General features: G+C 61.8%; 55 protein-coding genes, 1 tRNA gene, 2 pseudogenes and 1 riboswitch (2 of these 59 only partly in view). Of the genes and pseudogenes, 18 read left to right on the top strand and 40 right to left on the bottom strand.

Features of this window, described 5'->3' with window-relative positions:
* The 19 genes from FFS13_RS07135 to FFS13_RS07045 all read right to left on the bottom strand — a co-directional run.
* Nucleotides 1-214 carry the 5' portion of a MarR family winged helix-turn-helix transcriptional regulator gene (locus FFS13_RS07135; RefSeq protein WP_137818401.1) on the bottom strand. The gene continues 200 nt to the left of window position 1, outside the view, so the window shows 214 of its 414 coding nt (coding positions 1-214); its start codon is at nucleotides 212-214; its stop codon lies off the left edge, out of view.
* 72 nt (nucleotides 215-286) lie between these two features.
* On the bottom strand, nucleotides 287-1,021 hold the full coding sequence (locus FFS13_RS07130) for an adenosylcobinamide-GDP ribazoletransferase (RefSeq protein WP_137818530.1): 735 nt from the start codon (nucleotides 1,019-1,021) through the stop codon (nucleotides 287-289).
* A gap of 9 nt (nucleotides 1,022-1,030) precedes the next feature.
* Complete coding sequence (cobC, locus tag FFS13_RS07125) at nucleotides 1,031-1,603, bottom strand: alpha-ribazole phosphatase family protein (RefSeq protein ID WP_137818400.1); 573 nt, start codon at nucleotides 1,601-1,603, stop codon at nucleotides 1,031-1,033.
* A complete protein-coding gene (cobT, locus tag FFS13_RS07120) occupies nucleotides 1,600-2,655 on the bottom strand; it encodes a nicotinate-nucleotide--dimethylbenzimidazole phosphoribosyltransferase (protein ID WP_137818399.1) in 1,056 nt (351 codons plus the stop codon). Before cobT ends, cobC begins: the two co-directional genes overlap by 4 nt.
* Entirely contained in the window at nucleotides 2,652-3,173 is a 522-nt protein-coding gene (gene cobU / locus FFS13_RS07115; RefSeq protein ID WP_137818398.1) for a bifunctional adenosylcobinamide kinase/adenosylcobinamide-phosphate guanylyltransferase, read from the bottom strand. The genes cobT and cobU overlap by 4 nt, the downstream gene beginning before the upstream one ends.
* Nucleotides 3,174-3,186: 13 nt before the next feature.
* Nucleotides 3,187-4,638: a cobyric acid synthase gene (locus FFS13_RS07110; protein WP_137818397.1), complete on the bottom strand. Its 1,452-nt coding sequence runs from the start codon at nucleotides 4,636-4,638 to the stop codon at nucleotides 3,187-3,189.
* Complete coding sequence (gene cobD, locus FFS13_RS07105) at nucleotides 4,635-5,648, bottom strand: threonine-phosphate decarboxylase CobD (protein WP_137818396.1); 1,014 nt, start codon at nucleotides 5,646-5,648, stop codon at nucleotides 4,635-4,637. The genes FFS13_RS07110 and cobD overlap by 4 nt, the downstream gene beginning before the upstream one ends.
* Complete coding sequence (cbiB, locus tag FFS13_RS07100; RefSeq protein WP_137818395.1) at nucleotides 5,641-6,606, bottom strand: adenosylcobinamide-phosphate synthase CbiB; 966 nt, start codon at nucleotides 6,604-6,606, stop codon at nucleotides 5,641-5,643. The genes cobD and cbiB overlap by 8 nt, the downstream gene beginning before the upstream one ends.
* Nucleotides 6,603-7,268 carry a 5,6-dimethylbenzimidazole synthase gene (gene bluB / locus FFS13_RS07095; RefSeq protein WP_137818394.1) on the bottom strand — a complete coding sequence of 222 codons (666 nt, stop codon included), beginning with the start codon at nucleotides 7,266-7,268 and terminating at the stop codon, nucleotides 6,603-6,605. Before bluB ends, cbiB begins: the two co-directional genes overlap by 4 nt.
* A 13-nt stretch (nucleotides 7,269-7,281) precedes the next feature.
* Nucleotides 7,282-8,586: a cobyrinate a,c-diamide synthase gene (locus FFS13_RS07090; protein WP_137818393.1), complete on the bottom strand. Its 1,305-nt coding sequence runs from the start codon at nucleotides 8,584-8,586 to the stop codon at nucleotides 7,282-7,284.
* Nucleotides 8,587-8,698: 112 nt separating this feature from the next.
* Entirely contained in the window at nucleotides 8,699-9,310 is a 612-nt protein-coding gene (gene cobO / locus FFS13_RS07085; RefSeq protein WP_137818392.1) for a cob(I)yrinic acid a,c-diamide adenosyltransferase, read from the bottom strand.
* 289 nt (nucleotides 9,311-9,599) lie between these two features.
* Nucleotides 9,600-9,856, bottom strand: a riboswitch (cobalamin riboswitch).
* Nucleotides 9,857-10,132: 276 nt separating this feature from the next.
* Nucleotides 10,133-10,208: transfer RNA gene (locus FFS13_RS07080), tRNA-Ala, on the bottom strand.
* A 129-nt stretch (nucleotides 10,209-10,337) separates the two neighbouring features.
* The gene (locus FFS13_RS07075) at nucleotides 10,338-11,000 is read right to left on the bottom strand and encodes an O-methyltransferase (protein ID WP_137818391.1); all 663 of its coding nucleotides are present in this window, start codon (nucleotides 10,998-11,000) and stop codon (nucleotides 10,338-10,340) included.
* Between the two features lie 46 nt (nucleotides 11,001-11,046).
* Entirely contained in the window at nucleotides 11,047-11,559 is a 513-nt protein-coding gene (locus FFS13_RS07070; protein WP_137818390.1) for a C40 family peptidase, read from the bottom strand.
* A 95-nt stretch (nucleotides 11,560-11,654) separates the two neighbouring features.
* Nucleotides 11,655-12,245: a C40 family peptidase gene (locus FFS13_RS07065; protein WP_137818389.1), complete on the bottom strand. Its 591-nt coding sequence runs from the start codon at nucleotides 12,243-12,245 to the stop codon at nucleotides 11,655-11,657.
* Nucleotides 12,246-12,309: 64 nt separating this feature from the next.
* On the bottom strand, nucleotides 12,310-13,077 hold the full coding sequence (locus FFS13_RS07060; RefSeq protein ID WP_137818388.1) for an NAD-dependent deacylase: 768 nt from the start codon (nucleotides 13,075-13,077) through the stop codon (nucleotides 12,310-12,312).
* A 49-nt stretch (nucleotides 13,078-13,126) separates the two neighbouring features.
* Nucleotides 13,127-13,798: a DNA-3-methyladenine glycosylase I gene (locus FFS13_RS07055; protein ID WP_137818387.1), complete on the bottom strand. Its 672-nt coding sequence runs from the start codon at nucleotides 13,796-13,798 to the stop codon at nucleotides 13,127-13,129.
* A gap of 30 nt (nucleotides 13,799-13,828) precedes the next feature.
* On the bottom strand, nucleotides 13,829-14,653 hold the full coding sequence (ttcA, locus tag FFS13_RS07050; protein WP_137818386.1) for a tRNA 2-thiocytidine(32) synthetase TtcA: 825 nt from the start codon (nucleotides 14,651-14,653) through the stop codon (nucleotides 13,829-13,831).
* 249 nt (nucleotides 14,654-14,902) lie between these two features.
* A complete protein-coding gene (locus FFS13_RS07045; protein WP_218568603.1) occupies nucleotides 14,903-15,712 on the bottom strand; it encodes a DUF547 domain-containing protein in 810 nt (269 codons plus the stop codon).
* A 91-nt stretch (nucleotides 15,713-15,803) separates the two neighbouring features.
* Between FFS13_RS07045 and FFS13_RS07040 the strand changes: the two genes are divergently transcribed.
* The 3 genes from FFS13_RS07040 to FFS13_RS07030 all read left to right on the top strand — a co-directional run bounded on the left by FFS13_RS07040 (nucleotide 15,804) and on the right by FFS13_RS07030 (nucleotide 17,770).
* A complete protein-coding gene (locus FFS13_RS07040; RefSeq protein ID WP_137818385.1) occupies nucleotides 15,804-16,400 on the top strand; it encodes a DNA-J related domain-containing protein in 597 nt (198 codons plus the stop codon).
* Nucleotides 16,401-16,567: 167 nt separating this feature from the next.
* A complete protein-coding gene (locus tag FFS13_RS07035; RefSeq protein ID WP_137818384.1) occupies nucleotides 16,568-17,167 on the top strand; it encodes a Yip1 family protein in 600 nt (199 codons plus the stop codon).
* Nucleotides 17,168-17,275: 108 nt separating this feature from the next.
* On the top strand, nucleotides 17,276-17,770 hold the full coding sequence (locus FFS13_RS07030; protein ID WP_137818383.1) for a SprT family zinc-dependent metalloprotease: 495 nt from the start codon (nucleotides 17,276-17,278) through the stop codon (nucleotides 17,768-17,770).
* A 46-nt stretch (nucleotides 17,771-17,816) separates the two neighbouring features.
* Here FFS13_RS07030 and FFS13_RS07025 read toward each other — a convergent pair whose 3' ends face one another.
* The 4 genes from FFS13_RS07025 to FFS13_RS07010 form a co-directional block, all read right to left on the bottom strand.
* On the bottom strand, nucleotides 17,817-18,998 hold the full coding sequence (locus tag FFS13_RS07025) for a CaiB/BaiF CoA-transferase family protein (protein WP_137818382.1): 1,182 nt from the start codon (nucleotides 18,996-18,998) through the stop codon (nucleotides 17,817-17,819).
* A gap of 210 nt (nucleotides 18,999-19,208) precedes the next feature.
* The gene (locus FFS13_RS07020; RefSeq protein ID WP_137818381.1) at nucleotides 19,209-20,039 is read right to left on the bottom strand and encodes an amidohydrolase family protein; all 831 of its coding nucleotides are present in this window, start codon (nucleotides 20,037-20,039) and stop codon (nucleotides 19,209-19,211) included.
* Nucleotides 20,040-20,126: 87 nt separating this feature from the next.
* A complete protein-coding gene (locus tag FFS13_RS07015; protein WP_137818380.1) occupies nucleotides 20,127-21,266 on the bottom strand; it encodes an acyl-CoA dehydrogenase family protein in 1,140 nt (379 codons plus the stop codon).
* Between the two features lie 205 nt (nucleotides 21,267-21,471).
* Nucleotides 21,472-22,764 (bottom strand): dicarboxylate/amino acid:cation symporter, encoded by a 1,293-nt coding sequence (locus tag FFS13_RS07010; RefSeq protein ID WP_137818379.1) that lies wholly within the window; start codon nucleotides 22,762-22,764, stop codon nucleotides 21,472-21,474.
* A gap of 359 nt (nucleotides 22,765-23,123) precedes the next feature.
* On the opposite strand from FFS13_RS07010, the gene FFS13_RS07005 reads away from it, so the two are divergent.
* The gene (locus FFS13_RS07005; protein WP_137818378.1) at nucleotides 23,124-24,122 is read left to right on the top strand and encodes an AraC family transcriptional regulator; all 999 of its coding nucleotides are present in this window, start codon (nucleotides 23,124-23,126) and stop codon (nucleotides 24,120-24,122) included.
* Nucleotides 24,123-24,186: 64 nt separating this feature from the next.
* Here the strand turns inward: FFS13_RS07005 and FFS13_RS07000 are convergent, their stop codons facing one another.
* The 3 genes from FFS13_RS07000 to FFS13_RS06990 all read right to left on the bottom strand — a co-directional run bounded on the left by FFS13_RS07000 (nucleotide 24,187) and on the right by FFS13_RS06990 (nucleotide 26,862).
* Nucleotides 24,187-25,506: an ATP-binding protein gene (locus tag FFS13_RS07000; RefSeq protein WP_137818528.1), complete on the bottom strand. Its 1,320-nt coding sequence runs from the start codon at nucleotides 25,504-25,506 to the stop codon at nucleotides 24,187-24,189.
* A 23-nt stretch (nucleotides 25,507-25,529) separates the two neighbouring features.
* Complete coding sequence (locus FFS13_RS06995; protein WP_137818377.1) at nucleotides 25,530-26,207, bottom strand: response regulator; 678 nt, start codon at nucleotides 26,205-26,207, stop codon at nucleotides 25,530-25,532.
* Between the two features lie 61 nt (nucleotides 26,208-26,268).
* The gene (locus FFS13_RS06990; RefSeq protein ID WP_171006440.1) at nucleotides 26,269-26,862 is read right to left on the bottom strand and encodes an outer membrane beta-barrel protein; all 594 of its coding nucleotides are present in this window, start codon (nucleotides 26,860-26,862) and stop codon (nucleotides 26,269-26,271) included.
* 283 nt (nucleotides 26,863-27,145) lie between these two features.
* Here FFS13_RS06990 and FFS13_RS06985 point away from each other — a divergent pair, with 283 nt between their 5' ends.
* Nucleotides 27,146-28,036 carry an RluA family pseudouridine synthase gene (locus FFS13_RS06985; RefSeq protein WP_137818375.1) on the top strand — a complete coding sequence of 297 codons (891 nt, stop codon included), beginning with the start codon at nucleotides 27,146-27,148 and terminating at the stop codon, nucleotides 28,034-28,036.
* 33 nt (nucleotides 28,037-28,069) lie between these two features.
* Here FFS13_RS06985 and FFS13_RS06980 read toward each other — a convergent pair whose 3' ends face one another.
* Both FFS13_RS06980 and FFS13_RS06975 read right to left on the bottom strand, forming a co-directional pair.
* Nucleotides 28,070-28,282, bottom strand: coding sequence for a DUF3820 family protein (locus FFS13_RS06980; RefSeq protein WP_137818374.1), 213 nt, complete (start codon nucleotides 28,280-28,282; stop codon nucleotides 28,070-28,072).
* A gap of 130 nt (nucleotides 28,283-28,412) precedes the next feature.
* A complete protein-coding gene (locus tag FFS13_RS06975) occupies nucleotides 28,413-29,618 on the bottom strand; it encodes an MFS transporter (RefSeq protein ID WP_371922938.1) in 1,206 nt (401 codons plus the stop codon).
* Between the two features lie 389 nt (nucleotides 29,619-30,007).
* Between FFS13_RS06975 and FFS13_RS06970 the strand changes: the two genes are divergently transcribed.
* Both FFS13_RS06970 and FFS13_RS06965 read left to right on the top strand, forming a co-directional pair.
* A complete protein-coding gene (locus FFS13_RS06970) occupies nucleotides 30,008-31,132 on the top strand; it encodes a saccharopine dehydrogenase family protein (protein ID WP_256657837.1) in 1,125 nt (374 codons plus the stop codon).
* On the top strand, nucleotides 31,132-31,599 hold the full coding sequence (locus FFS13_RS06965) for an SRPBCC family protein (RefSeq protein WP_137818373.1): 468 nt from the start codon (nucleotides 31,132-31,134) through the stop codon (nucleotides 31,597-31,599). Before FFS13_RS06970 ends, FFS13_RS06965 begins: the two co-directional genes overlap by 1 nt.
* Nucleotides 31,600-31,823: 224 nt before the next feature.
* Here FFS13_RS06965 and pbpG read toward each other — a convergent pair whose 3' ends face one another.
* The 3 genes and pseudogenes from pbpG to FFS13_RS20345 all read right to left on the bottom strand — a co-directional run bounded on the left by pbpG (nucleotide 31,824) and on the right by FFS13_RS20345 (nucleotide 33,633).
* Nucleotides 31,824-32,762, bottom strand: a complete 939-nt coding sequence (pbpG, locus tag FFS13_RS06960; RefSeq protein ID WP_137818372.1) for a D-alanyl-D-alanine endopeptidase — start codon at nucleotides 32,760-32,762, stop codon at nucleotides 31,824-31,826.
* A 156-nt stretch (nucleotides 32,763-32,918) separates the two neighbouring features.
* Nucleotides 32,919-33,497: pseudogene (locus FFS13_RS06955) on the bottom strand (MFS transporter); the annotation flags it as partial.
* Entirely contained in the window at nucleotides 33,466-33,633 is a 168-nt protein-coding gene (locus FFS13_RS20345; RefSeq protein WP_371922940.1) for a hypothetical protein, read from the bottom strand. The gene FFS13_RS20345 and the pseudogene FFS13_RS06955, both read right to left, overlap by 32 nt.
* Before the next feature lie 426 nt (nucleotides 33,634-34,059).
* Here FFS13_RS20345 and FFS13_RS06950 point away from each other — a divergent pair, with 426 nt between their 5' ends.
* A complete protein-coding gene (locus tag FFS13_RS06950; RefSeq protein ID WP_137818371.1) occupies nucleotides 34,060-34,776 on the top strand; it encodes a 4'-phosphopantetheinyl transferase in 717 nt (238 codons plus the stop codon).
* Between the two features lie 128 nt (nucleotides 34,777-34,904).
* Here the strand turns inward: FFS13_RS06950 and fhuF are convergent, their stop codons facing one another.
* From fhuF to FFS13_RS06935, 3 genes are all read right to left on the bottom strand, one after another.
* On the bottom strand, nucleotides 34,905-35,624 hold the full coding sequence (gene fhuF, locus FFS13_RS06945) for a siderophore-iron reductase FhuF (protein ID WP_137818370.1): 720 nt from the start codon (nucleotides 35,622-35,624) through the stop codon (nucleotides 34,905-34,907).
* Nucleotides 35,625-35,638: 14 nt separating this feature from the next.
* Entirely contained in the window at nucleotides 35,639-37,240 is a 1,602-nt protein-coding gene (locus tag FFS13_RS06940) for an ATP-binding protein (protein WP_137818369.1), read from the bottom strand.
* 88 nt (nucleotides 37,241-37,328) lie between these two features.
* Entirely contained in the window at nucleotides 37,329-38,054 is a 726-nt protein-coding gene (locus FFS13_RS06935; protein ID WP_137818368.1) for a response regulator, read from the bottom strand.
* A gap of 752 nt (nucleotides 38,055-38,806) precedes the next feature.
* On the opposite strand from FFS13_RS06935, the gene FFS13_RS06930 reads away from it, so the two are divergent.
* From FFS13_RS06930 to FFS13_RS06910, 5 genes and pseudogenes are all read left to right on the top strand, one after another.
* Nucleotides 38,807-41,698, top strand: a complete 2,892-nt coding sequence (locus FFS13_RS06930; RefSeq protein WP_137818367.1) for a ribonucleoside-diphosphate reductase subunit alpha — start codon at nucleotides 38,807-38,809, stop codon at nucleotides 41,696-41,698.
* Between the two features lie 441 nt (nucleotides 41,699-42,139).
* Nucleotides 42,140-43,387 carry a ribonucleotide-diphosphate reductase subunit beta gene (locus tag FFS13_RS06925; RefSeq protein WP_137818366.1) on the top strand — a complete coding sequence of 416 codons (1,248 nt, stop codon included), beginning with the start codon at nucleotides 42,140-42,142 and terminating at the stop codon, nucleotides 43,385-43,387.
* A gap of 148 nt (nucleotides 43,388-43,535) precedes the next feature.
* The gene (locus FFS13_RS06920; RefSeq protein ID WP_137818365.1) at nucleotides 43,536-44,438 is read left to right on the top strand and encodes a restriction endonuclease; all 903 of its coding nucleotides are present in this window, start codon (nucleotides 43,536-43,538) and stop codon (nucleotides 44,436-44,438) included.
* A 217-nt stretch (nucleotides 44,439-44,655) separates the two neighbouring features.
* A pseudogene (locus FFS13_RS06915) lies at nucleotides 44,656-44,817 on the top strand (transposase); the annotation flags it as partial.
* Nucleotides 44,818-44,993: 176 nt separating this feature from the next.
* Nucleotides 44,994-45,530 carry a transposase gene (locus tag FFS13_RS06910; protein WP_137818364.1) on the top strand — a complete coding sequence of 179 codons (537 nt, stop codon included), beginning with the start codon at nucleotides 44,994-44,996 and terminating at the stop codon, nucleotides 45,528-45,530.
* Between the two features lie 113 nt (nucleotides 45,531-45,643).
* Here the strand turns inward: FFS13_RS06910 and FFS13_RS06905 are convergent, their stop codons facing one another.
* Nucleotides 45,644-46,432, bottom strand: a complete 789-nt coding sequence (locus tag FFS13_RS06905) for an SDR family oxidoreductase (RefSeq protein ID WP_137818363.1) — start codon at nucleotides 46,430-46,432, stop codon at nucleotides 45,644-45,646.
* An 87-nt stretch (nucleotides 46,433-46,519) separates the two neighbouring features.
* The gene (locus FFS13_RS06900) at nucleotides 46,520-47,614 is read right to left on the bottom strand and encodes an alkene reductase (protein WP_137818525.1); all 1,095 of its coding nucleotides are present in this window, start codon (nucleotides 47,612-47,614) and stop codon (nucleotides 46,520-46,522) included.
* Between the two features lie 175 nt (nucleotides 47,615-47,789).
* Between FFS13_RS06900 and FFS13_RS06895 the strand changes: the two genes are divergently transcribed.
* Complete coding sequence (locus FFS13_RS06895) at nucleotides 47,790-48,359, top strand: TetR/AcrR family transcriptional regulator (RefSeq protein ID WP_137818362.1); 570 nt, start codon at nucleotides 47,790-47,792, stop codon at nucleotides 48,357-48,359.
* Between the two features lie 114 nt (nucleotides 48,360-48,473).
* On the opposite strand, the gene FFS13_RS06890 is transcribed toward FFS13_RS06895, so the two are convergent.
* Complete coding sequence (locus FFS13_RS06890) at nucleotides 48,474-49,199, bottom strand: NAD(P)H-dependent oxidoreductase (RefSeq protein ID WP_137818361.1); 726 nt, start codon at nucleotides 49,197-49,199, stop codon at nucleotides 48,474-48,476.
* A 37-nt stretch (nucleotides 49,200-49,236) separates the two neighbouring features.
* Nucleotides 49,237-50,484 (bottom strand): acyl-CoA dehydrogenase family protein, encoded by a 1,248-nt coding sequence (locus tag FFS13_RS06885; protein ID WP_137818360.1) that lies wholly within the window; start codon nucleotides 50,482-50,484, stop codon nucleotides 49,237-49,239.
* Nucleotides 50,485-50,608: 124 nt separating this feature from the next.
* Between FFS13_RS06885 and FFS13_RS06880 the strand changes: the two genes are divergently transcribed.
* Nucleotides 50,609-51,610 carry a GlxA family transcriptional regulator gene (locus tag FFS13_RS06880; protein WP_137818359.1) on the top strand — a complete coding sequence of 334 codons (1,002 nt, stop codon included), beginning with the start codon at nucleotides 50,609-50,611 and terminating at the stop codon, nucleotides 51,608-51,610.
* Nucleotides 51,611-51,784: 174 nt separating this feature from the next.
* On the opposite strand, the gene FFS13_RS06875 is transcribed toward FFS13_RS06880, so the two are convergent.
* The gene (locus FFS13_RS06875) at nucleotides 51,785-53,005 is read right to left on the bottom strand and encodes a multidrug effflux MFS transporter (RefSeq protein ID WP_137818358.1); all 1,221 of its coding nucleotides are present in this window, start codon (nucleotides 53,003-53,005) and stop codon (nucleotides 51,785-51,787) included.
* Nucleotides 53,006-53,150: 145 nt separating this feature from the next.
* Nucleotides 53,151-53,606, bottom strand: a complete 456-nt coding sequence (locus FFS13_RS06870; protein WP_137818357.1) for a MarR family winged helix-turn-helix transcriptional regulator — start codon at nucleotides 53,604-53,606, stop codon at nucleotides 53,151-53,153.
* Between the two features lie 59 nt (nucleotides 53,607-53,665).
* On the opposite strand from FFS13_RS06870, the gene FFS13_RS06865 reads away from it, so the two are divergent.
* The 3 genes from FFS13_RS06865 to FFS13_RS06855 all read left to right on the top strand — a co-directional run.
* On the top strand, nucleotides 53,666-54,226 hold the full coding sequence (locus FFS13_RS06865) for a PaaI family thioesterase (RefSeq protein WP_305956014.1): 561 nt from the start codon (nucleotides 53,666-53,668) through the stop codon (nucleotides 54,224-54,226).
* The gene (locus tag FFS13_RS20030) at nucleotides 54,213-54,338 is read left to right on the top strand and encodes a hypothetical protein (protein ID WP_256657836.1); all 126 of its coding nucleotides are present in this window, start codon (nucleotides 54,213-54,215) and stop codon (nucleotides 54,336-54,338) included. The genes FFS13_RS06865 and FFS13_RS20030 overlap by 14 nt, the downstream gene beginning before the upstream one ends.
* Before the next feature lie 150 nt (nucleotides 54,339-54,488).
* Nucleotides 54,489-55,080 carry the 5' portion of an aldo/keto reductase gene (locus tag FFS13_RS06855; protein WP_137818355.1) on the top strand. It continues 416 nt past the right edge of the window, so 592 of the gene's 1,008 nt are visible here — the first part of the coding sequence; its start codon is at nucleotides 54,489-54,491; its stop codon lies off the right edge, out of view.

The raw sequence follows: 55,080 nt of genomic DNA, 5'->3' as shown, positions 1-55,080 counted from the left end.
GCAACAGCTTGAGATTGCGCCCCAGCGTGCTGCGATCTAGGCCCATGGCCACGGCCAGTTCGGAAATGCTCGGCTGGTCCAGCCGCTGCAGATGGCTCAGCAAGGAATACTGCGCAACACTCAAGCCGATATCGCGCAGGGCATCGTCATAGAGCCTGCTGACGCTACGTGCCGCGCGACGCAGTTTGGTGCAAAGGCATTGGGTCATTAACATAACTGCGTGTATATACCCGCAATCTACAGCAGGTCAAGCCTCAACAGCTTGACCCGCGACTCGGGTTGTCGATCAGCGGTAAGCCAGTGCCAAGCTCAGCAATACCGCACACTCAACCAGTTCCACCATAGCGCCGGCGGTATCGCCGGTGGTACCGCCAAGCCGGGCGGTCATCCGCCGCCGCAGCCAGGTAAACAGCAGCAAGGCGCACGCCAGCGCCAGTAGCCCCTGCCAGCCCAACAGCAGCATGGCCAAGCCATGTGCGCCGAGCACCCAGGGCAGCGTCTGCCGCGGCAAATGCTCGGCCAGCGCCTGACCCAGGCCGCCGGCGCGCACATAGGGCGTGCAGAGGAACAGCAACGGCAGCAGCGCCCGTGCCAGCCAGGGTGCCAGCAGCAACGCCGGCCCCTGACCCTGTTCGAGCAGCGCCACCAGTGCGGCGAACTTGAGCAACAGCAGCAGCACCAGCGTGACCACCGCAATCGGCCCGCTGCGCGGGTCTTTCATTATGATCAGGGTGCGTTCCCTATCACCCAGGCCGCCGAGCCAGGCATCGGCAGTGTCCGCCAGACCATCCAGATGCAGCCCACCAGTCAAGATCACCCAGGCCGCCAACAACACCGCCGCGTGCAACAGCAATGGAGCGCCGTTGAGCAGCGCGCTCAAGCCCCAGAGCAACGCGCCCAGCAACAACCCCACGGCCGGATACCAGAGCATCGAGCGCCCCAGCTGTTCCGATGTCGGCATGCCGGCCAGGCGGATCGGCAGGCAGGTGAGAAATTGCAGGGCGATCAAGAGTGGCTGAATCGACATGGCTTAGTGCTCGTTCAGCGCGAAAGGAATAGCGACGTCCAGCTGGAACAACGCGCCATGTCCGACCTCCACCTGCAACAACTGCTCACGCGGCAGGCCGCGCGCCTGGGCCAGCAGCAGCCGCATCACGCCGCCATGGGTAACCAGCAGCAGGCGCTGACCGGTGAAGCGGGCCGCCAGACGCTCGACTGCTGCCAGCACGCGCTCGGCGAACTGCAGCACGGGTTCGCCCTCGGGTGGCGTGAAGGCATAGGGATCGGCCCAGAACAACCCGAGTTCCTCGGCCTGCGTGTCCATCAATGCCGCCGCGCTGCGGCCCTCCCAGGCGCCGAAATGCAGCTCACGCAGATCCTTCTCCAGCAGCAGCGTCACGCCCCGCCGCTCCGCCAGTTCCCGGGCGAAGGCCGCACAGCGTTGCAGCGGCGAGCTGACGATCAGATCCCAAGGCCCAGCTTCAGCAACTGCCGCGCGCATCTGCGCCCAGCCGCTGGCGGTCAGCGCGTCGTCCAAGCTGCCACGAAAGCCGCCACCTAGCTCGGTTTCACCGTGGCGCAGCAAATCCAGCCGCAAGGTCATGCCGGGCGATCCGCCACAGCGGCTTCGGCAAAAGTCGCCATGTCGCTGTGCAGACGGCAGGCCAGTTGCACCAGCGGCACCGCCAACGCGGCCCCGCTGCCCTCGCCCAGGCGCAAGCCGAGCTGCAACAACGGCTGCGCCTGCAAGGCTTCCAGCACCGCCTGATGCCCCGGCTCGGCACCGCGATGGGCGAACAGCAACCACTGCCGGCAAGTGGAATTGATGCGCACCGCGAGCAGTGCCGCCACGCTGCAGATAAAACCATCCACCAGCACCGGCAAACCCTGCTGGGCGCAGGCCAGGTAGGCACCGACCAGCGCGGCGATTTCAAAACCGCCAAGGTGCTGCAACAGCGCCAGCGGCTCGCCCAGATGGGCCTGATGCAGCGCCAGCGCGCGCTCGATCACCGCGGTTTTATGCGCGACGCCAGCCGCATCCAGGCCGGTGCCGGGACCGACCATGTGCCACGCCGGGCAGCCCAACAAGGCGCAGGCCAGGGCGCTGGCAGAGCTGGTGTTGCCAATCCCCATCTCGCCGCCGATATACAGCTCGGCACCGACAGCCTGGGCCCGCCCTACGCTGTCACGGCCGGCTTCCAAGGCGATAAGTACTTGTGCCTGGGTCATCGCCGGGCCCTGGGCAAAATTCTGCGTACCGGCGCCAACCTGCAAATGCCGCACGTTCGGCAAGGGTTCCAGCGGCACCGCGGTGCCCAAATCGATAACTTCCAGGGCGGCACCCAATTGCCGCGCCAGCACGCTGATGGCCGCGCCGCCGGTCACGAAGTTGCGCAGCATCTGCCCGGTGACCGCCTGCGGATAGGCCGAAACACCCTCGGCCACCACGCCGTGATCGGCGGCGAAAATCGCGATCCACAGGCTATCGACGCTGGGTCGCTCGCGCCCCTGCATGCCGGCCAGGTCAATCGCTACCTGCTCCAACTGGCCGAGGGAGCCGGCCGGCTTGGTCAATTGCTGCTGGCGCGCCAGAGCCTTGTTGCTGGCGATGGCATCCAGCGGCTGACAGGGTGCAGCCCACCAGGACAGACTCATAACGGCACTCCTTTGAGAATCATGGGTAAACCGGCCACGCTGAAAATCACCCGTTGGCAGCGCTCGGCCAGGGCCTGATGCAGCCAGCCCGCTTCATCGACATAACGGCGGGTCAGTTCGCCCAGCGGCACCACACCGAGGCCGGTCTCATTGCTGACCAGGATGATCCGCCCCGGCAGTTGCTCGATACCGGCCAGCAGCGCCTCACGCTCGGCCGCCAGCCGCGCCGGCTCATCCAGCATCAGCAGATTGGTCAGCCAGAGCGTCAGGCAGTCGACCAGCAGACACTTATCCTCTGCGGCGTTTTCCGCCAGCACGCGGGCCAGTGCCAGCGGCTCCTCGATCAGCCCCCACTCCAGCGGGCGACGTTCGCGGTGCTGCCGGATACGCGCACTCATCTCGCCGTCATGGGCTTGCGAGGTGGCGATATAGGTCACAGGCAAGCCGCTCTCTGCCGCCAGGCGCTCGGCCAAACGACTCTTGCCGGAGCGGGCGCCGCCCAAAATAAGTTCAATCATATGGACACCTTAGCTACAGCCCACAGAGTTCGCGCAACCGCGCACAGTCCAGATGCTGCTCGACCAGATCAGCCAAACGCTCCAGATCGCGTTCGCGCAGGGCGTGGTAGTCGACCGGCTGCACGTCACGCAAACCGGCCCAGCGCAACAACGCACTGCAGGCTGCCGGCGCTTCGAACAGGCCGTGCAGGTAGGTGCCGAGAATCTGCCCATCGACGCTCTGCGCGCCATCGTTGCGGCCATCGGCCAGGCGCACCGCGGCCAGATCCAGCGCCGGCCCGCTGGTGACGCCGGCATGGATTTCGTAACCGCTCACCGGCGCATCCTCCAGGCACAAATGGCCCTGGACATTGCGCAGTTGCTTTTCCGCTGCCAGCACGGTGTCGAACGCCAGCAGGCCGAAACCCGGGCTGGAGCCCGCCGCGCCTTCCAGCCCGAGCGGGTCGTGCAGATTGCGTCCGAGCATCTGCAAGCCGCCGCAAATCCCCAGCAGTTTGCCGCCATAGCGCAGATGCCGTTGCAGCGTCTCTTCCCAGCCGTTGGCACGCAGAAACGCCAGATCGGCTCGCACGCTTTTCGAACCGGGCAGGATGATCAGATCCGCCGCCGGAATCGGCTGGCCCGGCGCGACGAACTGCAAGTCGACCTGCGGGTGCAGGCGCAGCGGGTCGAAGTCGGTGTGGTTGCTGATGCGCGGCAGCACCGGCACCACCACCTTCAGCACCCGCTCGGCCTTGGGCGTCTGGCGGCGGTCGATGGCGTCTTCGGCTTCCAGATGCAGATCGCCGAGGTACGGCAGCACGCCGAGCACCGGCTTGCCGGTTCGCTGCTCGAGCCAGTCGAGGCCCGGTTGCAGCAGGCTCAAGGCGCCGCGAAAACGATTGATGACGAAACCCTGGACCCGCGCCTGCTCGCTTGCGGACAACAACTCCAGGGTGCCGACCAGGTGCGCGAATACGCCACCCCGGTCGATATCGGCAATCAGGATCACCGGGCAATCCACCGCTTCGGCAAAGCCCATATTGGCGATGTCGCCAGCCCGCAGGTTGATCTCCGCCGGCGAGCCGGCGCCCTCCACCATTACCACCTGGTAAGCGTCACTCAGGCGTCGATGAGATTGCAGCACCGCCTGCAGCGCGACCTTTTTGTAGTCGTGATAGGCCGCCGCCGCCATGCTGCTGATGGCGCGGCCGTGGATGATCACTTGCGCGCCGGTGTCACTGTTGGGCTTCAGCAGCACCGGGTTCATATCGGTGTGTGGCGCCAGACCACACGCCTGTGCCTGCACCGCCTGAGCGCGACCGATTTCGCCGCCGTCGGCCGTCACCGCGCTGTTGAGCGCCATATTCTGCGGCTTGAACGGCACCACCACGACGCCCTGGCGTTGCAACCAGCGACACAGCGCGGCGACCAGAGTGCTTTTACCGGCATCCGAGGTCGTGCCCTGGACCATTAAGGTACTCATGAAAACTCCAGCCGATAGGCCTGCAACGCCTGTTCGAGACGGGCCCAGCCCGCTTCATCCGCCGGCAGGCCGAAACGCAGGCTGCTGCTTTGTACTTTTTCTACAAACTGCTGCACGAACAGCCTGACCAGGATGCCGCGCCGGCCGAGGAAGTCCTGCAACGCCTGCGCCTCGGCGCTCGGCAGCCATTGGAACAACGCACAACCACCGGCAGGCGCAAAGCCATAGCGCCCGAGCAACCCGGCCAGACGCTCGCTGGCCTGGGCCGAGCGCCGGCGCTGCAACAGCTGCCCGTCGCCATCGCGCAGGCAGGCTGCACCGAGCACCCGGGTCGGGCCATTGATAGTCCAGGGCCCGAGCTGTTCGGCGAGCGCCTGCAACAGTTCGTTTGGCGCCAGGACGAAACCAAGCCGGGCACCGGCCAGGCCGAAGAACTTGCCGAACGAGCGCAGCACTATCAGTCCATCTCGGCCGCTGCTGGCCGCCAGACTATGTTCCGGCGTGTTGTCCATAAAGGCCTCGTCGACCACCAGCCAGCCACCCCGACGAGCCAGCCGCGCATGCCAATCGAGCAGTTGCGTCCGTTCGATCAGCCGCCCGGTTGGGTTGTTCGGGTTGACCAGCACCAATACATCGAGGCCGTCCAGGAAGAAGTCCACCTCACCCTCGCTCACCTCACGGACGCTATGCCCGCCCTTGCGCCAGGCCTCGGCATGCTCGGCGTAACAGGGTGACAACACGCCAACTTTGCCTGCGCGGCGCAGGCGCGGCAGCATCTGAATCGCGGCTTGCGAGCCGGCCACCGGCAACAGCTGGGCGGCTCCATAATAGGCGCGGGCGGCGGCTTCCAGGCCGTCTTCGGTTTCCGGCAAGCGGGCCCAAGCGCGCAGGGGAATCGCCGGCACCGGCCAGGGCCAGGGTGCGATGCCGGTGGAGAGATCGAGCCAGTCGGCCTCGGCAATCCCGTACTGGCGCGCCGCCAGTTGCAAACGCCCGCCGTGTTCAAGCATAGAGCCGGCCTCCTATCAGCAAGACCAGCAGCCAGAGCAGCACCCCGCGGCGCACCAGGCTGACCGCCCGTTCGATGGTCTGCGCATCGGCCGCCGGTCCTTCGCCCAGGCGCGGGCGCTGGTGCAACTCACCCTGGTAAACCGCCGGCCCGCCGAGGGCCACACCGAGCGCACCGGCACCGGCCGCCATCACCGGGCCGGCGTTGGGGCTGTCCCAGGTTGGCGCCTGGGTGCGCCAGCAACGCAGGGCCAGTCGGGTTTTGCCGAGCACGGCATACGTCAGCGCAACCAGCCGCGCGGGAATGTAATTGAGCAGGTCATCGATCCGTGCGGCGGCCCAGCCGAAACGCTCGAAGCGCGCGTTGCGATAGCCCCACATGGCGTCCAGGGTATTGCTCAGGCGGTACAGCACCACACCTGGCGCGCCAAGCAGAACGAACCAGAACAGCGCGGCGTAGACCGCATCGCTGCCGTTCTCCAGCACCGATTCGGTGGCGGCGCGGGCGACGGCCTCGTGATCCAGCTCGCCGGTCTGCCGGCTGACCAGGTAACCGACGCGTTCGCGCGCCCGGGGCAGATCATCCTCGCGTAGCGCCCGGGCCACCGGCTCGGCATGCTCGGCCAGGCTCTTCAAGCCGATGGCCGCATACAGCGCCAGCACCTCGACCAGCCAACCGACAGTGGGCAGCAAGCTCAACAGATAGGCCACCAGCGTCAGCGGCAACACGGCCAACACCCAGGCCGTGACCCCGTGACTGCGCCAGCCGCGGCCGATCTCCTGGTGCCTCATCCGGTTGTGCGGATCACCTTCTGCCGAAGGGGGCGCGAAGGGTCGGTTAAAGCGTCTTTCCAGTGCATCAGCCAGGCGCCCGAAAGCCACCAGCGGGTGCCAGCGTTTCGGCTCGCCCAGCACGGCATCCAGCGCCACGCCAGCCACAGTCAACAGGGCGATGCTCATGCCCGCTCACCCCGCTGCCGCTCTTCCCACTGATTGTCGAACACCAGTTCGGCCAGCGGCCTCGGTGTGGCCCAGCCTTCCTGCTGCAACATAGGTACGGGATAAAACTCCGGCACCGGGCCCAGGCACAGCACCGCCACCGGTTTCGCCCCGGCCGGTAAATGGAGCAGCGCGGCCAGGGCCTCGGGGTCGAACAAGGACACCCAGCCCAGGCCCAGGCCTTCCGCGCGAGCGGCGAGCCAGAGGTTTTGAATCGCACAGGCGAGCGAAGCCAGGTCCATTTCCGGCAAGGTGCGGCGACCGAACACATGGGCCTCGCGGCCGTCCATCAGGGCCATCACCAGCAACTCGGCGCAGTCGCGTATACCCTCGACCTTGAGCCGCATGAATTCATCCGAGCGCTGCTGCAAGGCCTCGGCCGTGCGCACCCGCTCCTCTTCCACCAGGCCATGAATAGCCTCACGCAAGCCGGCCCGGGTGATGCGGATAAACCGCCAGGGCTGCATCAAACCGACGCTCGGCGCCTGATGCGCCGCCTCCAGCAGACGCGCCAGCAGCTCAGGCGCGACCTGGCCGCCGCTGAAATGGCGCATGTCGCGGCGTTCGGCAATCGCGCGGTACACCGCCGCGCGCTCGGCTTCGCTGAAGGCGTGCTGGCTCATGCAGTTGACTCGCTCATGGCAGGAACAGGGCCGCAGCCGCCTGGGGATTGGACGGCAAATAGAAGTGGATATAGGAAGCGGTCAGCCGGCCGATCCGATAAACCGCCTCGGCCGTTCGCTTATAAGTCGGGCAGACGCCACGGGCCAGCGGCTCCAGGGCACAGTCCAGCTCCGAATAGTGGTAGGTGTGGCCACGCAGGCACCCTTCCGGCAATTCGATTTCCTGCAACGCCAGTGCCTTCAGGCGTTTGTGCATCAGCGCCTGGCCGGGCAGCAGACCGAGCAGCTCGCCACGCTCACCGTCTTTATCGGTCAGCGCCTCGAGCAGGTAGAGCATGCCGCCACACTCGGCGTGGATAGGTTTGCCGGCGGCGTGATGGGCATGAATCGCCGCGCTCATCGGCTGGTTCGCCGCCAGCCGTTGCAGGTGCAGCTCGGGGTAGCCGCCGGGCAGATAGAGGCTGTCTACCTCGGGTATCTCGGCGTCCCGCAGCGGCGAAAACTGAATCAGCTCGGCACCCAACTGGCGCAGCAGATCGAGGTTAGCCTGGTAGATAAAGGCGAACGAGGTGTCCCGCGCGACGCCGATGCGCACGCCGGCCAATAACGGCTCGATGGGCTGGCCCTCGAACAGCTCGGGCGCGGCAAAACTCACCGGCGCCGGCAAGCCGACGTCGGCACTCGCGGCCAGGGCATCGGCGGCGGCATCCAGACGGGCATCCAAGTCGGCCAGCTCTTCGGCCTGCACCAAGCCCAGATGCCGGCTCGGTAGTTCGATCGCGGCACTGCGCGGCAAGGCGCCGTACCAATGAATGTGCTTGGGCAGGCAATCGCGCAGGATCTCGCCATGGCGAATGCTGCCGGTGCGGTTGGCCAGCACCCCGGAGAACGGCAGATCGGCCTGGAAGGTGGCCATGCCGTGGGCCATGGCACCAAAGGTCTGGGCCATGCCGGAACCGTCGATCAGCGCCATCACCGGCACGCCGAAATGCCGCGCCAGATCGGCGGCGGACGGCGTGCCATCGAACAGGCCCATGACCCCTTCGATCAGAATCAAGTCGGCCTCGCCGGCGGCTTCCCAGAGCAGGCGACGGCTTTCCACCGCGCCGACCATCCACAGATCCAGCTGATAGACCGGCGCGCCGCTGGCGCGGGCGAGGATCATCGGATCGAGAAAGTCCGGCCCACACTTGAACACCCGCACCCGTTTACCCTGGCGCGAATGCAGGCGCGCCAAGGCCGCGGTGACGGTGGTCTTGCCCTGGCCGGAAGCCGGTGCGGCGATCAATAGGGCCGGGCATTGGCGGGTAGAACTCATGCGCTCAAACCTCGTCCGTAGGGTGCATTCGCCCGCAGGGCAATGCAGCGCATGGCCTCCGGATGGTGGATTGCCGCGTTGCGGCGAATCCACCCTACTAAAGCCAGGCGCCTCAAAACTCCACCCCTTTCTGCGCCTTCACGCCGGACTTGAATGCATGCTTGAGCATGCCCATTTCGGTCACGGTATCCGCCGCCTCGATCAAGCCGGGCGGCGCACCACGGCCGGTGGCGACCACGTGTTGCAACAGCGGGCGGCCACCGATATCGGCCAGCACGGTTTCCAGCGCCAGATAGCCGTGCTTGAGCGCGATATTCAGCTCATCCAGCACCACCAGGCCGATCTCGGGGTCATTCAACAACTGCTTGGCAACCGCCCAGGCGGCGACGGCCTTGTCGATATCGCGCTGGCGATCCTGGGTGTCCCAGGTGTAGCCCTCGCCCATCACGTGGTAGCTGACTTCCTCGGGGAAACGGCGGAAGAACCGCTCCTCTCCGGTGCTCGCCGCCCCTTTGATGAACTGCACCACGCCGACCTTCATGCCATGCCCCAGCGCGCGGGCGACCATACCGAAGGCCGAGCTGCTTTTGCCTTTGCCATTGCCGGTGTGCACCAGCAACAGACCGTATTCGTCCTGCGCCTGGGCGATCTTCTCGTCGACCAGGGCCTTCTTGCGCTCCATCCGGGCCTTGTGGCGGGCGTCTCTTGCTGCTGACTCGCTCATCGTTTCACCTCAGAACCTTGCTGCATGTTGAAGGCTGCCAAAACACCGCTGGAAGCGCGAAAAAGGGTATAGAGACAGACTAGTCAGGAAAAAATGCCGCCCGGAATACGGCGGACAAAGTCTCGCCACCGCCGAACCAATAACTGGCACCAGAAAGGACTTGCTCATCGAGACAGGATCTCCGCCACTCTCGCCCACAGGACTCAGGACTCAGGCTGGGTAAAGCTTGCGGAGAACAGCAGACGCACGGGCCACAGCGCAGCCCATACGCCAGACAACGCCCTCCGCGATGCCGTGGACTGCGACAGGCCGGTCTCCGGGCTTACGAGCGGAACACCTTCGAGATGAGGCGTTCGCAAAACCGCACCTTCCCGTGCAGGGCACAGTGGCTAAAAGCGGCTTCTTGACTCGTCTACCGTTGCGGGGGCAGCGCCGGAATAGTTTTGCCTGACTGTTCATCAAGTGAACAACCGCAAGAACGCACCGGCTTCCCTGTTTCACCCCGCCGGCACTAAGCCTGGGGGCACCTGAAGCAAGGCAGGCAGGTTAGAGGGTTGGCGGTGGAGCGTCAACGCGGCACTAAGGGTGAATATGGCCAGCTTGCAGCTGAACTCGGCATAGGTGCCGCCAAGCAGCGCACTTTGCCCGGCCGGTGGTGGCGGCCAAAGGCCTTATCCAGTCTTCAAATGCTCTGGCTAGGTGCCGGTGAAGTGTTGAGCTGGCCCGCTGGGTCTTGCACTTTTCCAATGCTCGCCTTGCAACAGCTAACTCAGACATAGCCAAACGAAAAGGCCGGACCCCATGGGTTCCGGCCTTTCGATTTGGTGGACCGAAGGAGGATCGAACTCCCGACCTCCACGTTGCGAACGTGGCGCTCTCCCAGCTGAGCTATCGGCCCTAAGACGGGCTGAATATAGCTCACCGGCTGCAGACTGGCGCTGGCAGGCGGACGCGGTCAAGCCTGTTCGAGTGAGTCGTTGGAAAAAGCTGTTGGGGCGAACTCATGCGCCCAGGCCCTGCACAGCTGTCAGTGTTTGCGGCAGAGGGTCAGGCCGTCGCCGATGGGCAGCAGCGACAAATCCAGGCGCTGGTCATTTTTCAGGCGCCGATTGAGGGCTTGAATGGCGCGAGTGTCGGCGCTGTCGGGCGCCCGCTCCAGCACCCGGCCACTCCACAAAGTGTTGTCGAACAGGATCAAAGCGCCCGGCCGGGCCAGCACCAGGGCATGCTCCAGGTAAACCGGGTAGTTGGCCTTGTCGGCATCGATAAAGATCAGGTCGAAGGTTTCGCTCTGCCCTTCTCGCTCCAACAGGCCAAGGGTCTCCAGCGCCGGCGCCAGACGCAGGTCGATGCGTTCGTGCACTCCCGCCTGCTGCCAGTAGCGACGGGCGATGGCGTTGTAGTCGCCGGGCAGGTCGCAGCAAATCAGTTGGCCATCTTCCGGCATGGCGCTGGCCATACAGAGGGCGCTGTAGCCGGTGAAGGTGCCGATTTCCAGCAGGCGTTTGGCACCGATTAGCTTGACCAGCAGCGCCATGAACTGCCCCTGTTCCGGGGCGATCTGCCAGCGCGCCATGGGCAAGGCTTGAGTTTCCTCGCGCAGGCACTTGAGCAGCGGCGTTTCACGCAGGGAGACCTCGAGCAGGTAGTTATACAGCGCGTCGTCGAGGTTCAGGGTACGGCCGGTCATGCGGCACTCCTATGTAAATGGGCGTGGGTAGATAGGCGCGTGCAGATCAGGGCGTGCGGGCGAGACGGGCCGGATTGAGCACCCGCTTGGCCTCCAGGTAGCTCTTCTGCCAGTAGGCAGTCGCCAGGCTATCCAAGCGCACGGTGCCGCCACTGGAGGGCGCGTGAACGAAACGCCCTTCCCCGACGTAAATACCCGCGTGGCTGACCTGACCGCCGCCATTGGTGGCGAAGAACAGCAGATCGCCGGTCTGCAACGCGTCACGCCGCACGCTCGGCGCACGCATGCCGATCAGCTCGCGGGTGGAGCGCGGCAAGGCGATGCCGGCTGCATCCCGGTAGACGTAGCCGATCAGGCCGCTGCAATCGAAGCCGCTGTCTGGGGTATTGCCGCCGTAACGGTACGGCGTGCCGACCAGCCCCAAGGCGCGCAACAGCACATCATCGGCGGCGCCACTGTGCTCGGTGGTGAAAACGCGTTCTAGAGGGGCGGTGTTGCTCGCGCAGGCAGTCAGCAGCGCGGCGAGTACGAGTAGGGCGAGGCGGGCCGTGGCGGGCATAAGCGAGGCGGCTCTGATTCTTAGTGCGCTCTACTCTGCCGCGAGGTACGAGCGCGCGCAAGCTTTGCGCTTGCGCGCGCTGAACTCAATGGAGATTAAGGGTGCAGCGGATTGTGGCTAACCGAAGCCAACGCCAAGGCGCGCTTGGCCTCGATGAAGGTACGGCTCCAGTACTTGTCATCCAGGCTGTCCACCCGCACACCGCCGCTGCGGCTGCTGGAAGAATGGATGAACTGATCATCGCCGAGGTAGATGCCGGCGTGGCTGACCCGGCCACGGCCGTTGGTGGCGAAGAACACCAGATCGCCAGGCTCCAGCTCGGTACGCTCCACCAGCGGTGCATCGAGGTTGATCATTTCGCGGGTGGAGCGCGGCAGGCTCATACCGGCTTCTTCTTTGAACAGGTAACCGATAAAGCCGCTGCAATCGAAACCGGAAGACACCGAACTACCGCCGAAACGGTAGCGGGTGCCTACCAGCGACAGGCCGTGAGCCAGGATGCTGTCGGCAAAGGTCGGCAATTCGTAGGGTTTGTCTTGGGCGAAGTCCGGCAGCGGCTCGACAGTTTGCTCATCGGCAATCGGCTGGGGAGCTTCGGCGACCTGCGACTTCGGCGAGTAGCCGGCGCAAGCAACCAGGAAGACTGAGAGTGCGAGGGGCACGAGGGGTGCGAAGCGCTTTAGCATGGGCACGGCCGTGTCGAATTTTATGAAGCCGCGACTATGCCTTCCACAACCCTCACTTGCAAATTTAATTAGCCGGAATGTGACCCAGTAACTCCGGCAACACATCTAAGGCCCTACCCCGTAAATGCACATCCACCAGCCGGCTGAGGTCGCTGTGCATCGGGTTGATTTCGGCGGTGAAGCCGCCTGCCTGGCGGGTGCGCACGACCGGCTCGACTATATAGGGGAAGCTCGCCGTGGTCCCCACCGCCAGCACCACGTCGAAGCCTTTGCGCAGCTCGGCATAGAGCGTGTCGATGGCCAGCTCCGGCAGCAGTTCCTCGAACAGCACCACCGGCGGGCGCAGGATGCCACCGCACTGCGCGCATTTTGGCGGCAGCGGACGCTGTAGATGCTCTGCCAATTCAGCGCTCTCGGCGCCACAGGATTGGCAGAACAGCGGCGCCAGTTCGCCATGAATCTCGATCAGCCGCGCCACCGGACTACCCGCCGCGCGGTGGTAGCCGTCGATATTCTGGGTCAGCACCCAGCAGCCGGATTTGCGCCGTTGCAGTTCGGCGATAGCGTAATGGCCGGCATTCGGCTTGGCCCCCAGACAGGCCTTGCCCAGTTCGGCAAGGTATTTCCAGCACAGGGCAGGATCGCGTTGCAGCATCGGCCCGGACAGCGCCGCCTCGATCGGCAGCCCTTCTTCGGTCATGCCGTTATACAAGCCGCCGAGACCGCGATAGGTCGGCAAGCCGGAGTCCGCGGAAAGCCCCGCACCGCTGATGATCAAAATGCGTTCGGCGCGCTGAAGAGCCTGAGCGACTCGCTGAATTGCAGCATCCATCGGGGCCTCCTCCATTTCATCCGGCAAGGGCGAATACCGAGTCTCGCGGTCAGTGATTAACCGTGTGCGCCAACATCACCGAAAGCTGGCACAAGGGCCGGCCGCTTTCAGCGTGCCACTGATTGAACGCGGCTTGCACGGCGGCAAGCTCCTTCAGGCTGGTCGGGGATTTTTCGATGATCTCCTGCGCCTTCAGCGCCGCGACCATATCGTCGGTCGGAATAAAGGTGTCTTTGCCAACCATGCGCAGCAGGCGTGGCGCCGACAGCCCGCCGAGCTGGCTGCCGTGTTTGGCCAGGTACTTCCACAGGCCGACGATATCGGTCACCGGCCAATCGGCGATCAGCGCGCCGAAACTACCCTGCTGCTTCGCCACATCGAGGACAAACTGCGCGTTACGCGGCACGCTTTTCAGCTTGCCCAGGTGACGGATCAGCCGCGCGTCCTGCATCAGCCGCTCCAGGTGCTCGCCGCCCATCAGCACGACTTTCTCGGGAGCGAAGCCGAAGAAAACCTCCTCGAAGGCCGGCCACTTGGCATCCACCAAGCTGTGTTTGAGGCCGGCGCGAAAGACCCGCAGGGCGATCAACGACAGGTAACGGTCATCAGCGATCTGGCGCAACTCGGCCGCCGACTTGGGGGTCGGCAGCCTGGCTTCCAACGCCGCCTTGGAGCCAAAGCGGTTGAGGCAAAACTCATTGAGCCATTTGTAGTCGCGCATGGGCTGTCCTGGCAGGGTTAATGCCGAGAATCACAGGTTCATCACATCGACAAAGCGCGGCGTGGCGTTTTCATCGATGCGCAAATTGGTGAAGTCGAACAGGTTACGGTCGGCCAGCTGCGAGGGCATCACATTCTGCAGGGCGCGGAACATGATCTCGGTGCGGCCGGGCGTCTTGCGCTCCCACTCCTGCAGCATTTCCTTGACCACCTTGCGCTGCAGGTTCTCCTGCGAGCCGCAGAGGTTGCAGGGGATGATCGGGAATTCTTTGAGCTCGGAGTAGGCCTCGATGTCCTTCTCACTGCAGTAGGCCAACGGCCGAATCACCACGTTGCGCCCGTCGTCGGCACGCAGTTTCGGCGGCATGGCCTTGAGCGTGCCGCCGTAGAACATGTTGAGGAAGAAGGTCTCGAGAATGTCGTCGCGGTGGTGGCCGAGCGCCATTTTGGTCGCACCGATTTCATCGGCAAAGGTATAGAGGGTGCCACGGCGCAGACGGGAACAGAGCGAGCAGGTGGTTTTGCCTTCCGGAATTTTTTCCATCACCACCGAATAGGTGTCTTTTTCGACTATGTGATAGTCGACGCCGATGGCCTTGAGGTACTCGGGCAACACGTGCTCGGGGAAGCCCGGCTGCTTCTGATCCATATTGACCGCGACGATCTCGAACTTGATCGGCGCGACCTTCTGCAGATGCAGCAAGACGTCGAGCATGGTGTAGCTGTCCTTGCCGCCGGACAGGCAGACCATGACCTTGTCGCCATCTTCGATCATGTTGAAGTCGGTAACGGCCTCGCCAGCCAGGCGGCGCAAGCGTTTCTGCAGTTTGCTTTGATTAACCGAAAGAGTGCCCATGGTGCGCTGGAGTCCGGGGATTTACGAAAAGGGGGTGGCGAACCAGGCCGTGTGAAAACGTAGCGAGCGAAGGGTAGACAAGGCAAAAACAGGCGAAAAAGCGCAATTTACGCGTTGTAAATGAGCATTTTGAGCCTGCTTTTAACGCCGTATAACCGAGCGCAGTAGTTTTCACACAGCCTGGAACACCGGTTATTTTACGCAGAAAGCGCCAATAGCCCTACCCCACTCGTCTTCAGGGCTGCGTCTTCAGGGTTGATTGAGATTCCAGTCATAGCGATAGCGGGGTTTGCCGGTAAAGGCTTGCAACTGCTGCGCCAGGGCCGGGTTGGCGTAATGGATGAGGTGCGCGCGCAACCCCTCCTCGCCACCGAAGTCCTGCGGATACCAGTCATAAATCCTCGACAGCACCCATTTGCCGTCCTCAAAAGCCACCCCCCGCGGGTGGTTGATATAGGCCCGCGCACCCGCCTCCAGCAGGCGCTCGCTGTTCTGCGCGCTATAGGTCTCGGCCGCCAGATTGGGACAGCCGAGGCTGGCGCAATTGAGTGCGTAGTGCAGACGCGGGTCGCGCCAGAGCGGACGAAGAATGCGATGTTCGATGTCGTTGAGACTGAGCTTATAGCCGGCGACCTCGGTGACGGCCTTATCCCAGGGGCCGAACTGATACCAGGCGCCGAGACTGGTAATCGAATCCACCGGATAATTCTTGAGCACCTGCTGCACGATCAGCGCGTTGTACAGATTGAGCCAATAAGCCAACTGCTCGGCACGGGTAAATTGCCGCGGATCGAGGGCGCTCAGTTGCTCGACGTACACATCCAGCAGGCGGCGATGGCGGCGATCCACATGGGCGTAGTCGAAACGTGCAATGCCACTCGGATGCTGGCTGTTCAGGTAGCGCGTCAGCAGTTCCTGCCAGGCGCTGTGGTCGATATGCGCGGCGCGGCTTTCGTTGCTGACATCCCACACCGCCCAGCGCTCGGCCGCCGGTGCAGCGCTCACAGAACCCGCGAGCAGGATCAGGAAAATAGCGGTCAGCTGGCGCAACAGGCGCATAAACATCCTCCGGCTTATGCAGGTGGGACAAGGCGGCACTCCAGTGAGTTCCGCCCACAAACCCGCGCGGCCGCTGTGCTAGGCTCGGTCGATGAACTCCGAACTGAATCCCGCCCTCGACCTTGCCGAACAGTTGCTCGAACTGCTGCGCGAGGCACCCGACGGCTGCAGCGAATATTGGCTGATCCAACGGCTCAAGGCGCGCCACTCGACACATATCCCGCACCTGGCCTTGACCGACAAACTGGTGCTGTTTCGCACCCACTTTCTGCTGTTCAACGCGCTCTACCAACTGCGCGAACGACTCTGGAGTGAGCGAACCGCACACCTGGTGATCAACCCACTGTGCGTGCAATTACTACCCTATCAGGCGGGTGACCTGGCACTCAGCGAACAGGATCCGCTGCGTGACTACTATCTGGATCTGCAACACCTGCGAGAAACCAGTGAAGACGACGTGGAGAAGTTGCTGACCAGCTTCTGGAAGCGCATGCAGGGTGGGGACGAAAAACGCGCAGCCTTGGAGTTGTTCGAGCTGGAAGAATCGAACGAGCCGCTCAACCTCGGCATTATCAAGCGCCGCTACCGACAACTGGTGAGCCAGCATCACCCGGATCGCGGCGGCAGCACGACGCGCCTGCAGTCGATCAACCTGGCGTTGGAAATACTAGAGCGCTATTACAGCTGACATTTAGAGACGAATTTGCTCTAAATCCACGTCCTCCGCGGCCTCCAGGCCCGACCTATACTGCGACATACGGTCGCATAGGTTCGGCCCTGCACCCGGTGGCGCTACTCACGCGCGCCGGGCGCTACGCTGGGGGGCGGCCGCTATAACAAGAGGAGGTGTTTGGCATGATCCATCACGTTTGGGGGCTCTTCACGCATCCCGATCAAGAGTGGCAAGAGATTCGTGGCGAGGAGGAAAGCATCAGCCACATGTATCTCACCCACGTCCTGATTCTCGCGGCTATTCCGGCTATTTCGGCTTATATCGGTACCACCCAGGTGGGCTGGACAGTCGGCGGCGGCGCACCCGTCATGCTGACCGAAGGCAGTGCGTTGTGGATGACGCTCATGACCTACGTGGCCATGCTCGCCGGCGTCGCGGTCATGGGGGCTTTTATCAACTGGATGGCCCGTACTTACGACGCCAGCCCGAGCATGGCGCAATGTGTCGTGTTCGCCGCATACACCGCCACGCCACTGTTTATCGGCGGGCTTGCGGGGCTCTATCCGAACCTCTGGCTGGCGATGTTCGTCGGCACGGCGGCGGTCTGTTACACGGCCTATCTGCTCTACGTGGGCATCCCGGCCTTTATGAACATCCCCAAGGACGAAGGCTTCATGTTCTCCAGCTCGGTGCTGGCGGTCGGCCTGGTGGTGCTGGTGGCGATGATTGCGATGTCGGTGATTTTTTGGGGGCTCGGCGTCGGACCTGTCTACACCAGTTGAGAATCTTCCATTAAGCAACCCCGAAACCGCCGTTTGGCGGTTTCGTCGTTTTAGGGCTGCTGGTCGCGACGCGCTTGGGCATAATTCCGCCTGCATTTGGAGGACTCGATGCCCGAACAGCTCAATGCTCGTGTCGAGGCTTGCTACCAGCAGGCCGAAGCTTTTTTCAACCGCCGCTTTACCCGCCCCGTGGTCAGCCTCAAGTTACGTGGGCAAAAAGCCGGGGTGGCGCACCTGGACGAAAACCTGCTGCGCTTCAACCCGCAGCTGTACCGCGAAAACAGCGAAGACTTCCTCAAGCAAACCGTGGCCCACGAAGTCGCGCATATGATCGCTCGCGAGATGTTCGGCTCACGCATCCAGCCCCATGGCGAGGAGTGGCAATTGATCATGCGCGGGGTCTACGAACTGCCGCCCAATCGCTGCCACACCTACGCCATCAAACGCCGCACCGCGACTCGCTACCTCTACAACTGCCAGTGCCCGGATCACGACTTCCCCTTCTCCGCGCAACGGCATGCACTGGTCAGCAAGGGCCGCCGCTATTTCTGCCGGCGTTGCCGGGCGACCCTGGTATTTAGCGGGCAGCAGCGCCAGGAATAAGCGTTCGCCTGGTGTATCTGGCGTACTGCCTTCGGCGAGTAGCGCCCTACCCGATCACCTTCGCCGCCTTCAGCTCGGCGATCCGCTCGGCGGTATAACCCAGGCCACGCAGCACTTCTTCGGTATGCGCGCCTAGCGGCGAGCCGATATGCCGTGGTGCCGGCAGGCCGCCCGAGAACTTGATCGGACAGGCGATCTGCCTTTGCGGCGGATTACCGCCACGCGGCACTTCGGTGACCAGGTCGCGGGCTTTCAACTGCGGGTGTTCGAGCGCTTCGGCCAGGCTCAGCATCGGTTCGACGCAGGCATCCAGAGCCGCGAAACGCTCGCTCCACTCGGCAAAGTCACGCTTCTCGAATTCAAGCTGGATCTCACGCTTGAGCGCGCGCTGCTCTTCGGGCTTCGACGACAAACCAAGCGCCGCCAGTTCCGGGCGGCCAAGGCCTGCGCAGAACTGCTGCATGAACTGCGGCTCCAGGCTGCCGACCGAGAACCAGCGAGCATCGCGGGTGCGGTAGTAGTCGTAGAAGCTGCCGCCGTTCAGTGCCTGGTTCTCCATCTTCGGCTCCTCGCCGCAGGCCAGGTAGCCGGCGCCGGCCATCGCATGCAGACTGAAGACGCAGTCGGTCATGCTGACATCGACATACTGACCCTCACCGGTCTGCTGGCGCTGGATGACCGCCGCCAGCAGGCCCATCACGCCGTGGAAGGAACCACCGGCAATGTCCGCCGCCTGAACACCCAAGGGCAACGGCCCGGTTTCGCGGCGCCCAGTCTGATCGGCGATGCCGGACAAGGCCAGGTAGTTGATGTCATGCCCGGCGCGATCCTTGTAGGGGCCGGTCTGGCCGTAGCCGGTGATCGACACATAGATCAGCTTCGGATTGATGGCTTTCAGCGCCGCATAACCCACCCCGAGCTTATCCATCACCCCCGGACGGAACTGTTCGAGAACGATGTCGTAGTCGCCCAGCAACTGCTTGACCACCTCGACCGCTTCCGGCCGTTTCAGATCGAGGGCAATGCTGCGTTTGTTGCGGTTGAGGTAGGCATGGCTGGCCGAGATTCCGCCATCATGGGGCGGCAGTACGCGGAGCAAATCCATCCGCGTCGGCGACTCGACGCGCAGCACCTCGGCGCCCATGTCGGCCAGCAGCAACGAGGCGAATGGCCCCGGCAGCAGGGTGGAGAAATCGAGAATCTTCAGTGAGGACAACGGGCCTTTCATGGCGGCTCCTGAGCAAAATAGCGGGGTCTCCTCCGGCACCTCTTGGTGCCAGTTCTGGCTTTGCTGGGTTTCGCCAAAATCGGCCCTACCCAGCCTACGGTTGCTCCCCATGTAATGGCCGGTCACCCGACAACCCGGCATTCCCGCGCAGGCGGGAATCCAATAAACAGCAGAGCGGATGCTGGGTTATGGCCTTCGGCCTAACCCAGCCTACAGCTTAAACACCCGGCGGGCGTTGCCGTGGAGGAACTTGCCCTCCGCCTCCGCAGACAGCCCCAGGTCCTTGATTTGCGCCATGCAGCGCGCGTGGGAAAGCTGCGGGAAGTTAGTGCCGAACAGCACCTTGTCCTGCCCGTAGCTCTGCATAAATTGCAGCAGCTGTGGCGGGTAATAGCGCGGCAAATAGGCCGAGGTGTCGATATAGAGGTTGTCGTGCTTCCAGGCCAGGCCGATCATCTCGTCGGTCCAGGGATGGCCGATATGCCCGGCGACGATGCGCAACTCGGGGAAGTCCAGCGCCACCTCGTCCAGATAGGGCACCGGTCGCCCGGTCTCGGACGGCATCAGCGGGCCGGTATGGCCGACCTGGGTGCAGAACGGGATGTCCAGCTCGATGCACTTCACATACAGCGGATAGTAGAGCCGGTGATTCGGCGCCAGCTTCCACAGCCAGGGCACGATGCGCAGGGCCTTGCAGCCCAGCTCGGTGACTGCCCGCTCCAGCTCGCGCACCGCCGCCACGGGCTTGCTCAGATCGACCGTGGCAACGCCGACGAAGCGCTCCGGGAAGGCGCGCGTGTACTCGGCGACCTCGTCGTTCGTGCAGACCCAGCGCTCCGGTCGGCACCAGGCGGCGAGCAGCAGTTTGTCGACGCCGGCCTTGTCCATCTCGGCGACGGTTTGCTCCGGGCTCAGGCTGTGATCGAGCAAATGCGCGGAACCGGACTTCTCGAACAGCCGGGCGACTTCCGGCATCAGTTCGCGGGTTCGGCCCGTGGCCGGCTGGGCCCAGGCGTCGATGGCGCCGCTGGTGATGGTCATGGTTATCTCCTGCGTCGGGTGGGCCTTGGCCCACCGTGCAAATCCCGCTGGTGGGCCAAGGCCCACCCTACGTCAGTCCGGATGCGCTCAGAGCTTCATCCCGCGGCTGATGATCTCTTTCATGATTTCCGAGGTGCCGGCGAAGATCCGCTGAATCCGCGCATTCGCGTACATCTTGCAGATCGGATATTCCCACATGTAGCCCCAGCCACCGTGCAGTTGTACGCCTTCGTCGACGACTCTGCCGAGCAGTTCGGTGGTGAACAGCTTGGCCTCGGCGGCGACTTCCGGAGTGAGCTTCTTCTGGTTGTGGTCCATTACGCAGCGGTCGACGAAGACTTGCGCCACATCGACCTGAGTGCGCATTTCCGCCAGCTTGAAACGGGTGTTCTGGAAGTGCGAAAGCGGCCGATCGAAGGCTTTGCGCTCCTTCACATAGTCGATGGTCACTTGCAGCGCCGCTTCAGCGCCGCCGACCGCGCCACAGGCGTTGGTCAGGCGCTCCTGGGCGAGCATGTTCATCAGGTAGAAGAAACCGGCCTTGGCATCACCGAGCAGGTTGGCCTTCGGCACCTTGACGCTGTTGAAGAACAGTTCGGCGGTGTCCTGGCTCTGCATGCCGAGCTTCTTCAGGTTGCGCCCGCGCTCGAAGCCTTCCATCCCGCGCTCGACCAGAAACAGGCCCATGGCGTGCTTGTTCGCCGGGTCGGTCTTGGCCGCGACTATCACCACGTCGGCCAACAGGCCGTTGGAGATAAACACCTTGGAGCCGTTCAGCTCGTAGTGATCGCCCTTGTCGACTGCCGTGGTCCGCATCCCGGCCAGGTCGGAACCGGCGCCCGGCTCGGTCATCGCCACCGCGAGGATGGATTCGCCGCGGATGATCGCCGGCAGGAAACGGGCTTTTTGCTCGGCATTGCCGTACTCGGCGATATAGGGACCGCAGAGCGCCGAGTGCAGCGGCAACATGAAGCCGGCCTCGTTAACATTGGCCAGCTCCTCGGCCATGATCTGCTCGTAACGGAAATCCTTCAGCCCGCTGCCGCCGTATTCCTCATCGGCCCAGGGCAGCAAAAAACCCATCGCGCCGGCCTTCAGCCAAACCTCGCGACTCACCACCCCGGCCTCTTCCCAGGCCTCCTGGTGCGGCACCACTTCCTTCTGCAGAAAGGCGCGGAAGGACTCGCGGAACATGGCGTGCTCGGTGTCGAAATGAAGGCGCTGCATGACGGAACTCTCTGCTGAAGTCGTCCCGCAGGGTAGGCGCCACCGCCACAACCGCTCAATGACCCAAGCGCTCAGGCTCGATTGACCCATTCGCTCAGCCGCCGGCGCTCTTGTAGCCTGGGCACATCTCGCGCACAAAAAAAAGGCCCGTCACGAGACGGGCCCAAAGCCCGCTCCCGGGTAGGAGCGGGCGTAGCTGTCAGTTTTAAGCCAAGTCGCGGGCCGCCACTACCGGCTGCGAACCGCCGCTGGCCAGCTCGCTTTGCAGGGTGTCTTCGTCCAGCTGCTTGCACCACTTGGCGACCACCACGGTGGCCACACCGTTGCCGATCAGGTTGGTCAGCGCACGGGCCTCGGACATGAAGCGGTCGATGCCGAGGATCAGCGCCAGACCGGCCACCGGCAGAGTGCCGACGGCGGAGAGGGTCGCGGCCAGCACGATAAAGCCGCTACCGGTGATGCCGGCGGCACCCTTGGAGGCGATCAGCAGCACCGCCAGCAGGGTCAACTGATCGACCAGGCCCATCGGCGTGTCGGTGGCCTGGGCGATAAAGACCGCGGCCATGGTCAGGTAGATCGAGGTGCCGTCGAGGTTGAAGGAGTAGCCGGTGGGGATCACCAGGCCGACCACCGATTTGTCGCAGCCGAGCTTCTCCAGCTTGGTCAGCATACGCGGCAGGGCGGACTCGGACGACGAGGTACCGAGCACGATCAGCAGTTCCTCGCGGATGTACTTGATAAAGCGCAGGACGCTGAAGCCGTGAGCGCGGGCGATGCCACCGAGCACCACCAAGATGAAGAACACGCAGGTGATGTAGAAGCAGGCCATCAGCTGGCCGAGCTGCACCAGCGAGCCGACGCCGTATTTGCCGATGGTGAAGGCCATGGCGCCGAAGGCACCGATGGGCGCGACCTTCATGATTATGTTGATGATGTTGAACATCACCTGGGAGATGCGCTCGATAAACTCCAACACCGGCCTGCCGTAGTCACCCATGCGGTGCAGGGCGTAGCCGAACATCACGGAGAAGAACAGCACCTGGAGGATCTCGCCGGCGGCGAAGGCGCCGACCACGGTGCTCGGAATCACGTTGAGCAGGAAGGCGATGGTGCTCTGCTGTGCGCCGACTTCAACAAAGGAGGCGATGCCGCTGGCGTTCAGGGTGCTGACGTCGACGTGCATGCCGGCACCCGGCTGCACCAGGTTGACCACGACCAGGCCGATCACCAGGGCGATGGTGCTCACGACCTCGAAGTACAACAGCGCCAGGCCGCCGGTCTTGCCCACGGCCTTCATGCTCTGCATGCCGGCGATGCCGCTGACCACGGTACAGAAGATGATGGGGGCTATGGCCATCTTGATCAGCTTGACGAAGCCGTCGCCGAGCGGCTTCATCGCCGCGCCGGTCTCCGGATAGAAATGCCCGAGAACGATACCGATGGCGATGGCCACCAGCACCTGAACATAGAGGCTCTTGTACAGCGGTTTGCGGGTCATGGCAGGTTCCTCGTGGGCAGCGGTGCCGCATCATTCCTCGATGCGCGCGCTGCCAAAGCGCTAACCCTCCTGCACTGGAGGGATTTGTTGTTTGCCTGCCGACTACACAGGTCTACAGCGCCTATCGCAAAGGCCATGCCAGCCTTATAAATTCAGATAAAACCCTTTAAATACATACACTTGACTTAAATAATCGCTCTCGAAAGCAGATCAACTTGGCGGATTCCCGCCCATTGCCTGGCGGATATCCCCCCGCCTTTCGCGCACCGATGGCCTCCACGCGCCTCAGCCGCATGGGCGCTTGTCCCCACCGCACGGCATGCTTACCATCGGCCAGCCTTTTTCCATGAGCCTGTCCCATGCGCGAGCGCACCATTGCCAGCCATTTCGTCCGTGCCGCCCTGCGGGGCGCCGAACGCCATGGTCGGGATTGTTCGTCTATCTTGCGGCAGCTGAACATCCAGCCGGCCCTGCTGGAGGAGCCGCGCGCGCGCATCGCTCCAGAACAGTTCGCCCGTTTGCTGCAGCTGCTTTGGGAGACGCTGGACGACGAGTACATGGGCTTTGGCAGCGCGCCAAGCAAGCGCGGCACCTTCGCCATGATGTGCCACGCGCTCATCCATTGCCGCACGCTGGACAAGGCCCTGAGCCGCGGCACCCTGTTCTACAGCCTGTTTCAGGGCGCACCGCGTATCAGTCTGAGCCGCGACGGCGAATGGGCACGGCTGACAGTGGACGACTCGACCCTGTGGGACCCGGATCACTTCCTGGTGGAGAGCCTGTTGGTGATCTGGCACCGCCTCGCCAGCTGGCTGATCGGCCAGCGTATCCGCCTGGAGGAGGCCAGCTTCGCCTACCCCGAACCCGAGCACAGTGCCGAGTACGACCTGCTCTTCCCCAACCCCCGGCGCTTCGCCGCTGACAGCACCAGCCTGCTGTTTCAGGCTCGCTACCTGAGCATGCCGCTGCTCCAGGACGAGCGCACCCTCAAACACTTTCTCGAACACTCGCCCGCCGATCTGCTCGCCCGCCCGGACGGCGGCGACAGCCTGATCAGCCAGATCCGCCGCCTGCTCGGGCGTGACTGCAGCAGTTGGCCGGATCTGGAGGCAGTCGCCAAACAGCTGCACCTGAGCCCGCAAACCCTGCGTCGGCATCTGCGCGAGGAAGGTTCGAGCTTTCAGGAACTGAAGGATCACCTGCGCCGCGACCTGGCGATCTACCACCTGGGGCGCGACAATCTGCCAATTCAGGAGATTGCCGAACAGCTCGGCTTCTCCGAGCCCTCGGCCTTTCACCGGGCGTTCAAGAAGTGGACCGGGCTGACACCTGGCGCCTACCGCGCGCAGGAGAACTGAGGCACTGTTGCGCAGAGGCGAACTCATTGTGGAAAAGCGCCTACATAAAGCCGCTCAGCTCAGCTCAGCTCAGCTGAAAGCGAATGCGAAAGGCCGCGCCACCGAGCCCCGAATCGTCCAGGCTCAACTCGCCGTCATAGCTCTCGATGATGTCCTTGACCACCGCCAAGCCAATGCCCTGCCCCGGATTCTGCGTATCCAGCCGCTCACCCCGCTGGAGGATGCGCGCGTGCTGGTCGGCCGGCACGCCGGGGCCATCGTCTTCCACCCAGAGTTCGCAATAACCCTCGGCCCGAAATGCGCGGATGCGCACCCGGGTCAGGCACAGGCGGTAGGCATTTTCCAGCAGATTGCCGAGCAGTTCGAACAACGCGCCCTGCTCCACCGGCACCGCCAGCTGCGGATCGATCTGCCGCTCCAACTGCACGCGCTTGTCGCGGTAGACCTTGCCCAACGCGTCACACAGCGGCTCAAGCACCGGCGCCAAGCGCACCGAGTGGCGCACCAGCCCACTGCGGCGCAGGGTGGCGCGTTGCAGTTGGTAGTCGATCTGCTGGCTCATGCACTCGATCTGGCTTTGCAGCACCTGCACCTGATCACGGTTCTGCGCACGCGTGGCCATCACCTCGCCAATACCTTGCAGCACCGCCAGCGGCGTCTTCAGGCTATGCGCCAGATCGCCGAGGGAGTCGCGGTAACGCTCGCGCTGACGCCGCTCGCCGGCGAGCAGGCGGTTGAGCGAATCGGTCAGGCGCAATAGCTCGCGCGGGTGTTGCCCACTCAAACTATCGCGCGCCCCACTCTCGACCTGATCCAGCTCCGCACTCAGCCCGCGCAACGAGCGAAAGCCCCAGGTCAAGCCGCCCCAGAGCAGACCCAAGAGCAGCAACAGAGCGCCGCCCAACCACAGATAGAGCTGCCGGCGAAAGCCTCCGAGCATGCTCTGAAACTCGCTACTGGGTTGCATGGTGACGAAGCTGAAGCCCGCCTCTTCACGCCCCTGCAAGCGCAGTTCGACGTCATAGACGAAATACTCATCGCCTTCGGCATCATGGGTGCGGAGGAACTCGGCAACATCACCGTCAAAACGCGGGCGATAGTCGATGGACTCATCGAGCGCCGAGCGCGAGCTCCAGACCAAGCGGCCTGCACGGTCGTAGATATAGCCCAGCAGCTTGGCGTCCGGCAGGTTGAATTCCTCGTCCGGCAGACGCTCGGGCATCTGTAGCCGACCCTGCTCGAAGCGTGCGGCACCGATCAGGGTGCCCGCGTCCGAAGCCAGGCGCTTCTCGACGAAGCCCTCGAGGGTGAAGCTAAACGCGCCCTGCAACGCCGGCAGCAGCGCCAGCATAAACAGCACCGCCAGGGCTCCGGCGCCGAGCATCAAGCGCAGCCGTAGGGAACCCCTCACCGGCAGCGCTCGGTAAACAGGTAACCCAGCCCGCGCACCGTCTCGATCGGCTTGAAGCCGCACTCGGCCTCCAACTTACGGCGCAGACGGCCGACCAGCACTTCGATGACGTTCGGGTCACGCTCCTCATCGTTCGGGTAGAGCTGCTCCATCAGCCGCTCCTTGGCCACCACCTGCTGATGATGGCGCATCAGGTACTCGAGGATGCGGTATTCGTAGGCGGTCAGCGGCAACGCCTGCGCATTGACCAGCGCCTGTTTACGGTTGAGGTCGAGCAGCAACGGCCCGGCCTCGATAGTCGACTGGGTGAAGCCCGAGGAGCGCCGCAGCAGTGCATTCAGGCGCGCCTCCAGCTCCTCGAACTGAAAGGGCTTAACCACGTAATCGTCGGCCCCGGCAGCCAGGCCTTCGACCTTGTCCTGCCAGTTGCCGCGCGCGGTGAGGATCAGGATCGGAAAGCTCTTGTCCTGGCTGCGCAACTGGCGAATCAGCTCCAGGCCACTCATGCCCGGCAGGCCGAGGTCGATCACGGCCAGATCGTGGTGATACTCCTGGGCCCGATACAGCGCCTCCTCGGCGTCCGGCACCGCGTCCACCACATGGCCACTCTCACCGAGACGGCTAAACAGGTGATGACGCAACAGCGCCTCGTCTTCCACCACCAGCAATTTCATCGGGCGGTTCTCTCCAGTGAGTCAGCCGGGCACTGGGCCCGGCCTCGGTGGTAGCGCATGCTCAGAACTTGTAGTTGGCACCCAGGTAGAGCTGCGAGCTGCTGTGCAGATCCAGGGAGCCCAACTTGCTGCCGCCATGCTCGGCCATCTCGGTGCTGGCATTGGTGCGCAGGTAGCGGTAGCCCGCCTCGAGGGAGGCACTCTTGTTCAGCTCCTGAAGGATACCGGCCTGCAACCCGGCAGCGTAGCCAATATCGCTGTCGCGCTTGAAGCCTCCACTTTCCTGGTCCAGCTTGACCAGGCCCAGGGTGGCGCCGCCGAACAGTTGGGTGTTGTTGTCACCCAGCGACAGGAAGGCATCGTAGCTGCCGAGCAGGTTCTGCTGGCGCAGCTTGGTGCCACGGTCGGTGTCGGAGACATTCTCATAGGTGAGGTAATAGCGGCCCTGCTCGATCTGCTGACCGGCGCGCACGCCCCAGGTGTCACTGCCGTGGATGACCTTGTCCAGCTTCGGGTTGTTCAGGTTGCTGTTAAGGGCACTGGACTTCTGGATGTTGTCGCTGGCCTGGCCCCAGGTGAGACCGACGAAGTTGTCGGCAGCCTGGGCGGTGACGGTGGCCAGAGTCAGGGTGGTGGCAAGCGCGAGACGGTTCATTGTGCGGTTCATGGCTGGTTCCTCAGTAGCTGTTGGGTAGTTGCTGAACACCTAAGCTAGGTTGCCTAGCCCCTACTGAACGCTTGCTGAACCCTCTCTGAACCGCAGCTGAACGAGAACCAGACCGCCCCATAGTCGTCGTGCCATCCTGCGCGCCATTCACTGTATGGCGGTTTAACGCTGTGGAGCTTGCTCACCCTTGACTGAGCTTTAGCCACTGCGCCTCGATGCGTGTTGCGGGTAAAATCAACCGCCCGCCATCCGCCACTGCCCGAGTCTTGCCATGCCCGTTCAGCCCCCTTCCCGCGCCAGCGCTCGCCCGAGCACCCTGCACTTGCCGGCGGGCACCTGGTCGACGGTGCTGGATTGCCTGTGCGCGCACTTCCCGGCGATCGGCCGCGAGACCTGGCTGGAGCGGATGGCGCGGGGCCGCGTGCTGGACATGCAGGGCCTGGCCATCGGCCCAGAGCAGCGCTACCGGCAAGGGTTGCGCATCCACTACTTTCGCGAGGTTGCGGATGAGGTGCCGATCCCCTTCAGCGAAACCGTGCTGTATGCCGACGAACACCTGATAGTCGCGGACAAACCGCACTTCCTGCCGGTCACACCGGCCGGCCAATATGTCGAAGAGACCCTGCTGGCACGGCTCAGCCGGCGATTCGACAACCTCGACCTGGTGCCGCTGCACCGCATCGACCGGCTGACGGCAGGGCTGGTGCTGTTCTCGGCCAACCCACGAACACGCTCGCACTACCAGGGCTTGTTCCGCCAGCGGCAGATCGGCAAGCGCTATGAAGCCATCGCCCCGGCACTGCCCGCAATCGACTTCCCGCAACAGCGCAACACTCGCCTGGTGGCCAGCGAGCCGTTCTTTCTGATGCAGGAGGCGGCGGGCATGCCGAACAGCGAAACCCGGATCGAAGTCTGCGAGCGCAACGGCGAGCTTTGGCGCTACGCCCTGTACCCGATCACCGGGAAAAAGCACCAGTTGCGCCTGCACATGGCCGCACTCGGCGCAGGCATCTGCAACGACCCCTTCTATCCACAGCTGATCAAAGAGGCTGTCGATGATTACGCGCAACCGTTGAAGCTGCTGGCCCAGAGCCTGAGGTTCACCGACCCGCTGAGCGGTGTCGAACGCCACTTCGAGAGCCAGCTCAGCCTGGATTGGTAAGCGCAGATTCTGCAGCGGACGGCGGCCTGGGCTTTAACCCTTGCGTAATGGCGTCAGCAGCGCGGACAAGCCGTTATGGTCGATCTCCTGCATCAGCGCCAACAGCCGACCGATCTCGCCATTGGGAAAGCCTTCGCGGGCAAACCAGTTGAGATAATGCCCAGGCAAATCGGCAATCAGGCGCCCCTTGTATTTGCCGTAGGGCATGGCGCGGGTGACCAGGAGCAGGAGGTCTTCGGGGTTCATGAGTATCCTTGCCTTCGACGCGATTTAAGCCGGGCGAAGTTCGCCATTGAGCATTTGCCATTAAACAAAAGGTGACAGCGCGCATTGTGCCAAATGCTGGAACACCGGGGCAGCTTGCGCCCGCGTTTCTCTAGCCATTTTTCTGCGCCTGCTCGCTTGACCCCCGCCTGAGTAGCAAGAGCACCAACGCCGCCAAGGCAAACGCCGCGCCAGCATGGAAAGTCGCCGAGGCTCCGTAATTCTGCCAAAGCCAGCCGGCAGTAGCGCTGGCCAACAACAGGGCTATGCCACTCAGCAGATTGAATATTCCAAAAGCCGTACCCTTGAGCTCAGCGGGGCTCGTGTCGGCAACCAGAGCCGCCAATATCCCCTGGCTAAACCCCATATGCAGCCCCCACAGGGTGACACCGAGCAGAACCATGGCAACCGATTCGGCGTAAGCCAACACCAGATCGGCAAGCAGCAGAAACAGCAAGCCGGCACTCAGTAAGGTTGATCGGCTGATGCGATCCGACCACTTTCCCACCGGGTAGGCCGACAGCGTGTAGACGACGGCCATCACGACCATGACCATCGGCACCCAAGTGACGGCAAGCCCCAACTGCTGAGCACGCAACAGCAGAAAGGCTTCGCTGAAGCGCGCCAGGGTGAAGATCGCACCGACCGCCACGACCCACCAGTAGGCGCTGGGAAAGAGACTCAGCGAGTTCAGGCGGATCGGCGAGCGAAAGTGCCGATGAGGCGTTGCCGGCTTCGCTTCGCTGACACCGATGCAGAGCAGACCGACAGCCAGTAATGCCGGCATGACCGCGAACCACAGCACCAGCGGAATGTCGTCGTTAAACAACAACATCAGCACGATGGCCAGCGCCGGGCCGAGCAAGGCGCCCACCGTATCCATGGACTGACGTAAGCCGAAACAGGCCCCACGGATCGCTGCCGGGGCCACATCGGCGACTAGCGCATCGCGCGGGGCAGCGCGGATGCCTTTGCCGATCCGGTCCAGAAATCGCGCGGTGAAGACCATCTCTGCCGAGGTGGCGAGGGGGAACAATGGCTTGGTTAGCGCGGCCAAGCCGTAGCCGAGCAAGAGCAAACCCTTGCGTCGCCCGAGGTAGTCGCTGATCGTCCCGGAGAAGACCTTGACGATCAGCGCAGTAGCCTCGACCACGCCCTCGATCAGCCCAACAGTCAGCATGCTGGCGCCTAGTGTCCCGACCAGGAATACCGGCAACAGGCTGTGGACCAGCTCTGAAGACAAGTCCATAAACAGGCTGACAAACCCCAGCGCCCATACCGTGCGTGGAATGTTCTGGGTAGATGGGGCGTTCAGCACTTACCCGGCTCCATGTGGGCTGTATGGATCAGTAGCCTAGTCACTTAACCCAACGGGGCGCCACAGCAGTGAGGATTGTTGATCGCCCCCAGGCTCCAGCGTGGGCGCGTAGCCCTGGACGCTCCCCGCCCAATCACACCCAGCCACGCCTGGCGCAGAGCCTCCCCGGAAAGGTTCCAGCACGGAAACATGGGCAGCATCTAAGTGCTAGTGGATAGAAGATTGACGGGTATCGCTGCGCTTAACCCATCCTACGGGCTGAGCCTATACCCAGGATCAGCTTTGACTCTTATATAGCAGGGAAGCAATATGCGTTTGATCATCATTCTTTTGGTCGCCGCCTTTCTAACTGGCTGCGCCATGATTCCCTACGAAACCCAAGAGGCCAAATGGCAAGCGCAAAGATGCGAGTCGTAGTATTGGGTGGGCTCGGTAACTTTGGCGCCCGTATCTGCCGAAGCCTTTCGCTGGATGTGGGCGTAGAAGTAATAGCCGCAGGCAGAAGTGTCGCCACCTCAGATAAACATATCTTCGAGCAAGGGCAGACTGTTAGCACTGCAAGGCTTGATATCGACTCTCCCGACCTTGAGCAGCAATTGATCAGGCTGAGCCCCGATATTGTCATCCATTGTGCCGGTCCTTTTCAGTCTCAAGACTATCGCGTCGCTGAAGCAAGCTGTGCTGCCGGGGCTCACTACGTCGACATCTCGGATGGGCGAGCCTTTGTTTCCAGTTTTGCCCATAGCCTAAATGATAAAGCCCAGGCAGCGGGGGTCTGCGCTATCTCTGGCGCCAGCAGTGTTCCAGGTCTCTCTTCGGCAGTAGTCGACAGCCTTGCAAAGCGTTTTTCGCGCATCGACGCAATCAGCATTGCTATTGCCCCTGGCCAGCAAGCGCCCCGAGGTACGGCTACGCTCGCGGCTGTGTTCAGTTACGCCGGCAGGCCATTTCAACGCCTACATAACGGGCACTGGAGTACTTCCCATGGATGGCAGGATATGCGTGCCATTCGGTTTTCTCGGTTAGGCGTGCGCTGGGCCGCTGCGTGCGACGTGCCGGATCTGGAGCTCTTTCCCGCTCGCTATCCGTCGGTGAAAACCGTTGAGTTCAGGGCCGCTCTTGAGCTGCGGACTCAGCACCTGGCTCTCTGGCTCGCAGCGGCCATGCGCAGGGTGGGTATACCGCTGCCTATTGAAAGATATGCTTCACAACTCAATTCAATCGCCAACAATTTTCTGGATCGTTATGGAAGTGATTGCGGCGGGATGATGGTCAAGATATCCGGAACTCGACTCGACGGCACACCGGGTAACTGTACCTGGCATCTGACCGCTCCCGACAGGCACGGCCCGGAAATCCCCTGTATGGCTGCACTGCTCGTCACCCGCAAGCTTGTGAAAAGCGAGTTGAACCTGACGGGCGCCTTCGCCTGCACAGGACTGCTCGAACTCGATGAGTTCGAGCCAGAGTTTCGCCGCTGGGGGATTACCACCGAAATAGAGGAGTCCAGCTAATGGCTCAGCGTCGCCTCTTACTCAGGATGCCCGCCTCAGCTGAGGCAGCCTTCGAGGCATTTCACAATCATGCAATAAGACTCAAATGGGACACGTTGCTATCCGTTGCCTATGTCGAAGGTGGCGGTACTCACCCCTATGTCGGTGCCATTACCACAAACCGAGGCCGTGGCTGGAAGCGCTATCTTGCGATGCGAACGCGTTTCGTCAATTACGCCCCTCCGCGGATCGCAGCAGCGGTGATACAGGAGCCTGTTGGTCTGTTCGAACTATGGGCGGCCTCAATGCGTCATCGTGATCTGAACGATGGGACATCTGAGCTGATCTACACCTTCAATATCAGGTTGCGCCCACGCTGGCTCGGCTACTTCCTCGACTCAATCGCCATCAAGGTGTTTGAAGTCGAAACACGACGGCGCTTCGCTGCAATGGCGAGGTATCTGGAAGCAAACCAAAAAGCTGGGTGACAGGCTCATTGATACATATGTCTCTGTAAGCGGTGGAGTCCTCCGAGCCAATGAGCAAGTCGTCATTGGTTCCAAACGACTCATTGCAGTCATTCAGAGGTATCTATAGATGCCGTGGCGATTCAACTTGTCCAGGATTGCGGCTTTACGCTAAACCAAATAGCGCAATCTCTGAGCTCGTTCCGCCCCGATCAACTTCGCGGCTGAAGTCGATCGGGCGACCACTATTCGGCCACCTGGACCGTGCCGGTCTGGCGCAGTTGCAGGTTTTTTTGTTTTTTGTAGCTCTTGGCCGCTGCCGGCACCGGGCTGCTTTTGCCGGTTTCCATCCAGGTGCGCAGGCGATTGGCGTCGGCGAAGTGGGTGTACTTGCCGAATGCGTCCAGCACCACAAAGGTAACGGGGCGGTTGGCCATTACCGTGCGCATGGCCAGACAATGGCCGGCTTCATCGGTGAAGCCGGTCTTGGTCAGTTGAATATCCCAATTGGCTTTAAATATCAGGTGATTGGTATTGCGAAAACCCAGGGTGTAATTGGGCTTACGGAAAGCCACCGTCTTCTGCGTAGTGGTGCTCAGTTCGCCGATCAACGGATACTGTTTGGTGGCAATCAGCAGGCGGGTCAGGTCTCGGGCAGTAGAGACATTGTTGAGAGAAAGGCCAGTCGGCTCGACAAAGTGGCTGTTGCTCATGCCTAGCGCCTTGGCCTTGGCGTTCATCGCCGCCACGAACGCGGCATAACCGCCTGGGTAGTGGTGCGCCAGGCTCGCAGCAGCACGGTTCTCGGATGACATCAGCGTCAGCAGCAACAGGTCCTTGCGGCTGAGTTGGCTGTTGACCCGTACACGGGAGAACACGCCCTTCAACTCCTTGGTATCGCTGATGGCGACGGAGAGTGTTTCGTCGAGCGGCTGTTTTGCATCCAGCAGCACCACGGCCGTCATCAGTTTGCTGATCGAGGCGATGGGCACTATTACATCCGGGTTGCTTTCATACAGGACTTTTTCGCTTTGCAGATCCACCACCATGGCACTGCCTGAGGCGAGTTCCAACTTGGACGGATCGCGAATAACTGCAGCTTTTTCACCCGCATCAGCGCTCGTCGGCAATGCAACGCTTGCACATAAAAAGAACAGACCGACTATCGAATGACGAATTTTCACGAATAGAATTCACTGACTTAAAGGGTTGAACGGTAAAGACCAACTGATCCCGCGCTGACTGTTCATTTTATGAGCATGTTTACCGCACTGTCGACTCTTCTTCCCTGCTCCGTGCGAGCCGACCATAGGGCCTCACAACCGGGGCAGCATGCCGAGTTAAAGCGTGCGCACGCGCCAACCGGCGAACAGGAAGAGTGCCGCCAACACCGCCAGCAGCGGCAACCAGCCCGCGTGTTCCCAGACATAACCAGCGCCGTAACCCACCACACTGGAGCCCAGGTAATAGGCGCAGAGATAGAGTGCCGAGGCCTGCGCCTTGGCGCCTTTGGCGCGTTGGCCGACCTGGCCGCTGGCCACCGCATGGGCGGCGAAAAAACCCAAGGTGAAGAAGGCTAAGCCGAGTACCGCAGCACTCAGCCACGGCGTGGCACACAAGGCCACACCGAACAGCATGATGCCGATAGCGCCCTGCATGACTTGCCGCGCGCCGATGCGTGGCACCAAACGCCCGGCCCAACCGGCGCTGAAAATGCCGACCAGATAGACGCTGAACAGCAAGCCGATCACCGTCGACGACAAGCCGAACGGCGGCGCCGCCAGGTGAAAGCCTACGTAGTTGAACAACGCCACGAAGCCGCCCATCAACAGGAAGGCCTGCAAGAACAGTCCGCGCAGCTCCCGGTTGCGCAAATGCTCGGCAAAATTACCCAACAGCCCGGCGAGGGACAGCGGCCAGCAACGGCAACAACGGCTGCACGCAATAGAGCAAGGCAAAGGTGGCAAAGCCGGCACAGAACAGTGCCAGGGTGGCACGTCGATAAGCCGAGGTGCCACGCGTCAAATGCGCGGACGGGCTTGCAGTTGAATTCATCACGGGGTTCCCGAATGCCCGACCCAGGCGGGTCGCGGGGGTGGCCAGGCTAGCATAGGGCGAACGCTCGCCTGGCCTGTCTACTCGGCTCTATTAATAGCAATCCTTAGCCTGGCCCTGAATGCGACATTAGATGAGGTGAGCGGCTGGGGGCTTGCTTGCCGCGCCTGCAACGCAAAAAAACGCAAAAAAAAACGGGAGCCCATCCAGGCTCCCGCACTCAAATTCAGAGACAAATGGATAGAACCGATTTCAGCTAATGCTCTGGTTCTAAACTACAACCTCACCTGCGTTCCCAATGAAACGCGGTCGCAGTCTGGCAAAACTGGGCCGCGCTATCCGTTTAGCTTTGTTGCCGTTCTGCAAAGAAATGTAAACGCCGCGCCACGACTGGCCGCCCCGCCCGCGACACGGCAGAATGCCGGCATGAGTAGCCATCCCCTCCCCGCCTGCTGCACTCCGCTGAACGACCATTGGCCGCTGCCTCAGCCGCGGCCCACCGCTCGACTGATCAGCACGCACTTCGATCCCGCCTTGCTGCACGCGGAGGACTTCAGCCGCAGCCAGATTCCCGCCACCGAGGGCGTGGCCAAGCGCCAGACGGAGTTTCTGGCCGGTCGCCTGTGCGCCCGCGAGGCGCTGCAGCGCCTCATCGGTAGCGACGCAGTACCCGCCGTCGGGGCAGATCGCGCGCCGCAGTGGCCGACGGGAGTGACCGGCTCGATCACCCACAGCCATGGTTGGGCCGCCGCCATAGTCGCGCGCCGTGAAAACTGGCGTGGGCTTGGCCTGGATGTCGAAACGCTGATGAGCACCGCACGCGCAGAGCGCTTGCTCGGCGAGATCCTCACCGCAGCCGAACAACAGCGCATCCGTAGGCTTGCGCCCGAGCAACTGGGGTTTTTCGTGACCCTGAGCTTTTCCCTCAAGGAGAGCCTGTTCAAGGCGCTCTATCCGCTGGTGCAACAGCGTTTCTATTTCGAGCACGCCGAGCTGCTGGCCTGGTCCGACTCGGGCCACGCCCGCCTGCGCCTGCTCAAGGACCTGTCGCCCGAGTGGTCGCGTGGGCGTGAGTTGGACGGTCAGTTCAGCCTATTCGACGGGCGTTTGCTCAGCCTGGTTGGCGTACCGGGTGCGGTTTAGGCAAGACAGAGATGCTGGCCGAGCGGCGTTGAATGCTTAGTTGCTGGGTTTCGCTGCGCTCTACACCCGCCTACCGATGCGGCGGATCGCAGCCCCACAGCCTTATATCTATACCGGCACCTCTTGGGTCACTCCGGGCCGCGGCGCAGCAATGGGCAGTGCTCGCAATGCTCGATGCCTGCTACCCGGTGCCGTAGGCAGCACACCCGGCGCTCTCGGCGCGGTTGCAAGGCCCCGGCCTGCGGCACATAGCGTACCGGCGCAAATAATGGATTGGCGGTTCCATCCGGGCGCCGCCGCGCCTCTAGCAGGGCATAAGCCGGCGCCAGAGAAGCCGCCGTCAGCTCGGCCAGCCGGCGCAGCGTGGTCTCGAAATAGTCCCCGGCATTGCCCCACAGCACGTGCGGCGCGACTCGGCCATGGGCCGCCAGGGTCTGGATGAACGGCTGCAAATTACCCTCGACCAGCTCGGCAAACCGTTGGAACGGATCGTCCGGCGCATCGGGCCAGTGCGCGCCCCCATCCGGCAGTTGCACCGCCTGCGGCAGGCCGTTCTCGCCGAGCAGCACGCGCAGTGCGTCCGGTGCCAGCGGCAGACGCCAGTCGTGCAGCAGGCTGGCGGCCAGCACAGGCGGGATCAGCGCCATGAAATAGTATTTCGAGTACTGCGAGACCAGCACGCAACGCTGGCTCTTCAGCAGCTGCGGCCCATAGATGCGGCTCAGTCGCTCATCCAGCCCGGCGGGTTCCAACAGCGCTGCCACACTCAGCGCCGGGCGCGAGTCGCCCGGCAAGGCCAGGGTCGCGGCGAAGCACGCCAACTCGCCAGGGAACAACCGCTCGAGCATGCTCCGCATCGCGGCTATTGCCGGCGCGGCCAGACCAGACTGAAGCGCGCCCCCCCCAGGCTGTCGCTATGGCCGATCTGCGCACGGCCACCGTGCCAATAAATGATCCGCCGGACGATGGAGAGGCCCAAACCATGCCCGCCCGACGCGCGGGTGCGGCTGTCGTCCAAGCGCAGGAAGGGGGTAAACAGGCGCTCCCACTCGGCCTCGGGTACGCCGGGGCCGTCGTCCTCGACATCCAGCCGGCAGCGCTGATGGCCGATCTGATAGCTCACCCGCACCCGTGATTCGGCATGGCGCATGGCATTGCTCACCAGGTTTTGCAGTGCGCGGTGCAAGTAGCGCAGCTCCGCCTCCACCAACGCCCCGCCACCATCGCGCGCCTTGATAGTCGGGCCCCGCTCCACCCGTACCCCCGGGCGCAACGGGGCCAGTTCGGCGATCACCTGATCGAGCAGCGCATCCAGGTCGACTTGCTGAAAGTTCAGCGCCGGCGTGCCCTGCTCCAGCCGCGCGTAGGTGAGCATCTCGTCCACCAGGCGGTCGAGGTCCTGGATATCGCTATCCATGCCCTCCATATATTTGCGCCGCGCCGCCTCGGTCTCGGCGTCGCCGATCATCTCCAGGCCGAAACGCAGGCGCGCCACCGGCGTGCGCAGTTCATGGGACACCGCGCGCACCATCTCGCGCTGAATCATCAGCGAGCGCTGCAGGTGCTCGGCCATCGCATTGAACGCCGCCGCCAGGCGCCCCACCGAATCCGCCCCACCGGCCGGCACCCGCGCCTCCAACTTGCCGAGGGCGATGCGCGTGGCGGCGCCTTCGAGGCCGAGCAAACGCTGCTCCAGCTGGCGCACCAGCAGATAGACGATCAGGCCGATCAGGCTCAGCCCGAGGGCGCCGATCAGCACCAGCAACTCCGGGGGATAGGGGTTCATCTGGTACAGCGGGCCGATCTCCAGCACCCAGGGCGTGCCGACAATCCCGGAGAACACATGAATCGAATCACCGCCCTTGCCCAGCGCCATCACCGTATCGCCTTCATCCACCCGCCGGCGCTGATCCTCATCGAGGTTCGCCTGATCGAGGCTGACCAGCCGCAAGTCGAAGCCAAACTGCTTGGCCTCTTTCAGCGCGGCCAGGCGCTGCGGTTGCTCGGCCACCGGGAAGCGCACCAACTCGTCGATCAATAAATACACCGTGGCACGGGCCAACTGCTCACTGATCTGCTGCACCTCGCCTCTCAGCAGCAGTTGCTCGCTCGCGCTGACCAAGCCGTAGACCTTGGCCGCGTGTGGGCCGGTCTGTTGCACCAGCACCTGGCCACGCAGCAGGCGCTTGCGCATGCCGCTGTCGAAGGCCGGCTCCGCCAGCGGTTGCAGGGCCAAGGGGATACCCAGCAGCCGCCCCCACACCACCACCGCCCGGCGGCGCTCGACCGGGCTCATCTGCTCCAGGTTGTCGGCCATCAAGCTAAAGGTTCCGCGTGCGAGGCGCTCACGGTACTGGTCGGAGCGCACCTCGTTGACCAGGTGCAAGGTCAGGACCCCCAGCACGGCCACCAGCACCAACGCGGCCAACATGCCGCCATAGATACGCAGGAAGATGGAATTCATGAGCGCTGCGCCCTCAACAAAGCGTACTGATCCACACTGCGCGGGCATGCCGCGAGGAGCGCATGCCCGCCTCCGCTCGCCACGGCCTTCAGCTCGCCAGCCCTTCGGCCGCCTCGGCAACGAACAGGTAGCCCTTGCTGCGCACCGTCTTGATCAAGCGCGGGTGCATCGGGTCGTCACCAATCTTCGGGCGGATGCGCGAAATACGCACATCGATGGAACGATCCAGGCCGTCATATTCGATACCGCGCAGGGCGGTGAAGATTTCCTCGCGGGAGAGGATGCGTCCGGCGTTGGACGCCAGTAACCAGAGCAAGTCGAACTCGGCACTGGTCAGCTCGATGCTCTGCTCACGCAGCCAGGCCTCACGCATCGCGCTATCGATCACCAAGACGCCGAACTCCAGCCGCCGCTGACTTTCCGCCGCAAGCACCTCGGGGCCTTCGCTACGCCGCAGCAGGGCACGGATACGCGCCAGCAGCACCCGCGGCCGCACCGGCTTGCACACATAGTCGTCGGCACCCATCTCCAGGCCGAGTACCTGATCCATATCATCGCTGCGCGCCGTCAGCATCAGAATCGGCCCGTCGTAACGGCCGCGCACCTTGCGGCAGATGGACAGGCCATCCTCGCCCGGCAGCATCAGGTCGAGCACCACCAGATCCGGCTGTTCTTTAAGGATGCGCGCCGCGGCCTGCGCGCCATTGGACTCGATCGCCACCTTCAGGCCGTTGCTCTCGAGGTATTCCCGAGTCAGCTCGGCCAGGCGCTGATCGTCTTCGACGATAAGAATTTGCCAGGCTTCTTGCTCCACCACTGCCTCCTAAGAACACGTTGCTGCGACTGCCGAAACGGCCAGCATTGTAACAACGGCCGGCGTTCTGCATAGCGCATGCCAAACCACAACATAAAACACAAGATGTAGTGTTGGTTTGAGAAGCCTTCAGCATCTTCAAACGCCGTTGTCAAAGCCATTTAATTGGCGACGAATGGCTCAAAATGATCAACCCCAGCGACCATGCGGGCTACGCAAAGTTACCCAAGGTTAACCCACAGCTTTATCCACAGGCTGCGCATGACAGTCGCCTTGCAATGACCCCAATAGCGCTCTATCTTGTATCCCAATCGCGCCAAACACCTACATGTTGGGTTTTGGCAGACCACCGGACACAAGAAGAATGACCCGCAGGGGCCCTTTCGCAGGCCACCACCGGTGCGTCGAATCGCTCTTTTAATGACCCATCCACCGCTGCGGCGGTGAATACAGAACAAGACCCAAAAAGTGCGTGACTGCGGTCTTGATTCGGTGTAGCGCTACCAAGCGCGCACCACTAGGTATTGTGGTTCTGACGCCTGCCGTCATGACCTATGACTTTAGAGCCAGGGAAGTGCTTGAGTCGTGCCCTTTTCTGACCTGTTTGCAAGCCCCTGTGCGCCCGGCCTTGTGCCGTGCGTAGGGCGTTTTTGGAAGCTCCGGCTTCTGAAAACAATGCGTTGAAAACCATGGAATGAACGGCAAGCACGCCAAGTGTCCAACTAGATAAATACAGAACACGGAGACCTTTCATGCAGACCGACACCCCTCGCGAGAACCCGCTGGCCGCTGCGCCGCAGGCCGCCGATTCGACTCAGGATCTGGCCGCCACCGCACCGGGCCAACTGCGCGTGATCAAACGTAACGGCACCGTGGTGCCCTATACCGATGACAAAATCACCGTAGCCATCACCAAGGCGTTCCTCGCTGTGGAAGGCGGCACTGCTGCCGCCTCGTCGCGTATCCATGAAACCGTCGCGCGCCTGACCGAACAAGTCAGCGCCACCTTCAAGCGCCGCATGCCCTCGGGCGGCACCATCCACATCGAAGAGATCCAGGATCAGGTCGAACTGGCCCTGATGCGCGCCGGCGAGCAGAAGGTCGCCCGTGACTACGTGATCTACCGCGACTCGCGCGCCCAGGAACGCGCCAAGCGTGGCAGCCTCGAACCGGCCCAGCCGCACCCGAGCATCCGCGTGACCCACGCCGACGGCAGCGTTGCGCCGCTGGACATGGGCCGCCTGCACACCATCGTCAGCGAAGCCTGCGAAGGCCTGGCCGAAGTCGACGGCGAGTTGATCCAGCGCGAAACCCTGAAAAACCTCTACGACGGCGTCGCCCAGAGCGACGTCAACACCGCCCTGGTGATGACCGCCCGCACCCTGGTAGAGCGTGAGCCGAACTACTCCTACGTCACCGCTCGCCTGCTGATGGACACCCTGCGCGGCGAAGGCCTGGGCTTCCTCGGCGTCGCCGCCAGCGCCACTCACCACGAGATGGCCGAGCTGTACGCCAAGGCTCTGCCGGCTTACATCGCCAAAGGCATCGAGTTCGAACTGCTCGACCCGAAACTGCAAGCCTTCGACCTGGAAAAACTCGGCCAGGCGATCGACCACGAGCGCGACCAGCAGTTCACCTACCTCGGCCTGCAGACCCTGTACGACCGCTACTTCATCCACAAGGACGGCATCCGTTTCGAACTGCCGCAAGTGTTCTTCATGCGCGTGGCCATGGGCCTGGCGATTGCAGAGCAGCAGAAAGAAGAGCGCGCCATCGAGTTCTACAACCTGTTGTCGTCCTTCGACTACATGAGCTCGACCCCGACCCTGTTCAACGCCGGCACCCTGCGCCCGCAGCTGTCCAGCTGCTACCTGACCACAGTGCCGGATGACCTGTCGGGCATCTACAACGCCATCCACGACAACGCCATGCTCTCCAAGTTTGCCGGCGGCCTGGGTAACGACTGGACTCCGGTGCGCGCACTCGGCGCCTACATCAAAGGCACCAACGGCAAGTCCCAGGGCGTGGTGCCCTTCCTGAAAGTGGTCAACGACACCGCAGTCGCGGTCAACCAGGGCGGCAAGCGCAAAGGCGCGGTCTGCGCCTACCTGGAAACCTGGCACATGGACATCGAAGAGTTCATCGAGCTGCGTAAGAACACCGGTGACGACCGGCGCCGCACCCACGACATGAACACCGCCAACTGGATTCCCGACCTGTTCATGAAGCGCGTGTTCGACGACGGCCAGTGGACCCTGTTCTCCCCAAGCGAAGTACCGGATCTGCACGACCTGACCGGCAAGGCCTTCGAAGAGCGCTACGAGTACTACGAAGCCCTGACCCAGTACGGCAAGATCAAGCTGTTCAAGACCATCCAGGCCAAAGACCTGTGGCGCAAGATGCTCTCCATGCTGTTCGAAACCGGCCACCCATGGCTGACCTTCAAAGACCCGTGCAACCTGCGCAGCCCGCAGCAGCACGTCGGCGTGGTCCATAGCTCGAACCTCTGCACCGAGATCACCCTGAACACCAACGCCGACGAAATCGCCGTGTGCAACCTGGGCTCGATCAACCTGCCGAACCACATAGTCGACGGCAAGCTCGACACCGCCAAGCTGCAGAAGACCGTGAACACCGCAGTGCGCATGCTCGATAACGTGATCGACATCAACTACTACTCGGTACCGCAGGCGCAGAACTCCAACTTCAAGCACCGCCCGGTTGGCCTCGGCATCATGGGCTTCCAGGACGCGCTGTACCTGCAACACATCCCCTACGGTTCGGACGCGGCGGTCGAGTTCGCCGACAAATCCATGGAAGCGGTGAGCTACTACGCCATCCAGGCCTCCTGTGACCTGGCCGACGAACGCGGTTCCTACGAGACCTTCCAGGGTTCCCTGTGGTCCAAAGGCGTCCTGCCGCTCGACTCCCAGCAGATCCTCATCGAGGCCCGTGGCCAGAAGTACATCGACGTCGACCTGACCGAGTCCCTGGACTGGGCGCCGGTGCGTGCCCGCGTACAGAAAGGTATCCGCAACTCCAACATCATGGCCATCGCACCGACCGCCACCATCGCCAACATCACCGGCGTATCGCAGTCGATCGAACCGACCTACCAGAACCTCTACGTGAAATCGAACCTGTCCGGCGAATTCACCGTGATCAACCCCTACCTGGTGCGCGACCTCAAGGCCCGCGGCCTGTGGGACTCGGTCATGATCAACGACCTGAAGTACTACGACGGTTCCGTGCAGCAGATCGAGCGCATCCCGCAGGAGTTGAAAGACCTCTACGCCACCGCGTTCGAAGTCGACACCAAGTGGATAGTCGACGCCGCCAGCCGCCGCCAGAAGTGGATCGACCAGGCGCAGTCGCTGAACCTCTACATCGCCGGCGCCAGCGGCAAGAAGCTCGACGTCACCTACCGCATGGCTTGGTACCGTGGCCTGAAAACCACCTACTACCTCCGCGCCCTGGCCGCCACCAGCACCGAGAAGTCCACCGTGACCACCGGCAAGCTCAACGCAGTCTCCAGCGGTGCCATCGACGAAGGCTTTGGCGCCGCCCCAGTACAAGCCGCCGGCCCGGCACCGGTGCCCAAGGCCTGTTCAATCGACGAGCCAGATTGCGAAGCCTGCCAATAAGTGTTCGGCAACGCACGGATCTGAGCGGCGCCCGCGTTGTTGCCGCGCCACCCGACCCCAGTCACGTACAGCAGTACGCTCCTGGGGTCGGATGCCGCGGCGCCTAGCGCTCGCTCGCTCAGCTTCGCGCTTGAAATGCAGTAATAAAGCAACACGCAGATTAGTCCCCTCGCCCCTCCGGGGAGACGACTGCAAGGATGCAGGAGGTAGGGCGACGCAGGATGCTAAAGCCGAGGGTTAGGGAGAGGGGCGGCCTCAAGCCATTCACATCTCCTCAACCCACGAACACGAAAGCAACAAGCAGGCAGAGGCAAACCATCGCCCTGCTGTGTGCGACCAACGGCAACCGTTTTGCTTTGTGTGCAGCGAGCAACGGACTAGAATTAACTGTATATCCATACAGGCCAGACGCAGCTCTGGCCCTCAAGCAGGAGCTGAAGCATGCTGAGCTGGGATGAATTTGATAAAGAAGACGGCGACCTCGCCAAACCGGCCGGCGCCGCAGCAACGGTGGTCGATATGAGCCTGGAAAAACTCGACAAAGACGGCAACGCCGCCGCCCACGAAGCCCGCGCCGTCAGCGACAGCGACTCCGCGGCCGTAGCCCGCGCCAAGGCCGCCCTGGACCAACTCGACATCGCCGAAGGCCTGGCCGAGCTGGAAGGCTCCTCCGCCCGCGTCGCGGTCGATGAAAAGCGCATGATCAACTGCCGCGCCGATCTCAACCAGCTCGTACCCTTCAAGTACGACTGGGCCTGGCAGAAATACCTCGACGGCTGCGCCAACCACTGGATGCCGCAAGAAGTCAACATGAATGCCGACATCGCCCTGTGGAAGAGCACTGACGGCCTGACCGAAGACGAACGGCGCATCGTCATGCGCAACCTCGGCTTCTTCTCCACCGCCGACTCCCTGGTGGCCAACAACCTGGCGCTGGCCGTGTACCGCCTGATCACCAACCCCGAGTGCCGCCAGTACATCCTGCGCCAGGCCTTCGAAGAGGCGATCCACACCCACGCCTACCAGTACTGCATCGAATCGCTGGGCATGGACGAAGGCGCGATCTTCAACATGTACCACGAGATTCCCTCGGTCGCGAAAAAAGCCGCCTGGGGCCTCAAATACACCCGCGCCATCTCCGATCCGCAGTTCAACACCGGCACCGTCGAGACCGACAAAGAGCTGCTGCGCAACCTGATCGCCTACTACTGCGTGCTGGAAGGCATCTTCTTCTACTGCGGCTTCACCCAGATCCTCTCCATGGGCCGCCGCAACAAGATGACCGGCGTCGCCGAGCAGTTCCAGTACATCCTGCGCGACGAGTCCATGCACCTGAACTTCGGCATCGACGTGATCAACCAGATCAAGATCGAAAACCCGCACCTGTGGGATGCCGCGCTGAAAGACGAAGCCACCCAGATGATCCTCCAGGGCACCCAACTGGAAATCGAATACGCCCGTGACACCATGCCGCGCGGCGTACTGGGCATGAACGCGGCGATGATGGAGGACTACCTCAAATTCATCGCCAACCGTCGTTTGACTCAGATCGGTTTGAAAGAAGAATACCCAGGCACCACCAACCCCTTCCCATGGATGAGCGAAATCATGGACTTGAAGAAAGAGAAGAACTTCTTCGAGACTCGGGTTATCGAGTATCAGACTGGTGGGGCGTTGAGCTGGGACTAAACAGCTCTGGCGCGATCAGTGAGAAGTAGATAAACGCTTTACCTGAAATGGAAGTTTGGGGCAGCGAGTAGAAAGACCAAAAGCCCCGCCTTGTGCGGGGCTTTTCCATTTTCCGATTGATTTTCCAGAAAATCCAAGATAACCCCACATGCCAATTCCAGATTTCCAAACATTAATGCGCCCACTTTTGGAATTGCATAAAGATGGGCTAGAGCATTTAAACCGAGATCTTGTAGAAAAGCTCGCAGAACAGTTTTCCCTTACAGAAGACGAACGACGAGAAATGCTCCCAAGCGGAAGAGCAAAACTTTTCGACAACCGCGTAGGCTGGGCAAAAACTTACATATCTAACGCCGGACTAATTCAGTCCCCGCGCCGCGCCATATCAGTAATAACAACCAAGGGCATCGAGGCACTAAGACAAAAGGAGCCGATAAACCTGAGATTTTTGAAAAGCGTCATCGACTCCCAAAACAGCACAGTAGCTCAAAAACAAAAGAAATCTCCAACCACTGAAACCACGAACCTAGAAGAAGCAACACCAGAAGAATCCTTTGAAAATGCCTATTTGAAAGTTCGCCAAGAAGTTGAACAAGATATACTCAAAAACATCCTAAACAATCCGCCAGAATTCCTAGAAAGGCTTGTTGTCGATTTAGTGGTAAAAATGGGCTACGGAGGCAGCCGCAAAGATGCTGGAGAAGCGATCGGGAGGTCCGGTGACGAAGGAATTGACGGAATAATAAAAGAAGACCCACTCGGCCTTGATATTATCTACCTCCAAGCCAAAAGATACGAGGGAACCGTAGGGCGCCCTGACATTCAGAAGTTTGCCGGTGCTCTTCAAGGCCAAAGAGCCAAAAAAGGAATTTTCATAACCACCTCCAGCTACTCAAAAGAAGCTCTGGATTACGTTTCAAAAATTGACACGAAGATCATACTAATCGACGGAAAAACATTAGCAAAATTAATGTTCCATCATGGTGTCGGCGTATCAACCAGCACAATTTACGAAGTAAAGAAAATAGATACCGATTACTTCTCTGAATAAAAATCTGTCTTTGCCCGAGAGGACTCTTTGACCATACGAATAGATGGATTTAGCAAGTAGCCTGGATATCCCGGTGGAAAATGCTTCGCAGTTTTCCACCCTACGAATACGGATTTCAAAAGTTGGAGGGAATGTGGCGGTCGGGTGTAGGGTGGACAACGCTCTGCTTGTCCACCATCGTTTGTCCAACCCTTAAATCGCTCAAGGATGAGCTGCAATGTCCGACTACCGCCGGGCCCGCGTTCCTGGCGCTACTTACTTTTTCACCGTGAACCTGCGGGATCGCAGCAGCGACCTGCTCGTCCGGGAAATTGATTTGCTGCGCGCTACGGTTCGCGCAACCAAAGCGCGACATCCCTTCCATATCGACGCCTGGGTCGTTTTACCTGAGCAAGTAGCCTGGATATCCCGGTGGAAAATGCTTCGCAGTTTCCCACCCTACGAATACGGATTTCAAAAGTTGGAGGGAATGTGGCGGTCGGGTGTAGGGTGGACAACGCTCTGCTTGTCCACCATCGTTTGTCCAACCCTTAAATCGCTCAAGGATGAGCTGCAATGTCCGACTACCGCCGGGCCCGCGTTCCTGGCGCTACTTACTTTTTCACCGTGAACCTGCGGGATCGCAGCAGCGACCTGCTCGTCCGGGAAATTGATTTGCTGCGCGCTACGGTTCGCGCAACCAAAGCGCGACACCCTTTCCATATCGACGCCTGGGTCGTTTTACCTGAGCACATGCACTGCCTCTGGACGCTGCCTGAGGGCGATGCCGATTTTGCGCTGCGCTGGAAGGTGATCAAGTTTGCTTTCGCCAAACGTCTGCCACCAACCGAATCACGCACCGCTACGCAAAGAACACGCGGCGAGCGTGGCATTTGGCAGCGGCGCTATTGGGAGCACCTGATCCGCGACGAACTCGACTATCAGCGCCATTTTGATTACATCCACTTCAATCCAAAAAAGCACGGTCATGTCGAACAACTGGTGGACTGGCCATATTCCAGCTTCCATCACGCAGTCCGCTCCGGTATTTATCCGCCCGGCTGGTGTGGCAGCGCTGTTGATACCCGTCGCATCGTCACTGGTACGAACTAAGCCTTTCGCCCTTACGGCGAGTTACTTTCTCTTTGCTCGCGCGAAAGAGAAAGTAACCAAAGAGAAAGCGCGCCCGGCTGGATAGGTGAAGCCCGGCCTGCAGTGCGGTACTGTCAAGACGTTGTCCGATAGCGCTCTGCTGCATGCCCCTGCCTAACCTCCGAGAGCAGGCCTTGTCGCGCGGCATCAAGGGTGTCCCAGCGCTCGGCGACGTGCAGCGGCGGGATGGTCACGAGCTCACGGCGATCGAAGCCGACCAGTGCTGCATCGACCAGTTCTCCCACTTCCATCACCGCGGGCAGCGTGTTGATATCGATGCCCGCACGTTCCCAGAGCTCCGTGCGGGTTGCCGCGGGGAGTACCGCCTGCACATAGATGCCCTTGGGCGAAAGCTCCAGGTGCAGCCCCTGGGAGAGAAACAATACGAAGGCCTTGGTCGCACCGTAGATCGACATGCCGAGCTCAGGCGCCAGGCCCACCACGGAGCCGATGTTGACGATTGCCCCCTCGCCAGCCTGCGCAAGCCGCGGAGCGATCGCGCTGGCGAGTCGGGTCAGCGCAGTTGTATTGAGCGCGATGAGCCGATCGATGCCTTCGGCCGTCTGCTCGAGGAAACGGCCGGACTGGGGAATACCGGCATTGTTGATAAGAATCCCGATCCGGGAATCATCGCGCAGGCGCGTTTCGACAGCGGCCAGATCATTGGGCTGGGTAAGATCGGCCTGGAGGACATCGACTGCGACACTGTTTTCCTCTCGTAGACGAGCCGCGAGGATTTCCAGCCGCGCTTTGTCACGCGCAACCAGCACAAGGTCGTGACCACGACGCGCGAAGCGCTCGGCGTAGATGGCACCGATACCGGTAGAAGCACCAGTGATAAGAACTGAGGAATTAGCGGTCATGTGTTTGCTCTCTCGATTAGGTGAACCACTGCGAAGATGTACGACGCGTAATAAGGGGCCGCGCATGCGCAGCGCAGCCCCGCAGCCTTACTGGGCGCTGGAGTCGGCCAGGGTCGGATAGTCGATGTATCCCGCAGCGCCGCCACCGAAGAGCGTGGCCGGATTGAGCGCCGCTAACGGCGCGTCCGTCTTCAATCGCTCCACCAGGTCCGGGTTAGCGATGAAGGGGCGGCCGAAGGCAAACAGGTCGGCCTTGCCCTCGGCGAGTTGGGAGGTGGCGAGGCCCAGGCTATAGCCGTTGTTGGCGATGTAGGTGTTCTTGAATCGCCGGCGCAGGGAGTCGAAGTCGAACGGCGCGACATCACGCGGGCCGCCCGTCGCCCCCTCGACGACATGCAGATAGACGATGCCCAAGGCATCGAGCTGGTCGACGATGTAGTCGAACTGCGCCTGCGGATCGCTGCTGGAGACACCATTGGTCGGCGAAACCGGCGAGATACGGATACCGGTGCGCTCGGCGCCGATCTCGTCCACCACTGCCGCCGTGACCTCCAGCATCAGCCGCGCACGATTTTCGATGGAGCCGCCGTAAGCGTCGGTGCGTACGTTGGCACCGTCCTTGGCGAACTGGTCCAGCAGGTAGCCGTTAGCGCCGTGGATCTCGACTCCATCGAAGCCCGCGGCGATGGCGTTTGCCGCAGCCTGGCGGAAATCGTTAACGATCCCCGGCAGTTCGTCGAGCGCCAGCGCTCGCGGCTCGGACACGTCCATGAAGCCGTTGTTGACGAACGTCTTGGTCTCGGCCCGGATGGCCGAGGGCGCCACCGGAGCAGCCCCGCTCTCCTGCAGATCAACGTGTGAGACGCGCCCGACATGCCACAACTGCAGGAATATCCGGCCACCCTTCGCATGGACGGCAGCGGTGACCTCGCGCCAGCCGTCGATCTGCGCCTGGGTGTAGATGCCGGGCGTATCCTGGTAGCCCTGGCCCTGCTGCGAGATCTGCGTGGCCTCGGCGATCAGTAGGCCGGCCGAAGCCCGTTGGCCGTAGTACGTTGCGGCAAACTCGCTGGGGACGAAACCCGTGCCAGCACGGTTGCGCGTCAGCGGCGCCAGGACAACCCGGTTGGAGAGCGTCAGGGAACCCAGGGTATAGGGGTCGAACAGAGTCTTGTCGGTCATGCCTTCTTTCTCCAGTGCTGTGAGGTGGGTGCCGCTCATGGCCAAAGTCCCACGAGAGGATTCGCGAGCACTTATGATGATGACCATCATCTTTGCCGTCAACAGTTTTGATGACGACCGACATCAATGTATATTGGCGACATGACTGTTGGCTTCAACAACGAGGCGTGTGGATATGAAAGTCACCAAAGAACAGGTGCAGGCGAATCGTGCGCACATCGTCGAGACGGCCTCCGCTCTGTTTCGTGAGCGTGGCTACGATGGCGTGGGTGTAGCGGAATTGATGGCGGCTGCTGGCTTCACCCATGGCGGGTTCTACAAGCACTTCCGCTCCAAGGCCGACCTGATGAGGGAAACGACCGAGAGCGGACTCTCGCAGTCCCTGGCAAGCAACAAGAGCTTGGATGTCACCGAGTTCTTCAAGTACTACGTGTCCCGGGAGCACCGAGACGCCCGCAGCGCAGGCTGCACCATGGCCGCTCTCTGCGGGGACGCTGCTCGTCAATCAGAAGACGTCAAGGCGACGTTTGCAGCCGGGATCGAAAACCTGCTGACCGCCCTTCAACATGAAGGCGCAGTGCCGGGTGATGCGAATCAGGACAAAGGGCGGGCAAAGCTGATCGACATGCTTGCCCATGCGGTCGGCGCGATCGTATTGTCGCGAGCCTGTCCTGACGACTCTCCCCTGGCGGATGAGATTCTGGAGATCTGTCGCGTGGCTATTCTTGAGCCGCTGCCAGCATAAGCAGCAACCGGGTAACGATACGATGCAAGGAACGTAAACCCGCAAAATTCCGCACGGTGCGGAGGTCACTGGTCAACTCTAGGTCGCCAGCGCCGCATCTCTTCTACCGATGGGCTATCCGAGCATGTGCGCCGCATTCGCAGGGAGCGGATGCAGCTTGTCGTCGAACTGTTTGAGTGAGACGAACTGAAGTGGTTGCAGCGTGTCTAGCGAGCGCAAGTACTGTCGATACTGCTCCAGCAGCGTGCTGCGTGCTTCTTGGGAGATATAGGGCACGTGGTAGGCCACAAAGGGCGGCAGCACGGTCATCCCGGTATAGGCCAGCGTGCCGCGTAGGATGGGGCGGAGCATGTCGTTGAGATCGCCATGCACGCCATCTTCATCGAACATATGGGGTTGACCGCCGATGGTGATGGCCAGCATGGCCTTCTTGCCAGCCAAACCGCCCTGGTCGTAGAAGCGCTTGCCGCCGTAGCAGACTCCCGACACCAGCACTCGATCTATCCAGCCCTTCATGATCGCCGGCATCGAGAACCAATAAATCGGGAAGGTGAATATTACCAAGTTCGCTTTCAGCAGCTTGTCCAGCTCGCCCTGGATATCAGCGGCTAGCGAGAGATGAACGTGGTTGTGGCGCTGTTCCAGGGCATAGGTCAGGTACTCGGGATTGGCGCGGCTGCCAAAATCGGCGGCACTGGCGACCGGATTCCAAGCCATGGCGTACAAGTCGGACACTTCGACGGAATGTCCTTGTGAGCGCAGTTCTTCAACCGCCAGATTTTTCATCGAGGCATTGAACGACTGCGGCTCGTTGTGCGCCTGGACAATCAGGATGTGCATTGGCTAGGTCTCCAGTGAGCTTGGGTTGGCAGGGCCATCAGCCGGTGATCTCTTTACCGAAGATGCCGCGGGCAATGACCAGCTTTTGAATTTCATTGGTGCCCTCATAGATTTCGGCGATCTTGCAGTCGCGGTAAATCTCTTCGACCCGGTAATGCGAGCCATCCGCCGCGAGTTCGCGCATAAAGCCGTAGCCACCAAAGATCTGCACGGCATCACGGGCGAATTCACCGGCGAGGTTGGTGGCGTACCATTTGGCCATCGCGGCCTCGGGTTCCGGGAAGGCGTGCCCCTGGTCCATGCGTAACGCCGCCTTGAGGTACAGGTTGCGGGCATTCTCGATTTCAGTGGCACGCTCCGCCAGCTTGAACTGCCAGTGCTGGAACTGCGCAATGGCCTTGCCGAAAGCCCGGCGGGTCTTGAGGCGCTCGGCACTGTGGTCAAACAAGGCCTGAGCCATGCCAGTGCCGCTGGCAGCAATGCCAACCCGCCCGTACGTCAGGGTTTGCAAGGCGATCTTGAGGCCTTGGCCCGCTTGGCCAACCACGTTTTCCAGGGGCACCTGGACGTTGTCGAAGTAGATGTCCGAGGTCAACTGGCCGTGGTTGCCCATTTTCTTGTCGGGGTCGCCGACACGCACCCCAGGGCAATTCAAGTCGATCACCAGTTCGGTCATGCGCTCGCCATCGACGCAGAGCAGCACCACGAAATTGGCGACCGGTGCGTTGCTGATGAAGCGCTTGCGGCCAGTGACGCTGTAACCCGTCTCGGTGCGGGTGGCGAAGGTGCGCATGGCTTCGATGCTAAGGTCGGTGCTGGCATCCGGTTCGGTGGTGGCAAAGCTGCCGATCTTGTCGCCGTTGAGCAAGGGCATGAGGTAGCGTTGCTTGATCGAGTCTGAGCCGTGCTTCAGCGCATTGCCGGCGAGGATGCAATGCACGTCGACGATGGCGGCCACCGAGTTCGAGTGGTAAGCCAGCTCTTCGATCATCACCGCGGTGGCGGCGGCTGGGTACTTGAGCCCGCGCCCGCCAACCTCGGCAGCAAAGGGGATGCGGAACAACCCTGCCTTGGCCATCTTGCTGAACAAGTCCCATGGGAAGGCAGCGACGGATTCCTCGGTATGGCCAATGGCGTAAGCCACCGGGGCGACATGCTCATCGGCGAAGCGACGCACCTCCTGACGAATGGCGAGGGTTTCCTCTGGCGTATTCAGGTCGTGGTAGAGGCTGTCCTGATAACGGCTAATAGTGCTGTTAGCGGCGGCTTCGGCAAGATGGGTCATGACGGATTCTCGTGGTTGGCAAGCGTGACGAGAACTGTAGGGCGCCGCCTGGGATGGCGTAATAGGCAAAAACGACAGTAAATATGCGATTATCGCCAATGCCACTTTAAAGGAAGGTTTCGCCATGCCGACTGCTGCCATTCTGGGATTCGATGACTCCTATGCGTCCGTCATCGGCGGCTTTGCCGACATGCTGCAGGTTGCCAATGCGCATATGCGCAAGCAGGGCATGCCCGCGGCCGGACTGTTCGAGTGGCATTTCATTTCACAGAACGGATTGTCGGTGCGGGCGAGCAACGGGCTGGAGCTGGCCATGCGCGCCCTGCCGCAGGACCAGTATTACGACCTGGTCTTTATCCCCAGCCTGCATTACCGAGGCTGGCAGCAGTTCCAGCGCTTTCTGGACAGTCAGACGGCTGTGCGCGACTGGCTGATCAAGCAGTGGCAGCAGGGCGCCTGGCTCTGCGCCAATTGCACCGGCACTTTTCTGCTCGCCGACACCGGCCTGCTCGATAACAGGGTGGCCACCACCACCTGGTGGTTGGAGGGGCATTTTCGCGAGCGCTTCCCGCAGGTCGATCTGCAAATGCGGCCGCTGGTGACTGAGTCTGAGCGCCTGGTGTGTGGCGGCGCCCATGCCACCTTTTTGTTGCAGGCCGTGCAGGTGCTCACCAAGTTTGCCGGCAAGGCCATCGCCATGCAGTGCGCGCGCAGCATGCTGATCGATTTGACCCAAACGACCCAGACGCCGCTGCAACCGCTGATCGCCGACAAGAGCCACAACGACCCCCTGGTTCAACGCGCGCAGAAGTGGCTGCAGGATCACTTGGCGCAGCCGGTGCGCATGACCGACCTGGCGCAGAAGCTGGCAGTCAGTGAACGGACCTTGATCCGCCGCTTCAACCTGGTGCTTGAGCAGTCGCCGCTGACCTATTTGCAGAACCTGCGCATCGACACGGCGCGGGCGTTGCTGGAGGCCGGTGACCTGAGCACCGAGCGCATCGCGCAATATGTTGGCTACAGCGACCTCAGCTCGTTTTCGCGCCTGTTTCGTGAGCGAGTTGGATTCACCCCCGGCACCTATCGAGCCCGGTTTCAGTTGTGTGAGTCGAATGAGCTGAAATGACTTTTGGGGGGTTGAAGTTACTTCATCCGCGACTTATACAAGAAATCGTAGTTCATGAAATCCAATATGAGTTAGATGCCCCCGCATTTGGAGTCCGGCGGCAATCGCATGCTACAAAGGCTGCGCTGGGGTGGAGATTGGATGTATGAGGAGCTGGCTGCTCCACTCATGGCTCTACTCCACTGCAAAGAAAACCAGGAACGACAGCGCAAGACCTGTTGCCGAAATGATTCCCAGCGAGGTGTACGCGGACACGCCGAGGCCTGCGCCGAGAGTGATTGCTACGGCCGCACAACCCATTTGCAAAAATCCGAGCAACGCCGAAGCTGCGCCAGCCTGATTCCCGAAGGGATGAAGCGCAATAGCCGTTCCGAGCGGATTGATGAGACCCATTCCAAGCAGAAATACAGTCAGGGATACGCTAAAGAAGAGGAAATCCTCTTTGCCGACGAGCAGCGCAAGGCTGCCCACCAACGCAATGACAATTCCAGCGTGCGCCACAGACACTTGCCCCCATCGGCGAGCCAAACGGGGCGCCAGAAAACCCGAAGCGAACACGACAAAGACCGTTGCCGCAAAAAACAACCCGAGCTCCAACGACGAGAGCCCAAATCCAGCCATCAAGATAGCTGGAGCCATTGAGAAAAAAGCGTACAGCGTGCCTATGACCAAGCTTACGGAAAACGCTGGTGCAATAAAGTGCCTGTCGAGCAGAAGTCGTTTGTAGCCGGCGAGGATAGCGGGCACAGATTGCGCGGATCGATTGTCCGCATTATGCGTCTCCCCCAATCTGGCCATGTAATGAGCGGCCAATACAATCGCCAGAATACCGACCAATCCAAATGTCGCGCGCCAACCAAGCAGGCTGTTGAAAGCCCCGCCCAGCAGCGGAGAGAAACCGGGCGCGGCAGCCATAGCCACCATGATGAGCGAAAGTGTTCGCGCAAGCTTATCGCCATCAAACAAGTCGCGCGCAATAGCCCTAGACAGCACAGCCGCCGCGCATGCCCCGAGCGCCTGAATAATCCGACCACTTACCAGCTGAGGCAATGTAGTGGCCATGGCGCACACAGCACTGCCCGCGACAAACGCGATGAGTCCACCAAGTACCAGCCACTTGCGGCCAAATCGATCTGAGAGCGGGCCAACAAAGAGCTGCCCCAGGGCGAATGCGACAAAGAAACTACTGAGTGTTGCACTGAGGTCTTTGACTGAAGCCCCCAGTTCAACAGCCATCTCGGGAAAAGCCGGGAGGATGATGTTTGTCGCGAGGGCACCGAGCGCTGCCAATCCCGCCAGTAAAAAAAGCAATTCACCGTTGAACTCTATTCGGGACGTCGTGGAGGCGACTCCCACCTTCCTAAATGGGCTGTCTGGCTCGATTGCTTTTGTCATTGATCTACCTGCACTGTTCGTTCGAATAGACTCGGGCGATTCAATTGTTACTGCCAGTCAAAGCACTGCGCAGTCCAATATCACGGCAGCTGAAGCCTGTTGCCATCGACGCATGCGCAGTGCCTGACACGGGCATCCAGAAAACTCAATTTCCCACTGGATCATCGGAGTCGTCGTCAAGGCATTCGATGCACGCGTCGAGCAACTCGTGCAGCGTCGCAACGCGCTCCACGCCGAGTCGCTCATTGAGTGCCAATTGCGCCTCTTTCCAGGCGCGTTGTCCTTCGGCTTGTTTGGCGTGTCCTGCCTCGGTCGCTTCGACAAGGCGGCTACGTGCATCGCCTCCTGCACCGATCGTCAACCACCCCTGAGCGACCAGGGACTGCATGTTTCGAGTCAACGTCGAAGCATCCATCTGCATGCGCCTGGCCAGATCACTCGGACGGATAGGCCCAAGTCTGACGACATGCGACAACAGCGCGTACTGCGTGTTCTTCAATCCGGACTCGGCGACATAGCGGTCGTAGTGACGCGTCACCATGCGATTGAGCTGGCGGAGCTTCAGATTGGTACAACCCTGTGGCTTGATAGTGTTGTTCATGCGATATATTGTATCTGCAATATTTGCATATGCAATCATTCTCGAGAAAGGAGTTACTGGTGGAAGTCGACCAGATCGTTGCCCGTTGGGACGCGGAGGAAAAATCGGTTCGTGCGCGCTTGCTGGCCGCCGATGCTGCGCTACAGGATCAGATCGCCGAGCGGACGGGCATGGAGGTGTTCGAGGCTATTTTTGCCGGAGAACTGCCTCCTGCCCCCATCGGAGAAACGCTCGATTTCGTGCCGATTCACATGGAGCCAGGCGCTGCAATTTTCCAAGGTCGACCGCAGCGCAGGCACTATAACCCCCTTGGCACCGTGCACGGCGGTTGGTTCGCTACGCTGCTCGACTCGGCGGTTGGTTGCGCCGTGCATTCGACCTTGCCCGCGGGCAAGGGCTACACCACGCTGGAGCTGAAAGTCAACATGGTGCGACCCTTGAACGACCGAGTGCCGATGGTGCGTGCCGAGGGCAAGGTGATCCATGCGGGGCGCAAAGTTGCCACAGCCGAGGGGCGGATCATTGGCCCCGACGGCAAGCTGTACGCGCACGCGACGACGACGTGTCTGATCTTCGATCACCCCGCAACCACGCTGGGGAGTTCTCATGACCAAGCCTGACATCGTTGTTTTCTGCTCTCCGGTCCGAACACCGATCAACACCTATGGCGGCACGCTGAAGGACACCCCGGCGTCTGACCTTGGCGCTGCCGTGATCCGCGAAAACCTGTGACGCTCGGGACTGGCCGCCGACACTATCGATACCGTCGTGCTGGGCCAGGTTATCTAGCCCGGTACTAGGATGAACCCGGCGCGACAAGCCTCCATCGGCGGCGCTTGAAGTCGCGGCGGGATCGTCCCGATTCAATTAACGGAGCAACGCATGAAATACACATCGTTCGGCAAGACTGGTCTGAGGGTTTCGCAGGTGGCACTTGGCACGGGTAACTTCGGTACCGGCTGGGGCTACGGTGCCGATCTCGATGCCTGCAAGGTGGTCTTCAATGCTTATGCCGAAGCCGGCGGCAACTTCATCGACACAGCGGATATCTACCAATTCGGCCAGTCTGAGGGACTGCTCGGCACCTTGCTGGAGGGGCGGCGCGAGGATTTCGTCCTCGCCACCAAGTTCACCAACGGCGCTGTTCCCAATGCCAACCGGCTGGTCACCGGCAATAGCCGCAAGGCCCTGGTGGCCTCGTTGGAGGCCAGCCTGAAGCGACTCAAGACGGATCGGATCGATATCTACTGGGCGCATCATCCCGATGGCGTCACACCAGCCGAGGAGATCGTCCGCGGCTTCGAAGACTTGGCGCGCGCAGGCAAGATTCTCTATGCGGGCCTCTCGAATTTCCCCGCATGGCGGCTCGCCCGTGCAGTCACCCTGGCGGAACTTACTCGTGCGGTGCCCATCGCGGCCGCCCAGTTCGAGCACAGCCTGGTTCATCGCGAGCCTGAGGCCGACTTGTTCCCGG

This window comes from Pseudomonas sp. 2FG (genome assembly GCF_005502935.1).
Lineage (GTDB): Bacteria > Pseudomonadota > Gammaproteobacteria > Pseudomonadales > Pseudomonadaceae > Aquipseudomonas.
This window is presented reverse-complemented; position numbering and strand designations above follow the sequence as displayed.

Coding starts and splice junctions, on each gene's coding strand:
- FFS13_RS07010 (WP_137818379.1), bottom strand. CDS start 22,764: ATGACCCGCAAACCGCTGTACAAGAGCCTCTATGTTCAGGTGCTGGTG.
- FFS13_RS06925 (WP_137818366.1), top strand. CDS start 42,140: ATGCTGAGCTGGGATGAATTTGATAAAGAAGACGGCGACCTCGCCAAA.
- ttcA (WP_137818386.1), bottom strand. CDS start 14,653: ATGGGCACTCTTTCGGTTAATCAAAGCAAACTGCAGAAACGCTTGCGC.
- FFS13_RS07015 (WP_137818380.1), bottom strand. CDS start 21,266: ATGCAGCGCCTTCATTTCGACACCGAGCACGCCATGTTCCGCGAGTCC.
- FFS13_RS06950 (WP_137818371.1), top strand. CDS start 34,060: ATGAGTAGCCATCCCCTCCCCGCCTGCTGCACTCCGCTGAACGACCAT.
- FFS13_RS07005 (WP_137818378.1), top strand. CDS start 23,124: ATGCGCGAGCGCACCATTGCCAGCCATTTCGTCCGTGCCGCCCTGCGG.
- cobC (WP_137818400.1), bottom strand. CDS start 1,603: ATGACCTTGCGGCTGGATTTGCTGCGCCACGGTGAAACCGAGCTAGGT.
- FFS13_RS06985 (WP_137818375.1), top strand. CDS start 27,146: ATGCCCGTTCAGCCCCCTTCCCGCGCCAGCGCTCGCCCGAGCACCCTG.
- FFS13_RS06900 (WP_137818525.1), bottom strand. CDS start 47,614: ATGACCGACAAGACTCTGTTCGACCCCTATACCCTGGGTTCCCTGACG.
- FFS13_RS06905 (WP_137818363.1), bottom strand. CDS start 46,432: ATGACCGCTAATTCCTCAGTTCTTATCACTGGTGCTTCTACCGGTATC.
- FFS13_RS06910 (WP_137818364.1), top strand. CDS start 44,994: ATGTCCGACTACCGCCGGGCCCGCGTTCCTGGCGCTACTTACTTTTTC.
- FFS13_RS07040 (WP_137818385.1), top strand. CDS start 15,804: ATGAACTCCGAACTGAATCCCGCCCTCGACCTTGCCGAACAGTTGCTC.
- fhuF (WP_137818370.1), bottom strand. CDS start 35,624: ATGCTCGAGCGGTTGTTCCCTGGCGAGTTGGCGTGCTTCGCCGCGACC.
- FFS13_RS07025 (WP_137818382.1), bottom strand. CDS start 18,998: ATGAAAGGCCCGTTGTCCTCACTGAAGATTCTCGATTTCTCCACCCTG.
- FFS13_RS07075 (WP_137818391.1), bottom strand. CDS start 11,000: ATGACCGGCCGTACCCTGAACCTCGACGACGCGCTGTATAACTACCTG.
- FFS13_RS06970 (WP_256657837.1), top strand. CDS start 30,008: ATGGCAAGCGCAAAGATGCGAGTCGTAGTATTGGGTGGGCTCGGTAAC.
- FFS13_RS06940 (WP_137818369.1), bottom strand. CDS start 37,240: ATGAATTCCATCTTCCTGCGTATCTATGGCGGCATGTTGGCCGCGTTG.
- FFS13_RS06895 (WP_137818362.1), top strand. CDS start 47,790: ATGAAAGTCACCAAAGAACAGGTGCAGGCGAATCGTGCGCACATCGTC.
- cobD (WP_137818396.1), bottom strand. CDS start 5,648: ATGCTTGAACACGGCGGGCGTTTGCAACTGGCGGCGCGCCAGTACGGG.
- FFS13_RS07045 (WP_218568603.1), bottom strand. CDS start 15,712: ATGCGCCTGTTGCGCCAGCTGACCGCTATTTTCCTGATCCTGCTCGCG.
- FFS13_RS07055 (WP_137818387.1), bottom strand. CDS start 13,798: ATGCGCGACTACAAATGGCTCAATGAGTTTTGCCTCAACCGCTTTGGC.
- cobO (WP_137818392.1), bottom strand. CDS start 9,310: ATGAGCGAGTCAGCAGCAAGAGACGCCCGCCACAAGGCCCGGATGGAG.
- FFS13_RS06890 (WP_137818361.1), bottom strand. CDS start 49,199: ATGCACATCCTGATTGTCCAGGCGCACAACGAGCCGCAGTCGTTCAAT.
- FFS13_RS20030 (WP_256657836.1), top strand. CDS start 54,213: ATGACCAAGCCTGACATCGTTGTTTTCTGCTCTCCGGTCCGAACACCG.
- FFS13_RS07035 (WP_137818384.1), top strand. CDS start 16,568: ATGATCCATCACGTTTGGGGGCTCTTCACGCATCCCGATCAAGAGTGG.
- FFS13_RS07090 (WP_137818393.1), bottom strand. CDS start 8,586: ATGAGTTCTACCCGCCAATGCCCGGCCCTATTGATCGCCGCACCGGCT.
- FFS13_RS06995 (WP_137818377.1), bottom strand. CDS start 26,207: ATGAAATTGCTGGTGGTGGAAGACGAGGCGCTGTTGCGTCATCACCTG.
- FFS13_RS07110 (WP_137818397.1), bottom strand. CDS start 4,638: ATGAGTACCTTAATGGTCCAGGGCACGACCTCGGATGCCGGTAAAAGC.
- FFS13_RS06875 (WP_137818358.1), bottom strand. CDS start 53,005: ATGACAAAAGCAATCGAGCCAGACAGCCCATTTAGGAAGGTGGGAGTC.
- FFS13_RS07020 (WP_137818381.1), bottom strand. CDS start 20,039: ATGACCATCACCAGCGGCGCCATCGACGCCTGGGCCCAGCCGGCCACG.
- cobT (WP_137818399.1), bottom strand. CDS start 2,655: ATGAGTCTGTCCTGGTGGGCTGCACCCTGTCAGCCGCTGGATGCCATC.
- bluB (WP_137818394.1), bottom strand. CDS start 7,268: ATGAGCCAGCACGCCTTCAGCGAAGCCGAGCGCGCGGCGGTGTACCGC.
- FFS13_RS07065 (WP_137818389.1), bottom strand. CDS start 12,245: ATGCTAAAGCGCTTCGCACCCCTCGTGCCCCTCGCACTCTCAGTCTTC.
- FFS13_RS07030 (WP_137818383.1), top strand. CDS start 17,276: ATGCCCGAACAGCTCAATGCTCGTGTCGAGGCTTGCTACCAGCAGGCC.
- FFS13_RS06930 (WP_137818367.1), top strand. CDS start 38,807: ATGCAGACCGACACCCCTCGCGAGAACCCGCTGGCCGCTGCGCCGCAG.
- FFS13_RS20345 (WP_371922940.1), bottom strand. CDS start 33,633: ATGAATTCAACTGCAAGCCCGTCCGCGCATTTGACGCGTGGCACCTCG.
- FFS13_RS07000 (WP_137818528.1), bottom strand. CDS start 25,506: ATGCTCGGCGCCGGAGCCCTGGCGGTGCTGTTTATGCTGGCGCTGCTG.
- FFS13_RS06980 (WP_137818374.1), bottom strand. CDS start 28,282: ATGAACCCCGAAGACCTCCTGCTCCTGGTCACCCGCGCCATGCCCTAC.
- FFS13_RS06880 (WP_137818359.1), top strand. CDS start 50,609: ATGCCGACTGCTGCCATTCTGGGATTCGATGACTCCTATGCGTCCGTC.
- FFS13_RS06870 (WP_137818357.1), bottom strand. CDS start 53,606: ATGAACAACACTATCAAGCCACAGGGTTGTACCAATCTGAAGCTCCGC.
- FFS13_RS06965 (WP_137818373.1), top strand. CDS start 31,132: ATGGCTCAGCGTCGCCTCTTACTCAGGATGCCCGCCTCAGCTGAGGCA.
- FFS13_RS07060 (WP_137818388.1), bottom strand. CDS start 13,077: ATGGATGCTGCAATTCAGCGAGTCGCTCAGGCTCTTCAGCGCGCCGAA.
- cobU (WP_137818398.1), bottom strand. CDS start 3,173: ATGATTGAACTTATTTTGGGCGGCGCCCGCTCCGGCAAGAGTCGTTTG.
- FFS13_RS06990 (WP_171006440.1), bottom strand. CDS start 26,862: ATGAACCGTCTCGCGCTTGCCACCACCCTGACTCTGGCCACCGTCACC.
- cbiB (WP_137818395.1), bottom strand. CDS start 6,606: ATGAGCATCGCCCTGTTGACTGTGGCTGGCGTGGCGCTGGATGCCGTG.
- FFS13_RS07070 (WP_137818390.1), bottom strand. CDS start 11,559: ATGCCCGCCACGGCCCGCCTCGCCCTACTCGTACTCGCCGCGCTGCTG.
- FFS13_RS06885 (WP_137818360.1), bottom strand. CDS start 50,484: ATGACCCATCTTGCCGAAGCCGCCGCTAACAGCACTATTAGCCGTTAT.
- FFS13_RS06920 (WP_137818365.1), top strand. CDS start 43,536: ATGCCAATTCCAGATTTCCAAACATTAATGCGCCCACTTTTGGAATTG.